This is a genomic window from Pantoea sp. sgz302252 (assembly GCF_042610525.1).
Lineage (GTDB): Bacteria > Pseudomonadota > Gammaproteobacteria > Enterobacterales > Enterobacteriaceae > Erwinia.
Genome location: NZ_JBHDVM010000002.1, coordinates 1 through 54,914, shown reverse-complemented (window position 1 = coordinate 54,914; position 54,914 = coordinate 1). Strand labels below are relative to the sequence as shown.

General features: G+C 53.8%; 59 protein-coding genes, 1 tRNA gene and 2 pseudogenes. 27 read left to right on the top strand and 35 right to left on the bottom strand.

From position 1 onward, the window contains the following. Positions 1-79: 79 nt before the first annotated feature. Both ACETPC_RS04315 and uxuA read right to left on the bottom strand, forming a co-directional pair. Positions 80-859, bottom strand: a complete 780-nt coding sequence (locus tag ACETPC_RS04315) for an FCD domain-containing protein (RefSeq protein ID WP_380178982.1) — start codon at positions 857-859, stop codon at positions 80-82. A gap of 111 nt (positions 860-970) precedes the next feature. Next, entirely contained in the window at positions 971-2,152 is a 1,182-nt protein-coding gene (uxuA, locus tag ACETPC_RS04310; protein WP_380178980.1) for a mannonate dehydratase, read from the bottom strand. A 384-nt stretch (positions 2,153-2,536) separates the two neighbouring features. On the opposite strand from uxuA, the gene ACETPC_RS04305 reads away from it, so the two are divergent. Next, positions 2,537-3,844: an MFS transporter gene (locus ACETPC_RS04305; RefSeq protein ID WP_380178978.1), complete on the top strand. Its 1,308-nt coding sequence runs from the start codon at positions 2,537-2,539 to the stop codon at positions 3,842-3,844. Next, entirely contained in the window at positions 3,844-6,201 is a 2,358-nt protein-coding gene (locus tag ACETPC_RS04300) for a TIM-barrel domain-containing protein (protein WP_380178976.1), read from the top strand. The genes ACETPC_RS04305 and ACETPC_RS04300 overlap by 1 nt, the downstream gene beginning before the upstream one ends. Before the next feature lie 35 nt (positions 6,202-6,236). On the opposite strand, the gene ACETPC_RS04295 is transcribed toward ACETPC_RS04300, so the two are convergent. Further along, the gene (locus ACETPC_RS04295) at positions 6,237-6,881 is read right to left on the bottom strand and encodes a TetR/AcrR family transcriptional regulator (RefSeq protein ID WP_380178974.1); all 645 of its coding nucleotides are present in this window, start codon (positions 6,879-6,881) and stop codon (positions 6,237-6,239) included. 163 nt (positions 6,882-7,044) lie between these two features. Between ACETPC_RS04295 and ACETPC_RS04290 the strand changes: the two genes are divergently transcribed. Next, positions 7,045-7,221 (top strand): hypothetical protein, encoded by a 177-nt coding sequence (locus tag ACETPC_RS04290; protein ID WP_380178972.1) that lies wholly within the window; start codon positions 7,045-7,047, stop codon positions 7,219-7,221. A gap of 92 nt (positions 7,222-7,313) precedes the next feature. On the opposite strand, the pseudogene ACETPC_RS04285 reads toward ACETPC_RS04290, so the two are convergent. Next, positions 7,314-7,865 (bottom strand): annotated as a pseudogene (locus ACETPC_RS04285) (UPF0149 family protein); the annotation flags it as partial. A gap of 382 nt (positions 7,866-8,247) precedes the next feature. Between ACETPC_RS04285 and ACETPC_RS04280 the strand changes: the two are divergent. From ACETPC_RS04280 to ACETPC_RS04270, 3 genes are all read left to right on the top strand, one after another. Continuing rightward, positions 8,248-9,204 carry a hypothetical protein gene (locus ACETPC_RS04280; protein ID WP_380179658.1) on the top strand — a complete coding sequence of 319 codons (957 nt, stop codon included), beginning with the start codon at positions 8,248-8,250 and terminating at the stop codon, positions 9,202-9,204. A 320-nt stretch (positions 9,205-9,524) separates the two neighbouring features. Then, on the top strand, positions 9,525-9,782 hold the full coding sequence (locus tag ACETPC_RS04275; protein WP_380178970.1) for an antitoxin: 258 nt from the start codon (positions 9,525-9,527) through the stop codon (positions 9,780-9,782). Continuing rightward, positions 9,783-10,115, top strand: a complete 333-nt coding sequence (locus ACETPC_RS04270) for a type II toxin-antitoxin system PemK/MazF family toxin (protein WP_380178968.1) — start codon at positions 9,783-9,785, stop codon at positions 10,113-10,115. A gap of 115 nt (positions 10,116-10,230) precedes the next feature. On the opposite strand, the gene ACETPC_RS04265 is transcribed toward ACETPC_RS04270, so the two are convergent. From ACETPC_RS04265 to ACETPC_RS04255, 3 genes are all read right to left on the bottom strand, one after another. Beyond that, positions 10,231-10,306 (bottom strand) — tRNA-Asn (locus ACETPC_RS04265). Positions 10,307-10,405: 99 nt separating this feature from the next. Then, positions 10,406-11,191 (bottom strand): DgsA anti-repressor MtfA, encoded by a 786-nt coding sequence (mtfA, locus tag ACETPC_RS04260; RefSeq protein WP_380178966.1) that lies wholly within the window; start codon positions 11,189-11,191, stop codon positions 10,406-10,408. A gap of 200 nt (positions 11,192-11,391) precedes the next feature. Then, positions 11,392-12,051, bottom strand: coding sequence for a hypothetical protein (locus ACETPC_RS04255; protein WP_380179656.1), 660 nt, complete (start codon positions 12,049-12,051; stop codon positions 11,392-11,394). Between the two features lie 565 nt (positions 12,052-12,616). Here ACETPC_RS04255 and ACETPC_RS04250 point away from each other — a divergent pair. Both ACETPC_RS04250 and ACETPC_RS04245 read left to right on the top strand, forming a co-directional pair. Further along, positions 12,617-13,321, top strand: a complete 705-nt coding sequence (locus ACETPC_RS04250; protein ID WP_380178964.1) for a phosphohydrolase — start codon at positions 12,617-12,619, stop codon at positions 13,319-13,321. Between the two features lie 73 nt (positions 13,322-13,394). Next, on the top strand, positions 13,395-13,643 hold the full coding sequence (locus tag ACETPC_RS04245; RefSeq protein WP_380178962.1) for a hypothetical protein: 249 nt from the start codon (positions 13,395-13,397) through the stop codon (positions 13,641-13,643). Between the two features lie 41 nt (positions 13,644-13,684). On the opposite strand, the gene ACETPC_RS04240 is transcribed toward ACETPC_RS04245, so the two are convergent. After that, entirely contained in the window at positions 13,685-14,341 is a 657-nt protein-coding gene (locus ACETPC_RS04240; protein WP_380178960.1) for an epoxyqueuosine reductase QueH, read from the bottom strand. A 138-nt stretch (positions 14,342-14,479) separates the two neighbouring features. On the opposite strand from ACETPC_RS04240, the gene ACETPC_RS04235 reads away from it, so the two are divergent. Next, complete coding sequence (locus ACETPC_RS04235) at positions 14,480-15,859, top strand: DNA cytosine methyltransferase (RefSeq protein ID WP_380178958.1); 1,380 nt, start codon at positions 14,480-14,482, stop codon at positions 15,857-15,859. 59 nt (positions 15,860-15,918) lie between these two features. Beyond that, positions 15,919-16,401, top strand: a complete 483-nt coding sequence (locus ACETPC_RS04230; protein ID WP_380178956.1) for a very short patch repair endonuclease — start codon at positions 15,919-15,921, stop codon at positions 16,399-16,401. A 5-nt stretch (positions 16,402-16,406) separates the two neighbouring features. Here the strand turns inward: ACETPC_RS04230 and yedA are convergent, their stop codons facing one another. Beyond that, positions 16,407-17,324 (bottom strand): drug/metabolite exporter YedA, encoded by a 918-nt coding sequence (gene yedA, locus ACETPC_RS04225; RefSeq protein WP_380178954.1) that lies wholly within the window; start codon positions 17,322-17,324, stop codon positions 16,407-16,409. Between the two features lie 170 nt (positions 17,325-17,494). Here yedA and ACETPC_RS04220 point away from each other — a divergent pair, with 170 nt between their 5' ends. From ACETPC_RS04220 to dgcQ, 5 genes are all read left to right on the top strand, one after another. Beyond that, positions 17,495-17,767: a hypothetical protein gene (locus ACETPC_RS04220; RefSeq protein WP_380178952.1), complete on the top strand. Its 273-nt coding sequence runs from the start codon at positions 17,495-17,497 to the stop codon at positions 17,765-17,767. 15 nt (positions 17,768-17,782) lie between these two features. Then, the gene (locus ACETPC_RS04215; RefSeq protein ID WP_380178951.1) at positions 17,783-18,682 is read left to right on the top strand and encodes a DUF808 family protein; all 900 of its coding nucleotides are present in this window, start codon (positions 17,783-17,785) and stop codon (positions 18,680-18,682) included. 39 nt (positions 18,683-18,721) lie between these two features. Then, the gene (locus ACETPC_RS04210) at positions 18,722-18,853 is read left to right on the top strand and encodes a hypothetical protein (RefSeq protein ID WP_380178949.1); all 132 of its coding nucleotides are present in this window, start codon (positions 18,722-18,724) and stop codon (positions 18,851-18,853) included. 168 nt (positions 18,854-19,021) lie between these two features. After that, positions 19,022-19,198: a YodC family protein gene (locus tag ACETPC_RS04205; protein WP_380178948.1), complete on the top strand. Its 177-nt coding sequence runs from the start codon at positions 19,022-19,024 to the stop codon at positions 19,196-19,198. 127 nt (positions 19,199-19,325) lie between these two features. Beyond that, positions 19,326-20,975, top strand: a complete 1,650-nt coding sequence (gene dgcQ, locus ACETPC_RS04200) for a cellulose biosynthesis regulator diguanylate cyclase DgcQ (protein WP_380178946.1) — start codon at positions 19,326-19,328, stop codon at positions 20,973-20,975. Here the strand turns inward: dgcQ and ACETPC_RS04195 are convergent. Together ACETPC_RS04195 and ACETPC_RS04190 are read right to left on the bottom strand one after the other, a co-directional pair. Then, complete coding sequence (locus tag ACETPC_RS04195) at positions 20,972-22,192, bottom strand: glycosyl transferase (RefSeq protein WP_380178944.1); 1,221 nt, start codon at positions 22,190-22,192, stop codon at positions 20,972-20,974. The genes dgcQ and ACETPC_RS04195 overlap by 4 nt on opposite strands. Positions 22,193-22,236: 44 nt before the next feature. Next, positions 22,237-23,031, bottom strand: coding sequence for a mannosyl-3-phosphoglycerate phosphatase-related protein (locus tag ACETPC_RS04190; protein ID WP_380178942.1), 795 nt, complete (start codon positions 23,029-23,031; stop codon positions 22,237-22,239). Positions 23,032-23,628: 597 nt separating this feature from the next. Between ACETPC_RS04190 and ACETPC_RS04185 the strand changes: the two genes are divergently transcribed. Together ACETPC_RS04185 and dsrB are read left to right on the top strand one after the other, a co-directional pair. Further along, on the top strand, positions 23,629-23,787 hold the full coding sequence (locus ACETPC_RS04185) for a YqaE/Pmp3 family membrane protein (RefSeq protein WP_017800079.1): 159 nt from the start codon (positions 23,629-23,631) through the stop codon (positions 23,785-23,787). 66 nt (positions 23,788-23,853) lie between these two features. Further along, positions 23,854-24,045 carry a protein DsrB gene (gene dsrB / locus ACETPC_RS04180; protein ID WP_380178940.1) on the top strand — a complete coding sequence of 64 codons (192 nt, stop codon included), beginning with the start codon at positions 23,854-23,856 and terminating at the stop codon, positions 24,043-24,045. A gap of 39 nt (positions 24,046-24,084) precedes the next feature. On the opposite strand, the gene ACETPC_RS04175 is transcribed toward dsrB, so the two are convergent. From ACETPC_RS04175 to fliF, 15 genes are all read right to left on the bottom strand, one after another. After that, complete coding sequence (locus ACETPC_RS04175; protein ID WP_380178938.1) at positions 24,085-25,758, bottom strand: methyl-accepting chemotaxis protein; 1,674 nt, start codon at positions 25,756-25,758, stop codon at positions 24,085-24,087. 150 nt (positions 25,759-25,908) lie between these two features. Beyond that, positions 25,909-26,544, bottom strand: a complete 636-nt coding sequence (gene rcsA, locus ACETPC_RS04170; RefSeq protein WP_380178936.1) for a transcriptional regulator RcsA — start codon at positions 26,542-26,544, stop codon at positions 25,909-25,911. 644 nt (positions 26,545-27,188) lie between these two features. Then, complete coding sequence (gene fliR, locus ACETPC_RS04165; RefSeq protein ID WP_380178934.1) at positions 27,189-27,974, bottom strand: flagellar biosynthetic protein FliR; 786 nt, start codon at positions 27,972-27,974, stop codon at positions 27,189-27,191. Further along, on the bottom strand, positions 27,975-28,244 hold the full coding sequence (fliQ, locus tag ACETPC_RS04160; protein ID WP_380178932.1) for a flagellar biosynthesis protein FliQ: 270 nt from the start codon (positions 28,242-28,244) through the stop codon (positions 27,975-27,977). It lies immediately after the preceding gene. A 70-nt stretch (positions 28,245-28,314) separates the two neighbouring features. Beyond that, complete coding sequence (gene fliP, locus ACETPC_RS04155) at positions 28,315-29,049, bottom strand: flagellar type III secretion system pore protein FliP (protein ID WP_380178930.1); 735 nt, start codon at positions 29,047-29,049, stop codon at positions 28,315-28,317. Next, positions 29,046-29,399, bottom strand: a complete 354-nt coding sequence (gene fliO, locus ACETPC_RS04150; RefSeq protein ID WP_380179654.1) for a flagellar biosynthetic protein FliO — start codon at positions 29,397-29,399, stop codon at positions 29,046-29,048. The genes fliP and fliO overlap by 4 nt, the downstream gene beginning before the upstream one ends. A gap of 164 nt (positions 29,400-29,563) precedes the next feature. Next, on the bottom strand, positions 29,564-29,971 hold the full coding sequence (gene fliN / locus ACETPC_RS04145; protein WP_380178928.1) for a flagellar motor switch protein FliN: 408 nt from the start codon (positions 29,969-29,971) through the stop codon (positions 29,564-29,566). Further along, positions 29,964-30,971, bottom strand: a complete 1,008-nt coding sequence (fliM, locus tag ACETPC_RS04140) for a flagellar motor switch protein FliM (protein ID WP_380178926.1) — start codon at positions 30,969-30,971, stop codon at positions 29,964-29,966. Before fliM ends, fliN begins: the two co-directional genes overlap by 8 nt. A 5-nt stretch (positions 30,972-30,976) precedes the next feature. Next, positions 30,977-31,456: a flagellar basal body-associated protein FliL gene (gene fliL / locus ACETPC_RS04135; protein WP_380178924.1), complete on the bottom strand. Its 480-nt coding sequence runs from the start codon at positions 31,454-31,456 to the stop codon at positions 30,977-30,979. Positions 31,457-31,601: 145 nt separating this feature from the next. Continuing rightward, positions 31,602-32,939, bottom strand: a complete 1,338-nt coding sequence (locus ACETPC_RS04130) for a flagellar hook-length control protein FliK (RefSeq protein ID WP_380178922.1) — start codon at positions 32,937-32,939, stop codon at positions 31,602-31,604. Beyond that, positions 32,936-33,382 carry a flagellar export protein FliJ gene (gene fliJ / locus ACETPC_RS04125; protein WP_336139762.1) on the bottom strand — a complete coding sequence of 149 codons (447 nt, stop codon included), beginning with the start codon at positions 33,380-33,382 and terminating at the stop codon, positions 32,936-32,938. The genes ACETPC_RS04130 and fliJ overlap by 4 nt, the downstream gene beginning before the upstream one ends. Before the next feature lie 10 nt (positions 33,383-33,392). After that, complete coding sequence (fliI, locus tag ACETPC_RS04120) at positions 33,393-34,757, bottom strand: flagellar protein export ATPase FliI (RefSeq protein ID WP_380178920.1); 1,365 nt, start codon at positions 34,755-34,757, stop codon at positions 33,393-33,395. After that, positions 34,757-35,461, bottom strand: a complete 705-nt coding sequence (fliH, locus tag ACETPC_RS04115) for a flagellar assembly protein FliH (protein WP_380178918.1) — start codon at positions 35,459-35,461, stop codon at positions 34,757-34,759. Before fliH ends, fliI begins: the two co-directional genes overlap by 1 nt. Beyond that, the gene (gene fliG, locus ACETPC_RS04110) at positions 35,454-36,446 is read right to left on the bottom strand and encodes a flagellar motor switch protein FliG (protein WP_380178916.1); all 993 of its coding nucleotides are present in this window, start codon (positions 36,444-36,446) and stop codon (positions 35,454-35,456) included. The genes fliH and fliG overlap by 8 nt, the downstream gene beginning before the upstream one ends. Continuing rightward, positions 36,443-38,155: a flagellar basal-body MS-ring/collar protein FliF gene (gene fliF, locus ACETPC_RS04105; RefSeq protein WP_380178914.1), complete on the bottom strand. Its 1,713-nt coding sequence runs from the start codon at positions 38,153-38,155 to the stop codon at positions 36,443-36,445. The genes fliG and fliF overlap by 4 nt, the downstream gene beginning before the upstream one ends. 245 nt (positions 38,156-38,400) lie before the next feature. On the opposite strand from fliF, the gene fliE reads away from it, so the two are divergent. Next, entirely contained in the window at positions 38,401-38,712 is a 312-nt protein-coding gene (fliE, locus tag ACETPC_RS04100) for a flagellar hook-basal body complex protein FliE (RefSeq protein WP_380179652.1), read from the top strand. A 239-nt stretch (positions 38,713-38,951) separates the two neighbouring features. Here fliE and ACETPC_RS04095 read toward each other — a convergent pair whose 3' ends face one another. Together ACETPC_RS04095 and ACETPC_RS04090 are read right to left on the bottom strand one after the other, a co-directional pair. Then, positions 38,952-39,227, bottom strand: a complete 276-nt coding sequence (locus ACETPC_RS04095; RefSeq protein WP_380178912.1) for a hypothetical protein — start codon at positions 39,225-39,227, stop codon at positions 38,952-38,954. Between the two features lie 248 nt (positions 39,228-39,475). After that, a complete protein-coding gene (locus ACETPC_RS04090) occupies positions 39,476-39,802 on the bottom strand; it encodes a four-helix bundle copper-binding protein (protein ID WP_380178910.1) in 327 nt (108 codons plus the stop codon). Positions 39,803-40,273: 471 nt separating this feature from the next. Here ACETPC_RS04090 and ACETPC_RS04085 point away from each other — a divergent pair, with 471 nt between their 5' ends. Further along, a complete protein-coding gene (locus ACETPC_RS04085; protein ID WP_380179650.1) occupies positions 40,274-40,423 on the top strand; it encodes a cold-shock protein in 150 nt (49 codons plus the stop codon). Positions 40,424-40,558: 135 nt separating this feature from the next. On the opposite strand, the gene ACETPC_RS04080 is transcribed toward ACETPC_RS04085, so the two are convergent. After that, positions 40,559-41,128: a helix-turn-helix domain-containing protein gene (locus ACETPC_RS04080; protein ID WP_380179648.1), complete on the bottom strand. Its 570-nt coding sequence runs from the start codon at positions 41,126-41,128 to the stop codon at positions 40,559-40,561. A 364-nt stretch (positions 41,129-41,492) separates the two neighbouring features. On the opposite strand from ACETPC_RS04080, the gene ACETPC_RS04075 reads away from it, so the two are divergent. The 5 genes from ACETPC_RS04075 to ACETPC_RS04055 all read left to right on the top strand — a co-directional run bounded on the left by ACETPC_RS04075 (position 41,493) and on the right by ACETPC_RS04055 (position 46,272). Beyond that, on the top strand, positions 41,493-41,885 hold the full coding sequence (locus ACETPC_RS04075) for an antiterminator Q family protein (RefSeq protein ID WP_380178908.1): 393 nt from the start codon (positions 41,493-41,495) through the stop codon (positions 41,883-41,885). A gap of 156 nt (positions 41,886-42,041) precedes the next feature. Next, entirely contained in the window at positions 42,042-42,509 is a 468-nt protein-coding gene (locus tag ACETPC_RS04070; protein WP_380178906.1) for a glycoside hydrolase family protein, read from the top strand. Beyond that, positions 42,506-43,990, top strand: coding sequence for a hypothetical protein (locus tag ACETPC_RS04065; RefSeq protein WP_380178904.1), 1,485 nt, complete (start codon positions 42,506-42,508; stop codon positions 43,988-43,990). The genes ACETPC_RS04070 and ACETPC_RS04065 overlap by 4 nt, the downstream gene beginning before the upstream one ends. Continuing rightward, positions 43,987-44,286, top strand: a complete 300-nt coding sequence (locus ACETPC_RS04060; RefSeq protein ID WP_380178902.1) for a hypothetical protein — start codon at positions 43,987-43,989, stop codon at positions 44,284-44,286. The genes ACETPC_RS04065 and ACETPC_RS04060 overlap by 4 nt, the downstream gene beginning before the upstream one ends. Positions 44,287-44,520: 234 nt before the next feature. Then, on the top strand, positions 44,521-46,272 hold the full coding sequence (locus ACETPC_RS04055; protein ID WP_380178900.1) for an amylovoran biosynthesis protein AmsF: 1,752 nt from the start codon (positions 44,521-44,523) through the stop codon (positions 46,270-46,272). A 268-nt stretch (positions 46,273-46,540) separates the two neighbouring features. Here the strand turns inward: ACETPC_RS04055 and ACETPC_RS04050 are convergent, their stop codons facing one another. Together ACETPC_RS04050 and ACETPC_RS04045 are read right to left on the bottom strand one after the other, a co-directional pair. Then, positions 46,541-47,920, bottom strand: coding sequence for a diguanylate cyclase (locus ACETPC_RS04050; protein ID WP_380178898.1), 1,380 nt, complete (start codon positions 47,918-47,920; stop codon positions 46,541-46,543). 382 nt (positions 47,921-48,302) lie between these two features. Further along, complete coding sequence (locus ACETPC_RS04045; protein WP_380178896.1) at positions 48,303-48,626, bottom strand: DUF6388 family protein; 324 nt, start codon at positions 48,624-48,626, stop codon at positions 48,303-48,305. 139 nt (positions 48,627-48,765) lie between these two features. Between ACETPC_RS04045 and yedD the strand changes: the two genes are divergently transcribed. Together yedD and ACETPC_RS04035 are read left to right on the top strand one after the other, a co-directional pair. Further along, positions 48,766-49,245 (top strand): lipoprotein YedD, encoded by a 480-nt coding sequence (gene yedD / locus ACETPC_RS04040; protein WP_380178894.1) that lies wholly within the window; start codon positions 48,766-48,768, stop codon positions 49,243-49,245. Positions 49,246-49,395: 150 nt separating this feature from the next. Further along, positions 49,396-50,523, top strand: coding sequence for a coiled-coil domain-containing protein (locus ACETPC_RS04035; RefSeq protein ID WP_380178892.1), 1,128 nt, complete (start codon positions 49,396-49,398; stop codon positions 50,521-50,523). 66 nt (positions 50,524-50,589) lie between these two features. On the opposite strand, the gene amyA is transcribed toward ACETPC_RS04035, so the two are convergent. The 4 genes from amyA to fliD form a co-directional block, all read right to left on the bottom strand. Then, positions 50,590-52,071, bottom strand: coding sequence for an alpha-amylase (amyA, locus tag ACETPC_RS04030; RefSeq protein ID WP_380178890.1), 1,482 nt, complete (start codon positions 52,069-52,071; stop codon positions 50,590-50,592). Positions 52,072-52,205: 134 nt separating this feature from the next. Continuing rightward, complete coding sequence (gene fliT / locus ACETPC_RS04025) at positions 52,206-52,574, bottom strand: flagella biosynthesis regulatory protein FliT (RefSeq protein ID WP_380178888.1); 369 nt, start codon at positions 52,572-52,574, stop codon at positions 52,206-52,208. After that, positions 52,574-52,981, bottom strand: a complete 408-nt coding sequence (fliS, locus tag ACETPC_RS04020; protein WP_380178886.1) for a flagellar export chaperone FliS — start codon at positions 52,979-52,981, stop codon at positions 52,574-52,576. Before fliS ends, fliT begins: the two co-directional genes overlap by 1 nt. Positions 52,982-52,997: 16 nt before the next feature. Next, positions 52,998-54,446: a flagellar filament capping protein FliD gene (gene fliD, locus ACETPC_RS04015; RefSeq protein WP_380178884.1), complete on the bottom strand. Its 1,449-nt coding sequence runs from the start codon at positions 54,444-54,446 to the stop codon at positions 52,998-53,000. Positions 54,447-54,807: 361 nt separating this feature from the next. Between fliD and ACETPC_RS04010 the strand changes: the two are divergent. Next, positions 54,808-54,914: pseudogene (locus ACETPC_RS04010) on the top strand (flagellin FliC); the annotation flags it as partial.

The window sequence follows — 54,914 nt, the reverse complement described above, 5'->3', positions numbered from 1 at the left end:
GTTAAGGAAGAATAAAATTGTACATGTCATTTAAAGCTTGTACAACTTTAACCCCGGCGAGACGGCGGATGAAAACCGGCTATGGCTGGCTGTCGCTGTGCATTTTATCCAGTGGCCAGGAAGCAAACAGATAGCCATCAAAATCCAGCGCATCCACATCGGAAAATTCCAGCAGCCGCTGTTTGACGTTTTCAAGGTGTTGCCACATTGCCCGCCTCGCGCCAGCGGCATCTCTTTTAACCAGCGCTACCAGGATTTGTTTATGATCGTCGAGCCATGCCTGGCGGTAGCGGGTGTCGCGAAGATGGCGATGCAGCTGTTGCCACATAATATTGTCTTCGCGCCATTGCCACGATTGCTTAAACAGCTCGACCAACAGGCTGTTGTGGGTAGCCTGCGCTATCGCCAGATGAAAACTTCTGTCGCCGTTTTCACTGTCGTTAACGGCGCCGGAAGCCAGTTCGTGCTCCTCCAGTTTGAGCGCCTGACGCATTTTCAGAATATCTTCAGGCGTGGCCTGCAGGGCGGCGAACTCGGCAATATTGCTCTCCAGCAGCTGGCGCGCCTGAAGCAGTTCAAAAGGGCCGGCTGCGTTAGAATGCGCGGATCCCCCGGACGGGGTTTCGTCTTCATCCCGCACGACAAAAATGCCTGCGCCTCGCCTGACCTCAATCCAGCCTTCCAGCTCCAGCATAATCAAGGCTTCGCGCACCAGGGTTCGGCTGACTTTCAGCAGTGCGGCTATTTCACGCTCGGCAGGCAGGCGCTCGCCCTTGCCGTAGTGTTTTTCACGGATAAAACGTTGCAGCATTTCGCCGACTTCCTGATAGGGCCTTGCTAATGGAGCGGTTTTACTCATGGTATCCTTTTCTGCTGGCCGGTTAGATCATCGCATTATTCCCGCATGATACCACATCGTTCCGTCGCGCCTGACAGTCAGGCGCGGGAGGAAAATCTGGCCTGCCGCCGATCAATTAAAGCCCAGTCGACGTACGGCAAGCTCCACGCCACGGATTTCTGCCAGGCCTTTCAAACGCCCAATTGCCGAATAGCCTGGATTGGTTCGCTTATGTAAGTCATCCAGTATTTGATGCCCGTGATCGGGACGCATCGGGATAGGATCTTCGCAGCCAGTGCTCTGTCGGCGCCGCTCTTCCTGCACAATGGCGCTGATTATAGCGACCATATCGACATCGCCTGCAAGGTGGGGCGCTTCGTGAAAGCTGGCGGGATCTGCTTCCCGCTGCGTCGATCGCAGATGCGTAAAGTAGATCCTGGGCGCAAACCGTTTAAACATAGCGAGCAAATCGTTGTCGGCACGCACGCCGAAAGAACCGGTACAAAACGTAAAGCCGTTGGCCGGACTACTCACCGTATCTACCATCCACTGAAGATCCTCTGCGGTGGAAACGATGCGAGGCAGGCCAAGAATTGGCCTTGGCGGATCGTCAGGATGGATAGCCATCCGCACGCCGACTTCTTCCGCTACCGGCACGACCTGCTGGAGGAACCAGGCAAAATTTTCACGCAGCCCGTCGCGATCGATATGCTGATAGCGCGCCAGCTGCTGACGAAACGCCGCCAGCGTATAGCCTTCTTCCGCGCCCGGTAATCCGGCGATAATAGTGCGTGTAAGCCGGGCTTTGCTCTCATCGTTCATCGCCACAAAGTACCGGCGGGCGGCTTCAGCTTCCGACGGCGAATAATCATCTTCCGCGCCTGGCCGCTGCAAAATATGCAGATCGAAGGCGGCGAAGGCGCTTTGATCAAAGCGCAGCGCTCTGGCGCCGTCCGGCAGCTCCCAGGCAAGATCGGTGCGCGTCCAGTCCAGCACGGGCATAAAGTTGTAGCACAAGGTGGTAATGCCGCAGCGCGCAAGATTACGCAGGGTTTGCTGGTAGTGGGCGATCCACCTGTCGCACTGGCCGCTGCGAGTCTTAATCTCCTCATGAACCGGCACGCTTTCGACCACCGCCCACGTTAGCCCGGCTGCTTCAATCATTGCTTTACGCTTGTTGATTTCCGCTACAGGCCAGATTTCGCCGTTGGCAATATGATGCAGGGCAGTCACGATGCCGGTCGCGCCAGCCTGTCGGGCATCGCTCAGCTTGACGGGATCGTCCGGGCCGTACCAGCGCCAGGTTTGTTTCATCTTTGACCTCTCTACTCTCTGTCAGGATTAGCAGTTGATCGGCATTTTGGTCAACCAATTAGCCAAAATATCGTCATTGATACTCCTACCTTTGCGCCAGTAGCGGGTAATGTCAACCAGTTGGATTTATTTGGTTAACCAGATCACAAACAAGAGACGGCGTTAACGCCAGCTCTGGCAAACTGTGGTTCACTTTTGCCCGAACGCCGGATTGCCCTTGCCAGGACAGACCATGCGGTAGCGTTCCATCAGGTCGGGCTACGGCCTTACAAGGATGAAAGCAACGAGACTCTCAGCCTGCTTTTAAATTGGTCAACCAAAAAAAGGCGGATCGGCGCCAAAGACCAGCCAGGCTGAGCAGTGTCACCGTTATGGAGAGAACAAATGAACCGTAGTATGAATCCTGACAGCAGCGTCACCATTGCAAAACGCGGCATCCGCCATCTGCGCTGGTGGGTACTTGTCCTGTTTCTGACCGGGGTAACGGTGAACTATATCACCCGTAACTCACTGGCGATCCTCGCGCCCGAGCTGAAAGTAAGCCTGGGCATTACTACTGAACAGTACGCCTGGATTGTCGGCGCCTTTCAGCTGGCCTATACCTTTTTTCAACCGCTCTGCGGCTGGCTGATTGACGTTATCGGTCTGAAAATCGGTTTTTTTGTTTGCGCCTCGGTCTGGGCGCTGGCCTGTCTGCTGCATGCGGGAGCCGGAAGCTGGCTACAGCTGGCGATACTGCGCTTTGTGATGGGCAGCGCAGAAGCGGCAGCGACGCCGGCAAACGCCAAAGTGCTGGGAGAGTGGTTTCCTAAAAAGGAGCGGCCTGTGGCCGCAGGTTGGGCTGGCGTCGGTTTCTCTGTCGGCGCGATGCTGGCGCCGCCAATTATCTATTTTGCCCATGCCTCTTTTGGCTGGCAGGGCGCCTTTCTGTTTACCGGTTTCCTGGCGCTGGCCTGGGCGCTGCTGTGGTGGTGGTTCTATCGCAGCCCGGCACAGCATCTCAACCTGAGCGCGCAGGAGCTGGCTTTTATCCAGCAGGATGGCGAACCCGCTCCGGTAAAACAGGGATTCTGGCAGGCGCTGCGTTCGGTGGCCGCCAATAAACGCTTTTATGGCATCGCCATTCCTGCCTTTATGGCGGAACCCGCCTGGGGCGTGCTCAGCTTTTGGGTGCCGCTCTATCTGGCCAACGAAATGGGCATGGATTTAAAGCAGATCGCTATGTTTGCCTGGCTGCCGTTTCTGGCCGCCGATTTGGGTAGCGTGGCAAGCGGCTATCTTACCCGCCTCTATAGTCGTCTGTTTGGCTTTACCCGCGTTAACGCGGTGGTCGCCAGCTCTGTTTCAGGAGCCTTTTTGATGGTGTCGCTGGCGCTGGTCGCCCTCACTAAAAACCCCTATATGGCGATTGCGCTCATCTCTGCGGGCGGTTTCGGCCACCAGATTATTTCCTGCATGCTGAGCGCGCTGGTGGTGGAGAAATTCGATAAAGGCGAAATGGCTACCGTTAACGGTATGCGCGGCTCTTGCGCCTGGATAGCCAGCTTTTTGTTTTCGCTGGTGATTGGTTATACCGCAGACCGTATCGGTTTTAATCCGCTCTTTATTGCGATGGGCTTTTTCGATCTTATCGGGGCGCTGTTTCTGGTGGCCTTTATTGCAGAGCGCCGCGTTGAAAAAAGGAGTCTCTGATGAAAACATTAAAACAGTGGACGTTGCTGGCCTCGGACAGCCACTCCGTGACTTTGCTGGTCGATGGCCAGCACCATTTTTGCCTTTATGTGCTGGAACTGGCGCTGTTTCGCGTTGCCGTCCGCCGTCATGGCAAATTCTCGCTCGACCGCACCTGGTGCATAGCGCCGCAGGAAGATGTGCCCTGGGAAGGGCGGCCCCGCGAAAGCCTGGCGGGATTTTCTCTGCCGCCATTTACGCTAAACGAAGAGAATGGCGAGCTGATTATCGCAACCGAGCTTCTGCGGGTGAGGATTCATCAGCCGCTTTGGCTGGAGTGGCATGTCCGGCAGCCCGGCGGCGAATGGCGTTTTCTCGCCAGCGATCGGCCCGGCAGCGCTTTTCAGCTCAACGCGCACGGCGATGGCGTGACGCATTATCAGCGGCGCCTGCCAGACGATCGTTATTATGGCCTGGGCGAAAAGGCCGGGGATCTGCTGCGTAACGGCAAACGCTATGAAATGCGTAATCTGGATGCGATGGGCTATAACGCCGCCACTACCGATCCGCTTTATAAACATATCCCCTTTACAATTACCTGTCGCGGCGAGCTTAGCTTTGGGCTGTTTTACGATAATCTCAGCAACAGCTGGCTGGATCTGGGCAACGAACTGGATAACTACCACCTGCCTTACCGCCGCTGGCAGGCCGCAAGCGGCGATATCGACTACTATCTCTTCGCCGCCGAAAGTATTCTGGAGGTGACTAAAACCTTTGTGCGCCTGACCGGCAAAACCTTTTTCGGCCCCAGGTGGAGCCTGGGCTACAGCGGTTCTACTATGCATTACACCGATGCGCCGGATGCCCAGCAGCAGCTGCTGCAGTTTATCAGCCTGTGCCGCCAGCATGATATTCCCTGTAGTTCTTTCCAGCTCTCTTCCGGCTATAGCTCTATAAACGGCAAACGCTACGTCTTTCACTGGAATAAAGACAAAGTACCGCAGCCTGAGACGATGAGCGAAGCCTTCCACCAGGCAGGCATGCGTCTTGCCGCCAACATCAAACCTTGTCTGCTACAGGATCATCCGCGCTATCAGGAACTGAAAAGTCGTGGACTTTTTATTCAGGATTCCGAAAGCGACGCGCCGGAACGCTCGGCATTCTGGGACGATGAAGGCTCGCATCTTGATTTCACTCATCCGCAAGCAATCGCCTGGTGGCAGGAAAATGTCACCCACCAGCTGCTGGAAAAGGGCATTGACGCGACCTGGAACGACAACAACGAATATGAAATCTGGGATGATGAAGCGCGCTGCCATGGTTTTGGCCGCCCGACAGCGATTAAACATCTTCGTCCGGTTATGCCGCTGCTAATGATGCGCGCTTCTCTGGAAGCGCAAATGCGCTTTGCGCCGCAGAAAAGACCGTACCTGATTTCCCGTTCCGGCTGTCCCGGGATGCAGCGCTACGTTCAGACCTGGAGCGGCGATAATCGTACCAGCTGGACGACGCTTCGTTACAACATACGGATGGGATTGGGCATGAGCCTGTCGGGGTTATATAACGTAGGCCATGATGTCGGCGGCTTTGCAGGCGACAGGCCCGATGCAGAGCTTTTCGTGCGCTGGGTGCAAAATGGCGTGATGCATCCGCGCTTTACCATTCACTCCTGGAACGACGACGGCACCGTAAACGAACCCTGGATGTATCCGTCAGTCACGCCGCTTATCCGACAGGCGATAGCGCTACGCTACCGATTAATGCCTTATCTCTATACCTTGCTCTGGCTGGCGCACAGCGAAGACGAACCTATGCTGCGCCCGACTTTTCTCGACCATCAGCACGATGCGCAAACCTTTGCCGAATGCGATGAGTTTCTGCTGGGGCGGGATCTGCTGGTGGCCAGCGTGGTCGAACCAGGCGTACGCAGCCGCCGCCTGTGGCTGCCGGATAATCAGGCAGGCTGGTATGACTTCTGGCATGGCCAGTGGTACGGCGGCGGGCAATGGATCACGCTGGATGCGCCGCTGGAAAGAGTGCCGCTGCTGGTACGCGCAGGCGCAGGCCTGCCGCAGGGCCAGAGTGATAAAAAACGCGAGCTGCATCTGTTTCCGCTGGTGGGCAGCGGCACCAGCGAAGGCCTGCTGTTTGAAGACGACGGCGAATCCTGGGGCTATCAACAGGAAGAGGCGCTCTGGCTTTGCTGGACTCTGCGCTGTGAGCCAGCAGCGATCCATTTGGATTTCAGCTGGCGCGGTCGCTTTCGTCCCGGCTGGCGACAGCTGGATATTAAACTGCCGCAGGCGGAGCAGCGCGCGCTGTTTATTCAGGGAGAAGCAATGCCCGACAGGCAAAACGCCTGCTTTCGCCTGCCGTAGCCGGACTGCCCCGATGTTTAGCTGGCCGCCTGCGGTCAGCTTTTATCGACAGGCTGCAAGTAGCGCAGCGTGGCGTCCACCACCAGCTGGCGGTTGCGGGCAATATTTTGCTGCTCGCTTTCGTCGTTGCCAAACAGCGTATTAAACGTATAGCGGTTAGAAACGTTATGCGTACAGATACTGCTAATCAGGCGATGCACGTCTATCGTATCAACATTGTGGTTGAACACGCCTGCGGCCTTACCGCGTGTCAGGATCGCTTCCAGCACGTTAAGCGCGCTCTGATTCAGCGCTTTAATCCGCGCGGACTGGCAGATAAATCGGCCGCGCATCAGGTTTTCGCTGCATACCAGCCGCATAAAGTCGGGATGGGAAATATGATAGTCGAAACTGGCTTCCGCCAGCTTCTGCATCGCCAGCCGCGGTGGTAGCTCGGCCAGGTTCAGTTGCGTCTCATGCTGGCGAATGGCCTGGTAAACCTGCTCCAGCACCGCCATATAGAGATTTTCTTTGTTGGTGAAGTGATAAACCACCATGCGTTTGGTGGTTCCGGCATGGTCAGCAATCTGCTCCATGCGCGCGCCCTGCAGGCCGAACTCAGCAAAGGTAGCCAGCGCGCCGGCAAGGATGCGCTTCTTTAACCCTTCCGGGTCATTTTTTCGTTTGGCAATAGCGGGCATAGCAAATCAGTCAATCCGTTATCCGGAGCCTTAGCGGCTGAAGCCTGCAAGAATACCACAGAAATCTTAAGCTGATTTTCGGCAAAGGTTGGAAGAAGAGGATATTTCCCAGCGCGCCGCGTCTGCGGTTAAATCTGCTTATCGCATTGGCTTACAGGAGCGCATGATGAAAACTGCTTTCCAGAACTATTTCGCCGCCTTTTCCGCGTGGTTTACGCAGCCTGGAACACAGGAAGAGATAACCGATCCATCCAGGCTGGCGGAAGCGCTGCTGCCGGTCAGCCAGCTCTATGGTTTTGAGGTGAGCTGGCTACGGGCGAGAGGCTACGGTGAAAAATAATCGTTATCGCCTGACGCTACGCTACAGCTACTGGAATGAACTGTGCACTCTGCATTGCGCCGCGTATTCAGCAACGCGGCGCGCTACGCTTAGTGCAGCGGCCAGTTGCCTGCCAGCTCCAGAGCTGCATGGCGGATAGCCTCCACGCTTTGCTCAAACTCTTCCGCCGTCATTTTTTCCAGCTGGCTAAAATACTCCTCCTTGCCGTGCAGCGCGATTGCCTGTAACGCAGGCTGAAGGTGATCCGGCAGCGCTGACCAGTCGCTTAGCGCCACGCCCTTCATATAGCCAATACACCACTCTTCCACTATGGTGACTTCCAGATCCTCATCGCTGCTGGTGCCGAACAGCGGTTCAAACTGCTCGGGATACTCCTTCAGACGCTCGGCGATATCATTTTTATGCTGCGTAACCAGCTCGGTAAAACGCTGCTGATCGGCCTCATTCCAGATCGGAAGATTATTTTCGCCGCCCCAGATAATGGCCTGTAGCCGCTCGCTGGAAATGGCATCCGGCGCGGAGAGCAGGGCGGTCAGTAAACCATCCAGCTCGGAGGCGTCCAGCACCGCGTCATCGGTACCGTACTGCGCCAGAATATTGTCAAGCCATTCCAGCTCTTCAGCCGTCAGTGGTCCTTGTTGCATATTATTACCCCTTTACTATCCGTTAGTTGCCGCTGTGGGCGCTATTCTCGACGCCAGCGGCGAAAAAAGCTATCGCCAGGCAACAGAAAGCGGCTTATTACTTCTGTGTTACGGGCGCGCCTGTTTATGAACTGATAGCAATTATGGTACTTTTGTTTAAATAGTGGCTGAATTTATTGCCCATTCGGCTGCCTTTTACGCCGGATAAAAACGAAGTACCTTGGCTGGCTCTCTTAAATCAAAGGCCAACTTTTCCATCCGCTACGCAAGTCAAGTATTATGACCAGCACGCCATCTATGCTTACCTGCTCTCATGCGCAAAGAAGGCGCAGAGGCAAGTTAAAACAGGGAGCGTCACCTGACACCAGGAGCCAGATAAATGATGGAAGGCCAATTAATTTTTTGTTCAGATGCAATACTGCGCTTTCGCTCTGACTATGACGAAACCACAGCGCTTCCGTTGCTATCAATCCAGAAAACACTTTCAGAAAGCGATCCCTTTTTTCTTCTCAGGTTCTTTCGTCATGCCGTGATAGTGGAAGAGGGAACCACGCTGGCGAATATCTTTTTTGCTATTGAACCCTGGAAGGACCTGCTAACCGCTTATCTGGATCGGGATATTGCGGCCTATATTGACGAAGTAAGAAAACCATCCAAACCCACTAGCTGGGATCTCGAATGGATTGGTATTGAGCGCCGAAGCTCTGTTTACCGCGCATATCAGCACCAGCAAAGGGGAGAAGATGAAGACTTTACCGCCTGGTTTAATCGTGAGCGGATCGCCACCGACGAGTTTGAGATAGAAAATAGCTGCGATGCTGCCGGTTTTATCAAAGGTGATAGCCAACGCTGGAGCCTTAGCGAAAATATCCACGAAATTAAAAATCTGCCGGTGATCCTTTACAACAAGCAAACGCTGATGACCCCACAGAAGGATGAGCTGCTGAGAGAAAGCACCTCTGGCGTAAGGAGTGCCGATCGTAGCCGTTTTATTTACGGAGAAACCTCTTTTTCCTTCTGTGAGGTGATGGAGGCCATTTTCATTAGCGGTTTGTTCTTCTATACCCCAGGCGACGCTACCAGCAGCTTTGAAGAGATAAAAGACCGTCTTGATGAACTGAACGTGGTAGAAGAGGCTGAAGCCGATCTTGCTGACGGCGAAGAGAAGCCGCTAAAAGTGGAAATTGCCGAGGGAGCCTTTGATTCTCTGACCAGCCACATGGAGTCTGAAACCGCAAGCTGGCAGCTTCTCAAAAAAAGCTGTCAGGCAGAGAACGTTTTGCCCGTCAGGATCGGGGTTATTACACCAGCGGCACCGCCGGAACCGTTCTGGCCTTAGGATCGCTGCTGAAGCTCTTCCGGCGCAACCCACAATGGAAGCTGCGCCGCATTTCTTATATCTGCTTGCCGATAATGCTTTGCGTCATCTTAATTCTTTTTTACTCTTAGCTTTCTTCGCCGCCGGCTAAGTTCACGTTTGCACAAAACGCTTTGCAGGCCAGAAAAAGCACAGGACGGTCGCCGCTTTTGAAAACGGCTGAAGGGGGTAAAGGGCTTTTCATGTCTTGTCAGGATAAGGAGATCGCAATGAGCCTGATGAATAATTGCGCAGCACCCACCGCAGATGTTATATTAAAATATAATATGCGGAGGTTATTTATGTATATCACTCGTCTGAAAAAAGTGGGCGGATCTGTCATGCTGGCGGTCCCGCCCGCAGTATTAAAAATGCTGGCGCTGTCAACGGACAGTGAGGTAGGCATGACTGTGGATAACGGCTGCCTGATCATTGCCCCTCAAAAACGTCCCCACTATTCGCTTAATGAGCTGCTGGCACAGTGCGATGCGCAGGCTGAAGCGAGCAAAGAAGATCGGCAATGGCTTGATGCGCCGGTAGTGGGTAAGGAGATCCTGTAAATGGACAGAGGAGATATCTGGCTCGTTTCACTGGATCCGACTGCCGGTCATGAACAAAGCGGAAAGCGCCCGGTGCTGGTGGTTTCCCCGGCATCGTTTAACCAGTTGACCCGGCTGCCTGTTGTCGTGCCTGTAACCAGCGGCGGAAACTTTGCGCGAACCGCCGGTTTCGCCGTATCACTGGACGGGACGGGAACAAAAACCACGGGCCTTATCCGTTGTGACCAGCCCAGAACTATTGATATGGGTGCCCGCCATGGTAAAAGGCTGGAAAGCGTACCTGCCACTATCCTGGGTGAAGTGCTGGCCAGGCTGGAAGCCATTCTTACCTGATGTTTTATTGACGCCTGGCGCGGGTGAAGGCAGAACCGGACAGGCGAACTCCTGGCAAAGGATCGCGGGATGTCGAAAAGCAAAAAGCCCGCTTAAAAGCGGGCTTTTCTGAATTTGGCTCCTCTGACTGGACTCGAACCAGTGACATACGGATTAACAGTCCGCCGTTCTACCGACTGAACTACAGAGGAATCGGTTGATGGGGCGCATAGTAGCGAGGGCGCCTTCGGGTGTCAACAGGAAAAAACAGTAACGCTTTCAACTGGCTATCTTTAAAACAAGCGGGCTGATTAATGTACGATATCGCCTCTGCCAGGCTCGCTTTGCTGCAGGCGGCTAAGCGGATCCTGCCGGTAAAAGCGAACAAAGTGCTGATAAAGCATGGGGAAACGCTCGTGCAGCAGTTCGGGCGCGCTAAAAAAATATTCTGACAGCACGGCGAAACACTCTGCCGGGTCACTGGCCGCATAGGCATCAATAGTGGCAGCGCCTTCGCCCACCAGCTCGATTTCATCCTGAATACTGGTCATGGCGCCGCGCAGCTCCTGTTCCCAGGCGGCAACGTTGCGCAGCGGCATCGACGGCACGCCGTTAGCATAGCCGCTTCCCCGGCTGTCCAGCTTATGGGCCACTTCATGAATAATCAGGTTAAAACCAGAAAGATCGAAGGAGTCCTGCACGTCCAGCCAGTTAAGCACTACCGGGCCCTGTTGCCAGCTTTGGCCCGCCTGCACCATGCTCTCGCGGTGCACCAGGCCAAACTCGTCCTGCCACTCATCGTCCACGATAAAAGGCTCTGGATAGATCAACACCTCATGAAAACCATCCAGCCATTCGCTGCCAAGATTAAGCACCGGCAGAGCAAACAGCAGGGCCAGCCGGGCGGACTTAAGTTCGTCCAGCGCAAAATCCTGCAGCGCCACCAGCCGTTTTTGCTGCAAAAATAGTTTTGCCAGCCGGATAAGCTGTTGCCGTTCGCTGTCGTTCAGCGCGCCCAGCAGCGGGATTGCCATTGCCTGCTGCCAGGGGAGCTCGCTAACCACGCTTTCGTTGGATTTCCAGAACCATTTGATCATGTCGCACCCAAACCGGAAAGGGATCTTTACCATGCCGCAGCAGAGGGATTTACGCAACGGCTCAAAGAAAAAGCCAGCAAAGAATGGCGCAGCCCGGCCTGTCCGGGCAAGTTTTTCAACGGCTTTCTGTGACGGTAGGGGAAAAAAGGCGGTAAATTAAAGGCCCGGCGGCGTCAGCCAGCCGAAGCCTGAGGGCAAAGTTACAGGCGCTCGAATTCGATCACCCAAACCCAGGGATTGACCTCCCAACTGGTGCCGCCGTACTGTAGCGCCCACTGCTTGCGGTAAGCATCTTTAGGCGAGTCTACCTCGCTGTTCATGGTAAAGAAATTATTCAAAAAGTGGGAATCGGTCTGTACGCCTTCCGCCAGCACGTCATCATCGCTGATATCCTGGATTTTCTCAACGCGAATGCCGGTAACCAGCAAATCGATCCGGCTTGCCCAGCGCGGCATATGGATACCGGCCTGCCAGCCAAAGTGCTCATCTTCTTCGCCTGCGCTGGAAAATTCGCTGGTGTCGGCACGATAGCGGCAATAAGCGGCGGATTTAAAGCGGGCGGGATTACGTTCATAATCTTCTACCTCTTCCGGCGGCACTACCGGGCCACGCCAGGTTTCTCTGACCCATAGCTGGTCGCCTGGCTGTCCATAGGGGCAATGGTAGCTCAGATTTTCCATGCCCATAACGCGATTGCCCTGCAGGTGGTTGTTCAGGACGTCAATCCCGTAACAGCCTTCATGGTTATCCTGTCCCGGGCCAAAAAGTTGTGACTTCATAATGCGTCGGGTCTGGCTCTGTTGGCCGGAGAGCAATGCTCGCACCCGTTGGTCGCTAAATAAAATCGGGCGTTCTTTCATCATTTGACCCCTGTTACTCATAGGTTGAGAGACCGAGCGCGGCCGCGGTCAAAAAGGCGATCGGCGCGGGCGGTTATTCTGTGTGTAAAAGTCATGCAAACATTAGCCGGGCTTGTTTATTTTTGAATCTCTTTCGCGCCTTGTTGATCGGTCCGAATGCGCAGCCGACTATCTGGTCAGACCGGTAGTTTTTTACCTGTCCATTAAGCACGTCACAAATTTGACATATGCCATCTTTACAATCTCTTACAGTAAACAAAGCACAGCGTTATATGGCGCCTTTAAGAGCGGCACGCTTAAAAATTCACGCCCGACTGGCGTTGATTCTAACTTACTGACAGGCAAAATGCCGATAACTTATTGCAAAAACTACATTATAACCGTTTAAGCATTTGACTAAAAACAAGCCAGATGTCAAGCGTGACGGGCGTCAAAAAGCGGAAAGCCGTTGTGCTATGGTAAAAACAGAGGCTATAAACATGAAGTAGATCTCATTTTTGTAAGTGTACGCGGTGGCCCGACAGGCCCCGAGATTTTCACCGTTCCAGGTTCCAGGGAGAAGGCTATGACATTGACACAGTGGCAGACCCGATTTGAAAGCTGGCTGCATAAAAGCTGGCCTCAGGATGATAAAGCGCACGATGTAGCCCATCTGCGCCGCGTCTGGCTCACGGCACAGCGTATTATGAAAGGCATGGACGTGGATGAACTGGTTGTGCTGGCCGGCTGCTATTTTCACGATATCGTTAATTTGCCGAAAAACCATCCGGAGCGGCATCTGGCTTCGGCAAAGGCCGCGACAGAAACGCGTCGAATATTGCTGGAAGTTTTCCCGGATTTCCCGGCGGAAAAAAGCGAGGCGGTGGCGCATGCCGTGCATGCCCATAGCTTTAGCGCTGGCGTGGCGGCAGAAACGCTTGAGGCAAAAATCGTGCAGGATGCCGACCGCCTGGAATCGCTGGGCGCGATTGGACTGGCGCGAGTTTTTTATGTTTCCGGTGCGCTGGGCCGATCGCTGTTCGATAGCGCCGATCCGCTGGGGCGAAAGCGACCATTAAACGATACCGAATGGGCACTGGATCATTTCCAGAAGAAACTGCTCACGCTGCCGCAAACTATGCAAACGACAGAAGGGCGACGCCTTGCCGAACATAACGCCGACTTCCTGATTACCTATATGGCCAAGCTGTGCGCCGAGCTGAAAGGCGAGTTTTGCGAGCTGGATCCTGATGTGTTACGGGAATTTATCACCGCGCGGCAGAAATATTAAATTTTTGTGACAGTATGGTTAAGCTTATCTTTTCAGGCTACCGTGTTGCTGACATTTATCAGGAGATTTCGTCATGACCGATACCGTTAGTCTAACGTTGAAAATCGATCCCGCTTTGAAAGAGACGCTGAAAAATTTGGCGCAGGAAAATCAGACTTCGCTTAGCCAGGAAGTGAGCCAGCGTTTACAGCTCAGCCTTTCCATGCAGGAGCAGCCAGCGGTAGATAATCAGAGCCTGCCTGAAGAAAGCGACCCACAACTGACCGCCAGCGAGCTGAAACAGGTGCGGGCTTTACTGAAAAAATCTAAAAAGAAAAAATAACCTTTCTCTGGTCCCCTGGCCTGCCAGGGGAACGCCTGACGCTATTCTTCCTCGTCGCCGTAATAGAGCACGCCCAGCTTAATCAGCGGTCTTCCCTGGCTTTTACGGTGCAAATTACTGTCGCGCAGCGAATAGACGCAGCCGCAATATTCCTGCTGATAAAAATGTTCGCGCTTGCTAATTTCAATCATGCGTGCCGAGCCGCCTTTTTTGCGCCAGTTGTAGTCCCAGTAAACCAGCCCTGGATAAGGGGCTGTCGCCCGATCGCCGCACTCATTTATTTGCTGCATGTTTTTCCAGCGTGAAATGCCCAGGCAGCTGGTCATCACCGGAAAACCGTGTTCGTGGGCATAAAGCGCGGTGCGTTCGAAGCGCATATCGAAACACATGGTGCAGCGCGCGCCGCGTTCCGGTTCCCACTCCATGCCTTTTGCCCGCTCAAACCAGTTATCCGTATCGTAGTCGGCGTCGATAAAAGGGACGCCGTTTTTTTCGGCAAAGCGGATATTTTCCTCTTTGCGCAGCAGGTACTCTTTTTGCGGATGAATATTAGGGTTATAGAAGAAAATAGTGTAATCGATGCCGGCCGCTGCGATAGCTTCCATGACCTCGCCAGAGCAGGGCGCGCAACAGGAATGCAGCAGCAGCTTGCTGGCACCGTTTGGCAGGCTTAGCGGCGGACGGGTAAAATCGCTCATAGTTTCAGCTCCATTTTTTTAAACAGGCCAAGTTTAGGCGGATGGCCCGCCGATGTCACGGACGCAAAAGGCTCGTCTCGCGCCTGGCTTTAAAGTAATGAGGTGGTAGACTGGCGAACGTTTATTTGCGGAGAGACTATGAGCGAGTTCGACACTATTGCCCAGGCGCAGCCAGAGCTGGACGATCGCCAGCTGGCGGCGCGGCTGCTGGCCGTTTACGATATTAAAACCCTTCTGGCTACGCTGCAGCAGGTTGGCAAGGCTAACTGGACGCGGGAAAGCCTGAGCCGCTGGCTGAAAGGTACCGGCGGCGTATTAAGCCAGGCGGAAGCAGAGGCGCTGGAGGCGCTGTTGCCCAAACCGCCCGCACACCATCCCGACTACGCTTTCCGCTTTATCGATCTCTTTGCCGGTATCGGCGGCATCCGCAGCGGCTTTGAAGCGATCGGCGGCCAGTGCGTGTTTACCAGCGAGTGGAATAAATATTCGGTAAGAACCTACAAGGCTAACTGGTACTGCGATCCGCAGACGCACGTTTTTAACCAGGATATCCGCGACGTAACGCTGAGCGCGCAGCCGGTCAGCGAGCAGGAAGCCTATCGCCATATTGACCAGCAGGTGCCGGATCACGATGTGCTTCTGGCCGGATTTCCCTGCCAGCCGTTCTCGCTGGCGGGCGTATCGAAGAAAAACGCGCTGGGCCGCGCGCACGGTTTTGAATGCGAGGCGCAGGGCACGCTGTTTTTCGACGTGGCGCGTATTATCACCGCAAAAAAGCCAGCTATTTTCGTACTGGAAAACGTTAAAAACCTTAAAAGTCACGATAAGGGCAAAACCTTCCGTATCATAATGCAGACGCTGAACGAGCTGGGCTACGACGTGGCGGATGCAGACAGCAACGGTGCCGCCGATCCCAAAATTATTGACGGCAAATATTTCCTGCCGCAGCACCGCGAACGCATTGTGCTGGTAGGCTTTCGCCGTGACTTAAAGCTGCCGAAATTTACGCTTGCCTCGCTCGCTTCGCTTTATCCGCAGCAAAGGATCCCGCTGCGTGAGCTGCTGGATAGCCAGGTTGAGGCAAAATACATCCTGACGCCGACGCTGTGGCAATACCTCTATAACTACGCTAAAAAGCATCAAGCCAAAGGCAACGGCTTCGGTTACGGGCTGGTCGACCCTAATAAAGAGCACGGCGTAGTACGCACGCTCTCCGCCCGCTACTACAAGGACGGATCGGAAATACTGATCGATCGCGGTTGGGATCGCCAGCTTGGCGAACAGGATTTCGGCCATCCGCAAAACCAGCAGCGCCGTCCGCGCCGCCTGACGCCAAGAGAGTGCGCGCGCCTGATGGGCTTTGAGGCACCGGGTGAAACCCGCTTCCGTATTCCGGTTTCCGATACCCAGGCCTACCGCCAGTTTGGTAACTCGGTGGTGGTGCCAGCCTTCGCCGCCGTCGCCAGGCTGCTGCAACCCTGGATAGCAAGGGCGGTAAAACAGCGCTCAGGAGATTAAACGGCGGCTGTAGCCGAAACCGCGGGCGTCTATACTTAAGCCACCACAAGGAGGATGCTATGGCCGATGTTCACTCTTCAGAGATCCGCAGTAAAAATATGCGGGCTATCCGCACGCAGGATACCGCTATTGAAACCCGTCTGGCGGAACGGCTGGCGGAGCTGGGCTTCAGCTACCGCGTGCAGGATAAAACGCTGCCCGGAAAGCCTGACTTTGTGCTGGAAAGCCACCGGGCGATCGTTTTTGTTCACGGCTGTTTCTGGCATCACCATGACTGCTATCTCTTTAAGGTTCCTGCGACCCGTACCGACTTCTGGATGAATAAAATCGGCGGCAACGTAGCGCGCGACAAAAAATTTATTGCTGAGCTAAACGCCAGCGGCTGGCGGGTGCTGGTGATTTGGGAATGCGCGCTGCGCGGCAAAATGAAGCTGGCAGATGAAGCGGTGAGCTCAAGGCTGGAAGAGTGGGTTTTTGCCGCGCAGGGCAATGCTGAAATAGACTGGCAGGGCATTCACCAGATGCGGGAACGCCCTGCATAACAGGGTTAATCAGTTCGCTTTACGCGTTCAATAACCGGCTTGCCTGGCAAAAGATATTTGCCCAGCGTCACTAATACTACCGCCAACACTATAACGCCAAGCGCCAGCCACTCGCGCGGCGAAAGGCTCTCACCAGCAAAGCCTATTCCCAATAACACTGCCACAATGGGATTGACATAAGCGTAGCTGGTTGCAACAGCGGGGCTAACGTTGCGGATCAGGTACATATAGGCATTAATAGCGATAACCGAGCCAAACAAAATAAGGTAACCCAACGCCAGCAGCCCCGAGAGGTCGGGCGCGGCAATCAGTTTTTCACCGCTCAACTGGCTGCCCAGGAGTAGTACGACGCCCGCCGCCAACAGCTCTACCGCGCCCGCCATCATGCCCGCCGGCAGCGTAATGCGCGATCCCCAAACCGAGCCAAAGGCCCAGCTAATGGAACCGACCAGAATAATCAGCGCGCCCCACGGATTGCCGCCAAGATGGCCGCCGCTGTTCAGCAGAATAATGCCGACCAGCCCGGCAGCGATGCCCAGCCACTCTATCCAGCGGGTCGGCATGCCGAACAGGCGGCTAAAGCACATGGCGAACAGCGGCACTGTAGCGACCATGACTGCGGCGATGCCGGAAGGCACCTGCTGGTGCTCCGCTATGGTCACCGCGCCGTTGCCTACCGTCAGCAGCAAAATACCGACCAGCGCGGCATTGCCCGCTGCTCGCCAGCCTGGCAGCTTCTCGCCGCGCAGCAGCAGAAAGGCCAGTAAAATCACGCCCGCCAGCAGAAAGCGCAGGCCGGCCATCATCATTGGTGGCCAGCTTTCCACGCCGACGCGGATAGCAAAATAGGTCGAGCCCCAGATAAAATAAAGGGTGAACAGGGCGGCCAGAAGTGGGAGCAGAGCGGGCGCACGGCGTAACATAAAGTTTCTCAAAACATTTAAGGGACGATAAGGTAACGCTAAAGCACACGCTCAACCAGCTAAAAACAATCCTTTTTTTAGTTTGAAAAGCGATTCAGCGCACACAATTTGCATCTCTCGTGCATACTTGCTTAGATCACACTCTTTAACATCCTGTAGCAGGACAGACTATGCCCAGTATCAAACTCACAGTCAGACGGCTCTACAAACTCAGCGGCGAGCGCATGGTAAATACTCAGGCCACGGCGCGCGTGTTTGTTGGCGAACAGCTGGTGGCGACGGAGGAGATCGCCGGCATGACCGAAAGCCCGGTCAGCAAATTCTTGCATCACGATCTGGGCGCGGGCCAGCCGGTGCGGGTGGAGTGGGATTGCGAAGGCGTAGCCGATATGGCGGTAGCGGAAGTCGAAGTCTGTCCCTGCTGCCAGCATGAAGAACATTAAATAAGGAAGGGTATTTTGGCAGGAAGTAGCTTACTGACTTTACTGGATGATATCGCCACGCTGATGGACGATATTTCGGTGATGGGCAAGGTAGCAGCAAAGAAAACCGCAGGTGTATTAGGCGACGACCTGTCGCTGAACGCGCAGCAGGTTAGCGGCGTTAAGGCCAATCGCGAGCTACCGGTCGTCTGGGGCGTGGCGAAAGGATCATTTTTAAATAAGCTGATCCTGGTACCGCTGGCACTGGCGATTAGCGCCTGGATCCCATGGGCAATTACACCCTTGCTGATGCTTGGCGGCGCTTACCTCAGCTATGAGGGCGTGGAAAAAGTCATGCACAGCCTGCACGGCAAAGAAAAAGGCAGCGACGAAGCGCGTGAACAGCGGCTGCGCAACCTGTCGCAAAAGGAGGCGGCGGCTTTTGAAAAGAAAAAGGTCAAAGGCGCAGTGCGAACGGATTTTATTCTGTCGGCGGAAATAGTCGCGATTACCCTGGGCATTGTTTCCGAAGCGCCATTACTGAACCAGGTGCTGATCCTGGCCGGTATCGCCATTCTGGTCACCATTGGCGTATACGGCATCGTGGCCTGTATCGTGAAAATCGACGATCTGGGCCTGTGGCTGAAACAAAAATCTTCCTCGCTGGCGCAGGGGATCGGCGGCGTGTTGCTGACGCTGGCGCCTAAAATGATGAAGGTATTAACCGTAGTCGGCACGTTGGCGATGTTTCTGGTCGGCGGCGGTATTATTGCTCACGGCGTGCCCGCGCTTCACCATTTTATTGAGCATCTTGCCGCAGACCATAGCGGTATTATCGGCTCGCTAATCAGCAACGGCGCTAATCTGGTGGTGGGCTTTATTGTCGGATCGATCGTGCTGTGCGTGGTAAATCTGGCTGGAAAATTGCGGTCATAATCAGTATAAAGGCAGCCCTTCACTAAACCGGGAGCGAAGATGAAAGACGATATTTTTGAATTTGATATTGATGCCGAGCTGGAACAGGCCGAAGCCAACGCCGAGAAAAAGGCCAGCGAAGTGCCGACCGACCTGGGCGATGAAGCCGACTGTGAAGGCTGCAAAATTTAAGCCTCTTCTGCAAAGCGAGTAAACCTTACTCGCTTTTTTTAATTTTCGCATTTCTTACTGCGAATATTTTAATTAACAAAACTTTTACCTGTCGTTAACGGCGCTTCCGCTGATTGCCTGCTATACCTGAATTTCCCCCCTGATGAAGTCTCAGCTTAGGAGAAGAGAATGATCCTGGTTAGTGATGCAGTTCAGCTTAAAGAAGGCGGCCCGGCGATGGTGGTTACCGGCCATGCCAGCGGTATGGTGGAGTGTCGCTGGTATGACGGTTACAGCGTGCGCCGTGAAGCTTTTCGGGAAGAGGAGCTTTGCGCGCTGGCGAAGCAGACCCAGCTTGCCAGCTAGCCTTAACTGAACAGGACGAAAAATAGCGTCCTGTTTTCATTTACTTCCTTTGCCAGGCTCCGCTGGCGCACCCTTCACGGCATGCCTAAACTGAAATATTCATTCAGCTTTCAGGGAGCCGCGCCGCGTGAAGTTAACCCGAGGTTTTTTTCACTCACGACCTGAGACGGTTATTCATGTCTGTTTCCTGCTGGTGCTTCTCTTCTCCTCTTTTCTGACCTGGCGGGAAGGCAAAGTTCTGAAAGAAACCTACGAGCTTAATCAGCGCGCCAGCCTGAATGACATCGCAGGCGATCTCGATCGCCAGTTCCAGTACAGCCTCGATCAGCTGCTCTTCTACCGTAATATGCTGCAGCAGGTTATGCGTGCGCCAGCGGAAAATAGCCAGATGCGGCTACAGCTGCAAAACTTTTCGCTGATACGCAATCAGCCGGTCTGGCATCTTTATGCCAGCGCCACTCACAGCCTGCCGCTAACCGGTATCGCCGACGGCTTCGTGGCTGCATTCCCACTGTTAAAACGTGATGACAGCAGATTCAGGCAGGAACTGGTAGCAACGTTAATCATGAGCCTGATTTTGCAGCTCAATGACGCTGGCAGAGATTTTCACTCTCGCCTCTGGTACGTCTCGCGAGCGGGATTCTGGCTAAGCTCCACGCCGTTACAGCCCGACGCCGATACGCTGCGCTATTTCTCCGGTGTGGTAAAAGCGCCCTGGTTTACCGCTATGCGGCCTGAAAGCAACCCGCAAAGGTACTCACGCTGGAGCGGCGCGGATGAAACCGCACCAGACAGTAATACGCTGACGCTAAGCCTGCCGGTAGATCTGGGCGACTATTGGTACGGCGTGCTGGCGATGGATTTTACCGCTGCGCAAATTAGCAGGCAGCTACAGCTCTCATTACCGATACGCCCGGCGGGCAGCGTGCTTTTTTACGACATCAACCTGACGCCACTTGCCAGCCTCACAGGCAGCGCGGCACTCAGTGCGCAGCTAAATAACCAGCAGATCCTCAGGCTGAAAAACGCTATTACTCACCACCGTCAGGGGGCGCTACGGCTTAATATGCGCTATATCAGCTGGGTAAAAACTCGCTATGCGAACGGCGTAGTGATTAAAATCGATACGCTAAAGCAGGGGCTGGCTGGCGATACCGGGCAGGTAGCGCTGGCGCTGTTGGGAATGTGGCTGCTGTTTACGCTGCTGCTGCTGCTATCGCATCAGACAGCGATCGGGCTGGTCAGGCGTCTGCTGGCGATGCAGGAAAAATATCGCTGGCGGGCCAACCATGACGGCCTGACTAAGATGCTGAATCGCAACGCGTTTTTTGAGCGTGCTGATGAACTTGCGCGTAGAAATCAGCAGGCGCAAACGCCTTTTTCGGTGATTCAGTTGGATCTCGATCATTTCAAACAGGTTAATGACAATTACGGCCATGAAGCAGGAGATCGCGTGCTGGCGTATGCCGCCGCGGTGATCCAGGGGGTTATTGGGCCGATAGCTAAAGCGGGACGCGTAGGCGGCGAAGAATTTTGCATCGTGCTTTCTGCCAGCGCCAGCGAAGCGGCGGCAACAGCGGAAAAAGTTCGCGCCGCGCTGGCGCAAAAGCCGGTTTTCGCAGGCAACTCAGCCTGGCTGACCATTACCGCCTCGCTTGGCGTAGCCTCCAGTGAGGAGGCCGGTAACTACTTTTTTGAAAACCTACAGTCGATCGCCGATCGCCGACTCTATTTTGCCAAAGTGTCGGGAAGAAACCGCGTCTGCGCTGGGGATTAAACGTTGCCCTGGTTATCCTCTTCTACCGCCTGATAAATACGCTGCATAATGTTTGGGAAAGCTGACTGCACGCGGCTCCAGCTCGGAATAAACGGCTTTTCATTCGGGCGTTCAATAAACGCCTGTCCCGCTTCCAGAATTGACTGGGTAAACATTTCTACCGCTGCTTCTTCGGCATGCTGATCGAATTTAAGGCCGTTCATCGCCGCTTCATGGCTGTAAATCTCCATCATATCCAGCGCGTTACGATAGTAGGTCGCTTTCAGAACGCGAAAAGAGTCGCTGGTCAAATCTACCCCCATCGTCGCCATTTTGCGCAGCAGCGACTGGACGATATCGTTACTCATACGGCGCAGGCCGCCGGTGCCGTCCTCTTCCGACAGCGGCTGATGTTTATGGTCATAATTATGCGCAATTTCTACCTGGCAGCTCTGCCTCGTAGTGTAGTTACGATAAATTTCGGAGAGTACGCCGATTTCCAGACCCCAATCGCCAGGTATCTTAATATTGTTCAATACATGGGTACGCATCGCAAATTCGCCGGAAAGGGGATAGCGGAAGCTGGCAAGATAGTCGAGATAGTCCGAATGGCCGTACACTTTTTGTAGCGAGCGAAGTAGCGGCCCCACCAGCAGGCGGCCGACGCGGCCATTCAGCTTCTTATCGGCCACACGGGCATAAAAACCTTTACAGAATTCATACTGAAAAGCGGGATTTGCCAGCGGATAAAGCAGGCGTGCCAGCATGCCTCGATCATAGGTAACGATATCGCAATCATGCAGCGCCACGCAGTCCGTACGTTCTGAAGCCAGCGTGTAACCAGTGCAAAACCAGACGTTGCGGCCTTTACCCGGCTGGGAAGGAGAAAGGCCTTCTTTATCCAGCTCGGCATCTATTGCCTTCAGGCGTGGCCCGTCATTCCACAAAATACGGTGACGCTGCGGTAGACGAGAAAAAAACTCGCGGGCAAAAAGGAACTGCTCGCGATCGGCACGATCCAGGCCGATAACAATCTCTTCCAGATAGGGAACTTTAGCCAGCTCGTCGACAATTTTACCGAGCGCGGGGCCTTCCAGCTCCGAAAAGAGCGAGGGCAGGATCAGCCCCATTTTTCGCCGGTTAGCGAAATGTACCAGTTCTTGTTCCAGTTCCTCAACAGGTCGTGCGGTGAGATTATGAAAGTTAGTAATAACGCCGTTCTGAAAGAAATCACTCATCGCATATTCCTTAAGCCGTGCCCACTGGCTGGCTGCATGGGAAATCAGGTAATAAAGTGCGTCAGGCCCTCGCTCCAGCCTTCGGGGCCGAAACCTGCGCTATAAAAGACATTTTCCTGCCGCTCCAGCACCACGGGATTTTTGCTGTAGCCTTTGACTACTACGGCATAGTCCACTTTTTCCAGCATCGGGGCGTCGTTCGGCCCGTCGCCCAACCCTATTGTTATCCAGCGGCCGCTGGCGGAACGTGGATAGTGGGTCAGCAGCCACGCCAGCGCCGCGCCCTTGCTGCATCCCTGATTCATGACATGCCAGAAACGCCCGCCCTGCACCAGGTCAAGCTGCTGAGCGGCCAGCGCCTGCTGAAAAGCGCTAAATCGTTCTGGAGTATCGCGCCAAATCACGCTTTCCGATCCTTCACGCATTTTGGCCTGCGCGGCGTCGCGTAGTGTCAGGCCGGTCCACTCTGCCACCTCTTTCGCGGTGACATCGGCAAAGCCAGTGAATTTAAAGCCTTCTTGCTCACGAAGCTGCCGTAGCGTTTCACAGAGGACGTCATAACTTTTACCAGGTTGCTGCACTGCTGGCGATCCAGGCTGCTGCTGCCATTTTACGACGGCGCCGTTTTCGGCAATAAAGGGCATGCCAAAAATGTCCAGCTCGCGTTGCAGCGGTTCAATTTCCGCAGCGGTTTTGCTGGAGCAGATTGTCACAGGGATCCCGGCTGACTTCAGCCGCGCCAGCCAGGGGCCTGCGGGCTGCCAGCTATAGGTATGGTGATCCAGCAGCGAGCCGTCTAAATCCGTAACTATCATCAGTGGGTCATGCAGCGCTGGCATTGTCCTTCCTCCATACATAGCCTGGTGCAGGAAATTCAAGTATAGCGGTATCCTTCAAAGGCGGGGCGGAGGCAACAGGCAAACGCCGTGAGGTGGTCAGGAATCATCTTAAATACAGCGCTGGCAGACATAAGCGGTTACTTACAGCCCAGACGGCAGCAGGACGGATTTACAGTAATAAAGAGGGATAAATTTACGGAGGTAAAGACCAGAGGTTACTACCTTAAGACGACTCTAGTATACAAATACGTTAAGGTGCCCCAGTCAAAGATTTTCTCTGTGACGAATTTCCATGCTTTCCCCGGCTGCTGGCTGGGGTTTTTTTATGCGCTTTCAGGAAAAAACCCAAAAAAAAGCCCGCGCTGCGCGGGCAAAAATCCTTGTTACTTTTTAGGTTGACTGCGCCTTTGGGGTTGGTGCAGTGGAAACAGTGTAAGTTGTCTGGTTGTCAAAAGTCTCACCGCAAAACGTTAAAAAAGTGAAAATAATCCTTAGCCATTACGTTGTTTTACATCCGGGAGCGGGCAGGGCGGCAAACAGCGGCTATACTGAACAAACGATTACAAAACAAGCTGTTATCCACGCTATGGAGGCGACATGGACTTTTTACGTATTGTTATTGCTATTCTTCTGCCCCCGCTGGGCGTTTTCATGCAGGTCGGGTTTGGCGGCGCGTTCTGGCTGAATATCCTGTTGACGCTTTGCGGCTACATCCCGGGTATCGTGCATGCCGTTTGGGTGATTGCCCGTCGTTAAAGGCGTCGATTCCCTGGTAAGATACGCTATCTTATTTACGTAGCGCAGCAGACCAGGAGAAAACAGATGAAGATAAACGATCGGGTCACGGTAAAGACCGACGGCGGGCCGCGCCGCACCGGAACGGTGCTGGCCGTAGAGGATTTCAGCGAGGGCACCATGTATCTGGTGTCGCTGGAAGATTATCCGCAGGGGATCTGGTTTTTTAACGAACTGGGGCATCGGGACGGCATCTTTGTTGAGCCGCATCCCGAATAACCATGGTGATAAAGGGCGAAGACTTCGCCCTTTATCTGTTCAGAATGTTTCCCAATTATCGCCATTCGCCAGCGCAGGCTTTAACCGGTGTACATCGGCAGGCCTGGCGCGCAGCGTTTCTGGCTTGCCGCTAAGATGAAAGGCCGCCACGGCCTGGCTCAGGCGCGAAGCCTGCTCTTCGAGCGATGCGGCAGCGGAAGAGGCTTGTTCCACCAGCGCGGCATTTTGCTGCGTGACGTTATCCATTTCCGATACCGCCTGGCTAACCTGTTGAATGCCGCGGCTTTGCTCATCCGAAGCGGAGGCAATTTCCGCCATGATTTCCGTTACGCTGCGTACTGAAGCCACGATATCGCTCATTTTTTCGCCCGCATCGCCCACCTGTGCCGATCCCTGTTCGATCAGGCTGACCGAATCAGCAATCAGGCCTTCAATTTCTTTTGCCGCCCCGGCGCTTCGCTGCGCCAGATTACGTACTTCGCTCGCGACGACGGCAAAGCCGCGTCCCTGTTCGCCCGCGCGCGCGGCCTCAACTGCGGCGTTCAAAGCCAGGATATTGGTCTGGAAGGCGATGCTGTTAATGACGGTAGTAATCTCAGCGATTTTCTTCGAGCTGGCGGAAATATTGCCCATAGTGTTGATGACGCCGGAAACGATTTCGCCGCCCTGACGCGCCTTACCGGAGGCATCGTCGGCCAGCTGGCTGGCATGGTGGGCGTTTTCCGCATTTTGTTTCACGGTAGCGGTAAGCTGCTCCATGCTGGCGGCGGTTTCCTCCAGCGCGGCCGCTTGCTGTTCGGTGCGGGAAGAGAGATCGGTATTACCAGCGGAAATTTCTGTCGAGCCCTGTAAGATAGCGGTGGCGCCTTCACGTACCGTGCCGACCGTTGTCACCAGCGCCTGCTGCATCTTCTGCAAATGACTGCCCAACGAGCCGATTTCGCTACGTCCCCAGTTTTGCAGCGGCGCGCTTAAATCGCCCCGGGAAATACGTTCTATTCGCTCAACCGCCTGGCGAAGCGGGGCGATCACCACGCGACGCAAAAAGATAAAGGTCGCCACCGTCAGCAGCAGCGCGGCGGCAAAGGCGCTGGCCATCATAATGAAGCCCATGCGGGTTTGCGCTTCGGCGCTGGCGTTAATCGCGGCGGCGCGCTCGGTGCGAATAGCGATAGCCTTCAGCAATACGGCGTTGTAGCTGTTATCCAGATTTCGGGTAAGCTCTGTTTCCTGGGTGATCACATTTTCAAAACTGCCGTCCTTAGCGCTTTTAACCATGGGCAGCAGGCCCTGGTTAACATAGGCCGTGAAACGGGTTGTGAGTTCGTCGTCGAGCGCTTCATCCGCAGAGGTTTTGACGCGACGTTGCTTATAGGCTTTAAAGTTATCGCCAGCCTGCTGGATACGCTTTTCCGCCTGCCGAAGATTTTCGTTAAACAGATCCATATCGCCGTTACGCACCGCGGCCCCAGCGTGAATGATATTGAGACGAGCACTGCGTAGATGGTTAGAACTGTTGGAGATCGCCATGCGTACCTGAATTTCTTCAGTAACGTCCTTCAGCGACTGATTGCTCTGGATAAGAAAGTAGTTGGCAAGGCCAATGCATAAGGCGAACAGGATCAGAATGGCGCCGAGGATAGCGCTAAAAAGGGGAACCAAACGCAGATGCTGCCAGAAACTCAGGCGGTCGCCATGGGAAGGTGATGTCATATCCTTTTGCTCTCTGTCTGGGGAAACGAAGCGACAGGCTTCGATCTGTTAATCAGACATCGGCAGAGCCAGAGGAAAAATTAATCGGAAAGTGTGATCTTGCTAGCAGGGGCAAATAAAAAAGCCGGCAAGCGCCGGCTTTTACTGTGATTAGCGAACGTTAACGTAAATACCGCTGGTCACGTTATCGGTCAGGCGCACCACATGGTAGATAACCTGTTTGTTGTGTGTTTTGATCTTGCGCTTGATATTTCCCTTATGGGAAGAAACCGTCTTGGCCTTAATTTGCATCTTATCCGAAATTTGGATGGTATCGTGGCCAGACATCCACATTTTCAGCATGTTCGACTCGGTCTGGCTGAGCGTCAATGGATGAACATCGAAGCCCGCAGAATAGCGAGGTGAAACGTTAAGTTTCTTCTGGAAATAGGAAAGCAACAAATTATCGAGCGTCGCAGGCTTAATCGATTTTGATGTAATAATCAGGTTCTTACGAACGTAGAGGTATTCCTCAAAATGGATGTTAGAGATAGCCATAAAGATAAAAAACAGCGTGTCAGGATGCTGCATAATGATAGTTCTTATGCGCTGACTGGCGTCGGCTTCATGAATGAAGCAATCTTCATTAATAAAGACAACCCCAGGCTGAAGCTGTTGACATTTAATTTGTAATTGATCGATGTCGGTGACGGAAGTTATATTTTTCTTTTTAACTCCCTTTACAGACATATAATCAGTAAGGCCTAAGCGTGTGTAGCTGCATGAATCCATTATAATTGTTGGCATAATTGCGACCCTCACCAAATTGTTATTCGTTTAAACTAACGATGAATTACGCGTTGTGTAAGTTACGAGAGTAATATGTTCTGTTTTCAGTTTTATTATTTGTACTCAGCATTAAGCCTTGTCAGCAAGCGCTGAACAGGCTTGTCCATGCTCGATGTAACCGTTTAGTTTGGGCAACAAACGCACAACCAATGTGGTGACAACATCCCGGGCCAATAAGCTATCCGCCGGATGTCTGGCGCACTTTATCGTGAGCCTTGTCACTATCGCGCAGAACGCAGAAAAGTCTGATAGGACGAATCCTAAAAAACATTCGTTCTGCGAATGTGTGCCTCTGTCCGACATGCTGACGCGGTCGGAAAACGCGGTTTGCTACAAGAATAACGGCAAAAAATAAAATTTCCAGTAAAAACAGGCGTTTTTCTTACACAGAGTGTTTAACATTTAGACAACATTACATCCGTTTCGTTAAACAAAATACGCTAACTGGCATTTAATAAGAATAATTTTCATTGCCCGAAACGATTTATCAGATTTTCCTTAAGATTATTCTGGCTGGATTGGTTTGAAAATTGCGCAAAAGCATTCTATGTGCTTAACAATGTGCCTGGATAGCCCCTCAAAAGAGGGGGCGATACTTAAGTTTATCTTGCAGGGAGTTCGCTGAGGATCTGCGAGAGCAAATCAAATACTTCGCTAAAGAGATGCTCGCAAAACGGGGCCAGCAGGGGCATCATCAGGCTCATAAAAACAAGACCGATTGATAAGGTGATAGGAAAACCTATGGCGAAAACCGACAGCTGAGGTGAAACACGGTTTAACAAACCCAGTGCCAGGTTAATGATGAGCAGCAGCGTTATCAACGGCAGCGCTAATCGCATTCCATTAAGGAAAATCAAACTGGCTGCTTTAGTCAGCGCCAGAAAAGCATTGCCGCTGAGTAAATCGCCGCCAATCGGCAAGGTATGAAAGCTGTCTGCCACCATGGAGATTAACCAGAGATGGCCGTTAAAGGATAAAAACAGCAGCATGGCCAGCATATCCAGAAAGCGGGCCAGCACCGGCATATTTAATCGGCTGGAAGGATCGAAGAAGGTGGCGAAAGAGATACCCATCTGCAAACCAATCACTTCACCGGCGGTTCTTACCGCGGCGAAGGCGAATTGCATCGTAAAACCTATGGCGACGCCAATCAGAATCTGCTGAATCAGCAGCCAGAAGCCGCTAAATGAGAATAAGGTCACATTAACAGGCGGCAAAGTGGGGATCAGCACGTAAGTGATCATCAGCCCCAGGCCCAGTTTCACCTTTTTACTGATGGACTTTTCACTAAGGATCGGCGCGGTCATGATTAACGCCAGCACGCGGGCGAGGGGCCAAAAGAGCTGCCCCATCCATAACACCAGCTGACTGCTGTCGAAATTAATCATTTAGCCGATCATATTAGGCAGGTTAGTAAACAGGGTGCGCATATAGTCCAGCACCAGGCTCAGCATCCACGGGCCGGCCACGACGATAGTCGCCACCACGGCAAGGATTTTTGGAATAAATGACAGCGTCTGTTCGTTGATCTGGGTTGCAGCCTGTAACAGGCTGATCAGCAGACCGCTAAAAAGCGCTGCCAGCAGCAGTGGAGCGGCCAGGATCAGCGCAACATGCAGCGCATCGTGACCAATTGTCATAACCGATTCAGGTGTCATCACGACTCCGGGAATAAAATAGGTTGCTAACGTCGACACGCCGCAAATTACTCAGGCGGCAAGCGTCCTGTTAAGAGTAGAAACTTTGCGCCAGCGAACTGATCAGTAGCTGCCAGCCATCCACCAGTACGAACAGCATCAGCTTGAAAGGCAGCGCGATCGTGGCGGGCGGCACCATCATCATCCCCAGCGCCATCAGCACGCTGGCGACCACCAGATCGATAATCAAAAACGGAATAAACACGGTAAAGCCAATCTGAAACGCCGTTTTCAGTTCACTGGTCACATAGGCCGGCAGCAGAATACGCATAGGAACGGCTTCCGGGCCCTGTAACGGCGGCGTATTAGCCAGCCGCGCAAACAGAGCCAGATCCGCTTCGCGAGTCTGGCGCAGCATAAACTCGCGCAGCGGCTGGGCGCCTTTATCCATGGCGTCCTGCATACTGATCTTGTCTTCGCTGAACGGCAGATAGGCGTTCTGATACATCTTGTCGAAAACCGGGCTCATAATAAAAAAGGTCAGAAACAGCGCCAGACCGAGTAAAACCTGGTTTGGCGGCGCGGACGGCGTACCCAGCGCGTTGCGCAGCAGGCCGAACACGATGATGATGCGGGTAAAGCTGGTCATCATCAGCAAAATAGCGGGCAGGAAAGTCAGCGAGGTGATAAACACCAGCGTCTGCACCGGCAGCGACCAGCTCTGGCCGCCGTTGGCCGTTGGACGGCTAATCAGGCCCGGCAGCTGGGCGTGAACTTCAGGCGCGAGCAGCAACAGCAGCGCCAGCAGGGGAAGAATGCGTTTCATTTTGGTTTTCCGGCGCGTTTAATAAGCTCTAAAACCTGACGGAAATCGCCAGCGGGCTGCGGCTCTTCCGGTTTTTCCTGCGCCGGTGAAGGCGGCAGGGTATGCAGATGGGTAATCTGCTGCGCGGTCACACCCAGCACCAGCCGGGCGTCCTGCACATCGACAATCACTACGCGCTCGCGCTGTCCAACCTGGCAGCTGGCGCTGATAGCTAACTCATGCTGGCCGCGCTTGCCCGTTTTGGGCGCGAAGCCAAGACGTTTCGCCAGCCAGGCGCAGGCCAGAATCAGCAGAATAATTACGGCTAATACGCTGCTGACCTGGGTCAGCACCGAGCCGGTTGAGACCACCGGCGCCGCGGGCTGCTGCGTTTGATGCGGACGAAATGCCGGCTGCTGCGTCTGTACCGCCGGCTGCTGGGTTTGCTCCGCTGGCTGCTGCGTTTGCGCTGCCGGTTGCTGAGTTTGCTCCGTCTCCGCTACCGGCTGCCCTGCCTGCATCTGGCCCTTATCCATCAGCGGCTCAGGCGACGCATACGTTCAGAAGGCGTGATGATGTCAGTGATGCGCACGCCATACTTATCGGCGACGACCACAACTTCACCCTGGGCGATCAGATAGCCGTTGATCAGAATATCCAGCGGCTCGCCCGCCAGGCCATCCAGCGCCACCACTGAACCCTGCGTCAGGCGCAGCAGCTCTTTGATAGTCATCTTGGTGCGGCCCAGCTCGACGGTCAGCTTCACCGGGATATCCATAATCAGATCGATATCCTGCAGCGATCCGGCGATATCGTTGCTTTCCAGAGATTTAAACACCCCTTCAGGCGCGGTGCTGGTGGCGTTTGACTGCTCGTTCAGCGCGTCAGCCCAAAGGTCGTCCGCAGAGAGGTCGTCAACGGACGGCTTGTTGGTGTCACTCATGGGGCTGTTCCTCATTCATCGAGTTCAAAATCGGGTTAATCAGATGTTCCACACGCAGCGCGTACTGCCCGTTCAGGGTGCCGTACTGGCTGGTTAGTACCGGCACGCCATCGACATGAGCGATAATGCGGTCCGGTTTCTCAATCGGTAAAACGTCGCCGGGCTTCAGGGCCAGCAGGCGCGAAATCCGCATCGACACATCGGCGAAGTTCGCAATCAGCTCCAGTTCCGAGTGCTGCACCTGCTTGACCAGCGTCTCGCGCCAGTTCTGATCTTCCTGCCGCGAGTTCTCCAGCGGCGGGTTGACCAGGGTTTCGCGTAGCGGTTCAATCATGCTAAACGGAATGCAGATATTGAACTCGCCGACCAGGTTGCCAATCTCCACCTGAAACGGCGTGGTAATCACGATATCGTTAGGTGAAGTAGTAATATTAGTAAACTTTACCTGCATCTCGGAGCGAACATACTCCACATCCAGCGGATAAATCGGTTTCCACGCTTCGCTGTAGCCCTCAAGCGCCAGTTTCAGCATCTTGCGGATCACGCGCTGTTCGGTGGCGGTAAACTCCCGGCCTTCTACTTTGGTCGGGAAACGGCCGTCACCGCCGAACAGGTTATCTACGGCAATAAACACCAGGCTTGGCGAGAACACTACCAGCGCCGTGCCGCGCAGCGGCTTCAGATGAATCAGATTCAGGTTTGTCGGCACCGGCAGGTTGCGGGCAAACTCGTGATACGGCTGAATCTTGATCGCCCCTACCGTAATATCCGGGCTGCGGCGCAGCAGGTTAAACAGCGCCATCCGGTAAGAACGCGCAAAGCGTTCGTTAATGATCTCCAGCGCCTGCAGACGTTCGCGAACCATGCGACGCTGGGTATTGGGATCGTAAGGACGAATATCGCTGTCGCCCGCGCTGCTGACGTTTTCTTCCGCCGCGCTGTCGCTGTCGCCGTTGAGCAGCGCGTCGATTTCCGCCTGTGAGAGAATGCTGTCGCCCATTTTGCCTACCTCAGGATAAAGGCGGTGAACAGAACGTCCGTCACCTTTTGCGCAGGTTGTCCCGGCACCAGCGGCGGCGCGAGCGTGGCTTTAATTTGTTTCACCAGTTCCTGCTTGCCCTGCTCTGTACCCAGCGCCGCGGCGTTCTGGTTAGAGAGCAGCATCAGCAAACGGCTGCGCACTTCCGGCAGATAGTCGTTAACTCGCTGCAGCGTCTCCTGGTCTGGCAGACGCAGCGTGAAGCCTACATAGAGCACGCGATCGGGATCGTTATCCGGATTAATCAGGTTAACCGTAAAGGTATCCAGCGGCAGAAATACCGGCGCTGGCGGCGGCTCTGGCTTCTCGGCTTTCGCCGTTTCGGCCGACCCGTGCATTTTATGCCAGACCAGATAACCTCCTGCGCCGCAAGCCGCCAGGACTACCAGCGCTATAAGGATAATCAAGAGTTTACGTTTGCCGCTTTTGGCTTTCTTCTCAGTCATACGGGCGATAATTCCTGTGAGTATTTTCAAGAGCCGGGAGTAAACCGCTCTCTGACGACGTTATGGGCAGATTATCCCGCATCGATTGCCAAACAATAGGGCGAAAAGACGCGGGTTTTGCCGTTAGCTTTGGCGTTTGTGATCGTCAGGCGAAAATATCAACGGCATTGCTGCCCGATGCGCGCGCCTGTAGCGCGGCAGGAACGGCTATTGGCGTGACGTCGCTGTCATTTTCCGCCGTAAGGCTAAAAGTGTTACCGCGGCTGTTATCGCGCTGCTGTTCCTGCTGACCGCTGAAGCTCTGACCCTGTTGGAAAGCGTCGCTGCTAACGTTGGTTTGCCCCAGGTTGATACCGTTCTGCGCCAGCGCTTCCCTTAACTGCGGCATCGCGGCTTCCAGCGCGGCGCGAACCTGGCTATGGTTTGAAACCATGCTCAGCTGCGCCTGATCGCTGTCCAGCTTCAGGCTGATCTGAATGCTGCCCAGATCCTGCGGATGAAGATGCAGCTCGGCGGTCTGCTGGCCGTTGCGGCTGAACATCACAATCTGCTGGCCCAGCGCCTGCTGCCATTCCGGGCTGCCTAACTGCGAGTTAAGCTGCGGCGTGGCGGGTGCCGTCACCAGCGAAGAAGTCGCTGGCGTCACGGCGGCGGAAGCGGCGCTAATCACTGAAGATGTTATCGTCGTCTGGGTGGTGGAACTTGAGTTTTCTTTGTCGTTATCTTTGCTTACCTGGCCCAGCACCTGCTGGAAAGCGCTGTTCAGCGTAGCCGCAGTTGCATCGCTTTTCTGTGTTGCCGCAGCGCTGTTAGTGGTATTCAGCGTACTGCTGCCGGAAAGCTGGCTGCTTTTATCGCTGCCTTTGGCCGTTTCTTCGCTGCCGTTAGCATTGGCATTAGCACCGGACAGCAGCGAGGCGAGCGTAGCATTGGCGCTACCGCTACCGCCTTTAATGCTGCCTTCGCTCAGCGTATCGCTGGCTTTAGCAACGGTTGCCGCAGGCTGCTGCTGCGTCGGCGGCAGCATAGCAAACAGCGCCTGAAGGGCCTGCATATCATTGTTGCTTAGCGTAGTCGCTGCGGCGGCATCGCTGTTTTCGCTGGCGTCAGCGGTCGCGCCGGTTTTATCCTGGTCGGTGGTTTTGGCAGGCTGTAACAGAGCGTTAAGCGTTTCCGGTTTATCCAGCGCAGCCAGCAGCGCGTTGAGTTTCGCTTTTGGCGAACCGGTTTCTTTATCATCAGCGGCAGCCGCCGCCGTAGCGGAAGCGGAAGCGGGAAGAGCAGTTTGCCCCTGCTGCGCCAGCGTCAGTAATTTGTTACCCAGCAGCGTCAAAAAGCCCGCGTTCTCCGACGATGCGCCGTCAGCGGTGCCGGAAGAGGCGCTGCCGATATCCGCGCCGATCTCGGTGGAGTCTGCCGCAGCGCCTTTAGCCGCTGTGGTCGCGGTTTTCGCCGCTGTGGTAGCCAGTGGCAAAGTGATCATTCGCCTTTCCTCAATGATGCCCGTTGGGCAAATTCATCCATCCGTTTCTGATCGAGACGGTTTTCCTGTAGTAATGCGGTCGCTGCCGCGCGAGCCTGCAGCGTTTCATAAGCGTGAAGCCGCTGCTGCTTGTCGCGCCACAGGCGCAGTGCGTTTTCTACCCGGCTATTCCAGTGCGCCAGCTGCTGGCGGTGCTGCTCAATCGCCTTTTCCAGCGTCTCTATAAACTGGTGGTAGTTGTACCAGCGGGTGCTGTTAATGCCTTCCGCCATGGTGTTGTTTAGCGTCTTGCGATATTCGTCCTGGTAATTCAGCAGCATATGCAGCTGTTCGTCAGCCTGCTTCTGGCCACGGCGAACGTCGCCCAGCTGTATGGCGGCTTTCTCCAGGTCTTTCTGCGCCAGTCCGCACAGGGTTTCAATCGGCGATGCGTGTTTTGCCATCGGTTAGCCCTTAGCCAAAAATCGCCTGCAGATGCAGGCAGGCGTCGTCAAAGGTGCTGCGCTCAAACATGCCCTGTTGCAGGAAAGTTTCCAGCTCGGGATAGAGTTTGATCGCCTTATCCAGCATAGGATCGCTGCCCGCAGCATAAGCGCCCACGCTGACCAGATCGCGGTTGCGCTGGTAGCTGGAAAGCAGCTGTTTAAACTGGCGAACCCGCGCGTAATGCGTCTCGTCAATCAGGTGCGACATCACGCGGCTGATTGAGGCTTCGATATCAATTGCCGGATAGTGGCCCGATTCCGCCAGGCGGCGCGACAGAACGATATGCCCGTCCAGAATGGCGCGCGCGGAGTCGGCAATAGGATCCTGCTGATCGTCGCCTTCGGTCAGAACGGTATAGAAAGCGGTGATAGATCCGCCGCCATCAATACCGTTACCGGCGCGTTCTACCAGAGCGGGCAGTTTAGCGAATACGGATGGCGGATAGCCTTTGGTCGCAGGCGGCTCGCCGATCGCCAGCGCGATTTCACGCTGGGCCATTGCGTAACGGGTCAGGGAATCCATAATCAGCAGTACGTGCTTGCCGCGATCGCGGAAATCTTCCGCGATACGCGTAGCGTAAGCCGCGCCCTGCATACGCAGTAGCGGAGAAACATCCGCAGGCGCAGCGATGACCACCGAACGCGCGCGGCCTTCGGTGCCCAGAATATTTTCGATAAAATCTTTTACTTCGCGGCCACGTTCGCCGATCAGGCCAACCACGATTACGTCAGCTTTGGTGTAGCGCGCCATCATACCCAGCAGCACACTTTTACCCACGCCGGAACCTGCGAACAGGCCCATACGCTGGCCGCGACCTACGGTCAGCAATGCGTTGATCGCCCGTACGCCCGTATCCAGCACGTCGGTAATCGGCGTACGCTGTAATGGGTTGAATGGTGGGGTAATCAGCGGCGCGCGATAGCCTGTTTCTGGTGAAGGCAGACCATCAAGCGGACGGCCGCTGCCGTCCAGTACGCGGCCCAGCAGTTCCGGGCCAAGCATCAGTTGCTTGCCGCTGTGCTGGCTGTCGCCCGCTACGCGAGCGTAAACGCGCGCGCCGGGCAAAATGCCTTCAACTTCTTCCAGCGGCATCAGAAACAGCTTCTGGCCGTTGAAGCCTACGACTTCGCTCTCGACTTCGGTGACGCCGCTGCCGTCCACTCGCTCAATAACGCAGGTTGCGCCCAGCGGCAACTGTAGTCCGGTCGCTTCCAGCACCAGACCGGTGGCGCGGGTCAGGCGGCCATAGCGGCGAACGTCCGGCAGATTGGCCATACGCTGTTCAAAAGAGTCAAGCGCGCCAAGCCAGCGCGATAAGCGAGTGGTGGTCATTAGAGTTCTCCCGGCGCGGCAAGGCGGCAGAGTTCATGCCAGCGGGTTGCGATGCTGGCGTCAAGATCGCCATCTTCAGCGCTGACTTTGCAGCCGCCGGGATGGATGGTGTTATCCGCCAGCAGACGCCAGCCGTGCAGGCTAAGCGTCGCGCCCAGCGTCTGCTCCACGCGCTGCAGATCGTCCGGATGGACGCGCAGCGTGGGTTTGCCGCTGAACATCGGCTCCTGCTGGATCATGCCCTGGATCTGGCGGAGCAGGGCGGTGCCGTCAACGTGCGGCGCCTGGCCAATCACCTGGCGGGCGGCTTCCAGCGCCAGCTGCATCAGACGGGCGGCGATCACGCTGTCCAGCGCCTCCAGCGTATGGGAAAACTCGGAGACCAACTGCTGCATGCGGGCCTGCAGCGGCGCCTGCTGCTGCTGCGCCTCCGCCAGCCCCTGCTGATAGCCCGCGTCAAAGCCCGCTTTTTGCCCTTCGCTGAAGCCCTGCTGATGGCCTTCAGCATAGCCGCGGCCCTGCGCTTCGCTGCGCGCCTGATTCTGCATCTGCTCCAGCTCGAACTGCTGCTGGCTGAACGGGTCGTCCGGCGTTTCAACCAGCGGGGCTTCCGGCTCGTCGAACGAGGCCATCAGCGGCTTATTGGGCTGCCCAAGATCGTTGGGCTGCCAGCGCTGCCAGGGCAGAGAAGATTTATCAGACATACTGTTCCTCGCCGCCGCCGATCACCATCTCGCCGCTTTCTGCCAGACGACGAACAATCAGCAGGATTGCTTTCTGTTCGCTCTCTACGGCCGACATACGCATCGGGCCGCGGTTCGCCAGGTCGTCGCGCAGGATATCTGCCGCACGCTGCGACATGTTGCGCAGGAACTTCTCGCGCAGCGGCTGTTCGGAGCCTTTCAGCGCCACCAGCAGCGATTCCGATTCCACTTCCTGCAACAGACGCTGGATGCTGCGGTCGTCGACCTCCACCAGATTCTCGAACAGGAACATCTCGTCGATGATCTTCTGCGCCAGTTCGCCGTCGAAGTCGCGTACGGCTTCGATAACCGCTTCTTCCTGCTGCGTTTTCATCAGGTTGATGATTTCCGCTGCGGTTCTTACGCCGCCCATCTTCGCGCGCTTGAGGTTCTGACCATCCAGCAGGCCATTCAGCACTTCGGTCAGTTCCGCCAGCGCCGCTGGCTGTACGCCGCCGAAAGTGGCGATACGCAGCATCACATCGTGACGTAGACGCTCGTCGAACTGCGCCAGAATATCGGCCGCCTGCGAGCGTTTCAGGTGAACCATAATGGTGGCGATGATCTGCGGATGTTCGTCGCGGATCAGGTCGGCAGCCGCCTGTGGTTCCATAAAGTTGAGCGTTTCCATACCCGTGGTGGTTTCGCGGGTTTCCAGAATATCCTCCAGCAGGCTGGCGGCACGCTCTTCGCCCAGTGCCTTGGTCAGCACGGAGCGCAGGTAATCGTTAGAGTTGACGCTCAGCGCCGCAAACTGTTCGGCATCGCCTTCAAACTCGCGCAGCACTTCAGTGAGCTGCTTGTGCGAGACCTGGCGCATATTGGAAATCGCGGCGCTCAGGTGCTGCACTTCGCGGGCGCCAAGGTGTTTAAACACCTCGGCCGCGCGGTCTTCGCCAATCGTCATCATCAGAATGGCGCTTTTTTCGGTACCGGTGAGACTCATAGTTCGTCCTTCATCCACTGGCGAATGACCAGAGCCACCACGCGTGGGTCGTTTTCCGACATCTCACGAATACGCTGGCTCATTACCTCAGCACTCATGCGGTGCTGAGACTTACGTTCTTGATCGAGCTCGTCTTTCGACAGCTTCACGGAGACGGCTTCATCATCGCTGCCGCCTGCTCTTGCCTGGGCCGCTTCCACCATCGCCTGCTCCTGCGCCGCTTTACGCTGCAGCTGTGGACGAACCAGCTTGCGGTAAAGGATCCAGGCCACAATCAGCACCAGCAACCAGCGTCCGGCTTCCATCATCTGGTCGATAAAGGACTGCTGCTGCCAGAATGGCAGATCGCCACCGATTTCCTGCGTATCGTTGAACTGGGAGTTCACCACGTTCAGCGTATCGCCGCGCTGCTCTGAATAGCCCATCGCTTCACGCGTCAGGTTATCGATCTGCTTGAGCTGTGCATCGGTCAGCGCTACCGGCTTACCGGCCGCGTCGGTTTTGTAATTCACTACTACTGCTACAGAGAGACGCTGTACTTCGCCCACATTCATCTTGGTATGCAGGATGGTGCGGTCTACTTCATAGTTCGTTGTATCGTCGTTACGGGTACTCGTCGGTCCGGTTTTCGCCGTGCTGCTGTTCTGGTTAGCAGTAGCGTTATTTGCCGCCGTACCGTTTGCGCCGTTTGCGCCATTTGCACCGTTAGCCGCCGGGGTAGTAACAGGCGCGCTGTTAGCCGGAGCAGGCTGGTTAGAAAGCGCGCCGGGCACGCCGCCAGACTGGCCGCCATTTTGTTCGCTGTTGCTGCTCTGCCGTGAACGAATCGCCTGCTTAGAAGGATCGGTGTTGGGCTGATACTTCTCGTCGGTCTGTTCACGAGCGTTAAAATCAATCTGCGCCGTTACCTGAGCGTGTACGTTACCGGTACCCACGATTGGGTTCAGGATCGCTTCGATACGCTGCTGGTAGCGAGTTTCCACATCAGTCGCATACTTCAGCTGCGCGTCGTTAAGATCGCGGTCGGCGTTATCGGACTGCGTCAGCAGATGACCAGCCTGATCGACCACGGTCACGTTGCCCGGCGGCAGGCCAGCAACGCTGCTGGAAACCATATGCACGATGGCGCTAATCTGCCCCTGGTCCAGCGCGCGGCCAGGCTGCAGGGTTAAAGTCACCGACGCGGTCGGCGCTTTCTGCTCACGCACGAACAGTGAAGGCTTCGGCATGGCAAGATGCACGCGAACGTTCTTAACCGGGCCTAAAGTTTCGATAGTGCGGGAAAGCTCGCCTTCCAGCGCGCGCTGGTAGTTAACCTGCTCGCTGAACTGGCTGATACCGAACTTTTCCTGGTCCAGCAGTTCGAAGCCGACCGCGCCACCTTTAGGCAAACCCTGCTGGGCCAGACGCAGGCGCAGCTCGTGCACCTTATCGGCAGGCACCATCAGCGCGCCGCCTTTATCATCGAACTGATAAGGGATGTTCATCTGGGTCAGCTGAGTAACGATGGCGCCGCCATCTTCATCGCTGAGGTTGTTATAAAGCACGCGATATTCAGGCTGTTTGGCCCACAGCACCATGGCGATAACAATGGCGACGGCAGCCGCCGCAGCGATGATAATCGGGATGCGAGGATTCGCCTTTAAGCGAGCGAAAAGGTCGTTCAAACCTTTCTTCTCTGGTTGATCCTGCGTGACAGTTGCATTCATGACTCTTTCCCGCCTGACAGTTGACCGGACTGTTTCGTGTAGTGTCGTAACAAATCTGACTCCCTGATGTGCTGGCTAAACAAAATTAATCCACCTCTTATGGGGTGCCATTATTTTCTGAAATGGAAAATTCGATGGGCGGATAAGCTATGACTTTTGCTCTTATTTACGGGCTTTGTCTTATTGACATTGTGGTAAGTTTTCAGACAGCAAAAATCAGCACTATTTACTTACCGAGGCAAACCATGGCAATTCAGGGCATTGAGAGCGTAATGCAGCAGCTGCAGACCGCAGCGATTCAGGCATCAGGGCAGCGTACCGACGCCGCCAGCCACGCGGATTTCGCGGACGCAATGAAAGAAGCGTTGAACAAGATCAGCGATACGCAGACCGAAGCGCGCACCCAGGCGCAGGATTTTGAGCTGGGCAAACCCGGTGTAAACCTTAACGACGTGATGATCGATATGCAGAAAGCCTCTGTTTCTATGCAGATGGGCATTCAGGTACGTAACAAACTGGTCAACGCCTATTCCGAAATCATGAATATGGGCGTTTAACAGGGTAACAGGCTAATCACTAAAGGATGCGCTACGGGGCCGCTAAGCAGGAAGGAAGTATAACCTCCTGTTGGTAAGGTCTGAATGCGGGTGCTGTTCGGAAGTAAAAGCGTTACTTTTCTGCCTGCAGGCAGCCTGAAAGCATTTTTACACGGCAGACGAGAGGCTTTGTGCTGGCGTCAGCGCCTCAGGCACGGCGACATTGCGCCGTGCAGCCTCTTTTACGCCAGCAGGCACAGCTACATAAGATGGTTGATAAAGGTTGGCAGCAGCTGCACCAGAAAAATAGCGCTGACTACCCAAAAAATAATGCTTTGCTTTGCTTCGCTGACGTCGGTTTTCGTGGCGTAGTTAGCCTTGATGACCGCCACGTCCATGCGCACGACCTGCATATCTTCTTCCTGTTTTTTGATTCGACTCAGCATCCTTTCTTCTCCGCTGTCGTTGACCCGATGGGTGCTTACTAAAACCGGTAATGGTACGTTGTTCGCTTCCTGTATCATTTCTCCTTGCACAAGCTACTCTCCTTTAAACGCCTTGTCATCCAGCTCGCCGTCAATCTGTTAACGGGATTGTTCTGGCTGTCGTCTGATAGTGAGCTCAATCTTAAGGACAACCCCCGCAGCTTGTCTGTAAGCAGTTTCCCCGAAGCGGAACCCGGTTCCAAAAAAGTTTACTTGTTACAGTGAGATTGCAAAACAGTAAGCGGTGGCTCGCAGAAATACGCTGGGCCCCGAACTGCGCGGGGCATTCTTAACAGCTTTCAGGCAGCCATTGACCGGCAGGTTTCAGCGCAGCGGCGACAGGCTTCGGCACATTTCTGGCAGTGGTCGTGCTGATGCTTACCGCATTCTGCGCTGCATTTTTCACAGACCTCCGCGCACAGTTGGCAAAGTTTTTTCGCCTCTTCGCTGTCCATAGCCATAAATTGCGCGGCCAGTCGACAAAGGTTGGCGCACTGCATATCAAAGCGAATGCAGTCGCGCATCATGCTAACGTTTTCTTCTTTAAGACAGGATGCGGCGCAGTTATCACAGGCGGCCGCACACAAATAGCAGGCTTCAATACAGTGCTGATAGCTTTCGGTCATTTTACCCTCCGTTTACTCAGATGACAGCAGTAAGCCTGGAAGAGGAAACAGGATTATGCAAAAAAGTGTGGTGCTTATAACTTGTGGCGATAAAACCTGCACGCCCACAGAATAAATCAGGAAATTTGCCTTATGTTGGCGTGCCGTTTAGCACGATTTGGCAAAATAGGGTGGTTATTTAACCAACAAGGTAAACGCAAAATGGAAACCTTAATCGGCTCAGCGCTGGTTTTTTTTATCTTGCTTGTAGCGACATTTAACATCAAAAAAAGGCGAGCAAAGCAGTGTTGCCGAGCCGTACAGGCAAAAAATTCCGCTTTGATCGCCTCGCCCAATCGCACAGTGAAAAATTGAAGCCTGACATAGGGTCGAAAACCCGCCGTTCAGGGCAGGAAAAATTGGCTTAAAATTCGACAGTCGGGTCAGGGCGTGATACCCTGGTCACTCAATTTCACAAAATTAAGGCTATTTATTACTGATATCAAATTCAGATGTCCGACATGCCACGGATGTCAGTACCGCTTCTCGCTATACAATATCACTCCGCAAAATCCCCACGGCGCCAGATGTATCTTTTGTAAAACCAAAATGACAGTTAGCTATAAGGCTTTCGTCCGCTAACTGTCCGTCTTTGCAATGGACTGAGCAACAGCGCGAAACGCGGGCAATAATAGCCAAAGTTATTGCCAACGCCATCGCTGGCTAATTATACCTTTTGCTATTGCAGAGGCAGCGTCAACGCTGACGCGGCCAGGCTTATCTTCTTAAATCACGGATAAGAAAAATGCCTACGCCAATCAGCTCCGCCTGCTCTGACAGCTCGACGGCGGGCAGGCGAGGATCATCAACGGTTAAATAGCCGTTGGAAGGGCCTTCCAGATAGTGATAGACCGAAATGCGGGCGTTGACTCTCGCCAGTACCAAATCGCCAGATTGCGCCGCTACGCCAGTGTCTACTATCACAATAGTGCCGGCAGTGGCTTCCGCGCAGCCGCTGTTACGGTCAAGGATATAGGCTCGCCAGCTTTTCTTTGGTTTTACGCCGTTAGGCGCGGAAACCACTTCCCGCGTTTTGCCTTCCGCTCCCCATACCGCTATCGTCAAATTATTTTGTGCCTGCTCAGCGGCGCCCAGCACGGGTTCGCCGCGCATTTCTCCTTCTCCGCTGGCCAGCCACTGAACGTTAACGTCCAGCGCCCGGGCGATATCGACCAGTTTGCGCGAACCCTCCGCTTTTCCTTTAGTTAAACGCCAGATCGTCGGCTGTGAAACGCCTGATGCTTCCGCTAAAGCACCCTGAGTGATCCCTATCATGGCCATCGCCATGTTGAGTCGGTGAGCAAGTGTGTTCTGTGTCATAGAGCAGAATTTATAGCGAAAGGTATTATTCGTCAAACACGCTTTGCTATTGTATCTTTGATAACCTATGCTATTAATTAAGCTGTACTGATACTTAAAGGAATAGGAAAGAGCAGGCAGGCAAGGCTTTACCGTCCGCCGCTCTTTGACAGCCTGGCTGTCAATTCACCTTGCCGGCAACGGTTTTTATCCAGGGAAAACAAACGAGGCGGCCCGTCTGAGGCGACACAGACAGAGAAAATCCGGGCCGTTCTGAAACAGGCTGAAAATAAGCAAAGATGTTGAAGACATTAATCTTATTTCTTATTTGGTGAAGGTATAAGGGGGCAAAATGCGCGATATGAAAAGCTTACTGGAGAAGTGGGGCGGCTGGGCGGCTACGGAACGCAGCGGCGTAAGTTATTCACAGATTGCCGCAGGGTTTCGCGGTCTGGTGACCGCAGCGCCAACGGGCCGTCCGGTTTGCAGCGACAATGACGGCATAATTCTCGACGGCTGCCTGAGCAGATTAAAAGCCGTTCATCCGGATGAGCATGCCTTGCTGGTCGCTCATTATCACTATCGCATCTCGCTGCGTTCCATTGCCCGACGCCGCCGTTGTGCTGACGGCACCGTGCGCAAACAGATTCAGGCTGCGGAAGGTTTTATTGAAGGTGTATTAAGCGCGCTGGACATTGAACTGGAAGAAGAAAAAACCGCGGCCCTGTGCGAAAGCCCTGGATAATTTTTATGGTAATTTTATAAATAGTTAATAAGAAAATAATTACGCCAACGTTTTTATTCAGCTTTAGCCTGAAGGGACAACGCATTGCGTAAAAAATATCACCGGGGAAATTGTAGTAATTCCGCAACAGCGGTTTGACAAATAAAGGGGTGGAAAATGAGTAATATAGTGAAAATTCTGGCTTTTGAAGAAGGCTACAAAGAAAAACCTTATATCGATACGGAAGGTTATCCTACGGTGGGCTGCGGTATTTTAATCGGCCCGAAAAATGCCGCGCTGGCGAATTATACCTTTACCCTTCCCCGGGACGTCGGTGATATGTGGATGACAAAGATCGTCAATGAAAAAATAAATGCCATGAGCAGTCGGCCAGCATTAGTTGCTGCCTTAAAGCAGTGTAACGATGCGCGTGCCGATGTGCTTTACAGCATGGCTTATCAATTAGGCATCGATGGGCTGATGGCGTTTAAAAATACGCTGGTGATGATTTCTAACCAAAACTTTTCAGGTGCGGCGGAAGGCATGCTGAGCAGTCTTTGGGCGAAGCAAACGCCGGCCAGAGCGAAGCGTCATGCCGATGCCATGCGCAGCGGGACCTATGACGCGTGGAAGGGGGTTTTATGAGATTTTTACTTTTTATTTTAGCCGTGTTGCTGGTGACATTGATCGTCTGGCTCGTGGTTAAAAAAGGCAAAATTGAGCTGGTGGCCCATGCGAAACTGCTGGGAAAAACCTGGTCCGTCTGGCTGGCGTCAGCAGGCTCGCTGATGGGCGCATGGGTACAGACCTTCCCGGATAGCGCTACCGGCGCGCTAAGCAACATACCGGACGACGTTAAAAGCGATATTCCGCAACATTTGTTGGGCTTCCTGGCCTCGTTCCTGGTGGCGCTGGCGGTTATTGCCCAGTTTATCCGCCAGAAAAAACTGGCGGCGGCAAAGCAGGTAATCCAGGCGGCGGCACCGACAGCGCGAGTTGCCACGCCACAAGTGACGGCAACGCCAGCACCAACCTCCGCTCCGATGGCATCGACAACGGCAGAGCCGTCAAAAGCTTCGGTCACATCCATAAATTCTGCCGCGACAAAAGCCGCTGTGGGTAAAACGGTTACGTCGCAGGGAACGGAGGCTGCGGACAAAACTGCGACTATAGCAAGCACGGCTGCCCCGGAAGGTACGGCGAAAACAGGTAAAACAGCGGCAGTTGAAGGCTCGGATGCCTCAAAGAAAACCGTGGCCCCGCCAGATGCGAAGGCCAATGACAAAGCAACAACCTCAAAAGGTGACACCATGAACAACACAACAACATCAGCAACGACGACTACTTCAGCCAACGTGGCCACTTCAGAAGGGGCAGAAAACGTGGATAAAACGACGACTTCCGAAGGGACAGAGGCGGCAGGCAGAACGGCGACCTTAGCCGCCGCAGCTGCAAAAGCAACGACAGCTACAGAGGGTGCGGATACCTCGACCAAAGCAGTGATTTCAGCGGGAACGGAAGGGGCGGATAAGACGGCGACGCCTGAAGCCACAGAGGCTGCAAAAGCAGCTGTAGTCACAGAGGACACGAATACCTCAACGAAAACAGCGACTTCAGAGGGAACGGAAGAGGCGGGTAACACGGCTTCGCCAGAGGCTACGGAAGCGGTAAAAGAAAACGCAGCCATAGAGGATACAAATCCTTCGACGAAAACAGCGACTTCAGAGGGAACGGAAGAAGCAGATAAATCGGCCACGCCAGAAGCCACGGAGGCGGTAAAAGAAAACGTAGCCATAGAGGATACAAACCCCTCGACGAAAACAGCAACTTCAGAAGGAACCGAAGAAGCGGCCACGCCAGAAGCCACAGAGGCGGCAAAAGAAACCGTAGCTTCAGCGGACGCGGATACCCCAATCCAAACCACCGCCACAGAGGGAGCGGCAGCCGCAGACAAACCGGCAACGCCTGAAGCGTCAGAAGCGGCGAAGGAAACTGCAACGTCGGAAAATACTGACACCTCAGCCAAAACCACTGCCACAGCAAGTGCGGACACGGCAAACAAAACGGCGACCACCAAAGAGAGTGACGCTACCGCGAAACCAGCGGCACCAGGAGATAAAACATGAATACTTTTCTCTCGTTATTTAGCGGTAGCTGGCATCTCCTCGCCGGGGTCGGCATAGTCGTCGCGGCAGTTGTTGCCAGCTGGTTCGGCGGTAAAAAAACCGGCAAGGTGCAGCAAAAAGCCAAAGCGGACGTACAGGCCGCCAAAGTAGAAAGCGCGCAGGTTGCTGCGGTTGCAAAAAAACAGGCTAAAGACAGCGAGGAAGCGAAAAATGTTCAGACAGCTAATAATGCTCTTAATGACGATGACGCTCGTAGCAAGCTGCGCGAGTCGCAATACAACGACAAGCAGTCCTGATCAAATAGTTGATTCTTCCTGCACGCTTTTTTCGCCTATTCGTACCTGGGGAGAGGACTGGAAATTAATGGATATCAGAACGGTCAAGGAAATTAATGTTCATAATGATATGTGGAATAAATTGTGCGCGGCAGAGAAAAGAAAATAAGTTCTTTTCAGGAGAATAAAAACTAAAACAGGGAGCGCAATTCCAGTTATCCATAAAAGTACCTGAGCAATATTGCGGAGGTCGCTATGATTGAAGTTGATTCTTTTGCCGAACTAAGAACTACGGCGCCGGGGAAAACAGGCGAGCTGGCCTGGCTACGCCGTTATCATAATAACGACAGCTATTACCGTGGCGGCGGTGACTTTATCGGTTTTATAACGCCTTCGCCACCCGGCGACAATAGCGGTACGCTGGCGGCGGGCGAAGGTTTTTACTGGCGTCGCATTGTTAACGATCCGGATGAAGTAAATCTCTCTCATTTTGGCGCCAGGGGCGACGGCATAACTGACGATACGCTGCCGGTGAAAAATATGCTGGCCTGGGCGCTGGCCTATAATACGGCCATGCGGGATATAGCCGTTCGCTTTCCGGCCGGACGGTTTCTGGTTAGCCCTATTGATATCTCCGCTGCCGAAACGCCGTTTTTCTCTCTTTATGGGGATCACAACCCGCACGGCGCTATTCCACGCACTACAATCATCTCGGATCAAACGGCCTCGCCGGTATTCAGGGTCAAAGCGCAGCGAATCACCATTCAGGGTATCGCCTGGGATGGTCAGGCGTCAGCGGACACGACTGCTCACCAAAAGGCCATTACGTCGGCGGAGTGCTCCAACGCGCAGCCTTTTTTCGAAAACATCCTGGTAGCGGGCGAGTCGATACTGATCGACACTTTCCGTGCCGCCAACTGCGGCGGTACGGTTATCAGGCTATTGGATATGCAGGCGGCAAAATTCAACCAAATTTATACCACTAACACTTATGGCCGGGTTTTTGACGTAGGCTATGCCGGTACGGCAGCTAAATTTTGGGATTGCCCGATGGCGATTGAGCTGAGCAATGCCAGCTTCCTGCAAGGATATGCCGACGCGATACTGCACATGCCGCGCGTTTCCCGGGGGATAATCAACAATCTCTGGATTGAGAACTGCCGTTTTCCCGGTAATCTACGGGACGGGCAGTGGATCCTGGATGCGCTGAGCGTGACGGCCTGTGCCAACCCGCTGGATATGACCAACAGTTGCCTCCAGCTGCGGCAGCTTAACCTGCAAAGCGGCAGTGAACTGAATCTGAACTATGATGAGGGCAGTCGTTGGCTGTCCGGTTACGAGTACAACTGGCGGAAAGATGAGAATTACGGTATTGCGCTAAATGGGTCGATTAATGCTGGCTGGTATTCCGGCCATCGCGTTACCAACAATGACAGCATCGATAAGTGGTTCAAGCTGGGCAAGATCAATTTCCCGAAAGATAATCTGCAGTGGGTATTTGAAATTGTCGGCAGAAGCAGTACGGAAGCATTGACTAAAACGGCGAACAACCCTCTTTTTTCGGCCGCCTCCTGTTTTACCTGGCTAAATGTTTCCCGCTGCTGGAACGGCATTTATGGCGATATTCAGCATAAGGGATCGCCTTCGGTTCTGGATGTCAAAATTAACCGTATAGGTATGATCTATGCGGAAGTTTTTATCAAAGTAAAAGCCCACAGCGGCGATACCGCATTCACTTTACGGGCTACGGGACCAAGCCGCTTTGAATCCGGCGAATGCTGTTTCTTTCAGCCAGCGCTGGCGGAAGTTGCGGATACAAACATGCTGGGCACCACTACGGTTAATGCCCGCATGAGCCTGCATAATGGACTGGCAGGGATTGGCGCGAATGAAAAGGGCGTGCTGACGATAGCGACCGCTAACGCGACAGCACCTTCGGTCACCACGGCTAAAGGTTACGTTACGGTCAATATCAACGGCACGGATCGTAGAATCGCCTATTACTAGTCAGGGCCGCCAGTAATGGCGGCCTGAGGTTGATGACAAACCCCAGGTCGCGTTTAAATCAGCGACAGAGCAGCAGAGGCAGATCGGAACACGGACACGCCGTGAATACTTCCATGTAGGCTCGGTTGGCGCGTCCATGCGCCAAACGGTCCGCTTATCCGCTCAGCCTCTGCCGCTATCAGGCTGCCGTGTTGCGGTAAAAAAAGCTAAGGTCCAGAAACGCTTTAGGTTTGTCGGCAGTCTGGGGCCGCCAGAAACGGCGGCCTTTTTACAGCACAAATTCCGGGCAGACGCGGTTTCTGCCGCTGCTTTTAGCCAGGTAAAGCTGCTTGTCGGCGCTTTTGATCGACTCATCCAGGCTTTTGGCATCGACCAGCTCCAGCGAGCTGATACCTATGCTGACGGTGACGCTTAAATCTTCATCGTTAAGGATTATCGTATGCTGTTCAATACTCTGCCGCAGGCGATTAGCCAGCAGAAAAGCGCGGGGCGCAGAAATTCCCTCGATCAGGATCAGAAACTCTTCGCCGCCCATGCGGCTGATGATCGCCGTCTGCTGTAGCGTCTGGCGAATACGCTCGACGGTTTGTGCCAGCACGTAGTCTCCCGCCGCGTGGCCAAAGGTATCGTTGATATTTTTAAAACGATCGATATCCACGACGAAAGCCGCGCCGTTAAAGCTATGATCCCTTCGCGCGCTCATGGCATCAAGCCGCGCTGCCAGCCCGCTGCGGGTCAGCGCGCCGGTCAGCAGATCGTAATCCGCCCGGCGGGTAATGCGCGCCACCAGCTTTTTATTAGCAGTGGCACTGAGTGCGACGATCAGCGGGCTGATGGTCATCGCCGCTACGCCCAGGCGAGCGGAGGCAAGGCTGTCGATCAGGAAAAAATCATCTCTGCCCTGAATATTCAATACGTTGCTGGCAACCAGAATAATTTCGCTGATACCGGTAACCATCGTCAGCAGGCAGGTAATAAACAGCGGATAGCTCACCGCGCACCACATCAGCGCCGGCAGCGGAAAAATCAAACTGCCGCCGCCGCCAACGTAAATGCCCGCGACGGCGGAAACGAGCAGCGAAATCAGCGGCAGCGGCGTGGCCGTCCGGCAATCTCTTAGCAGCTCTTTCAGCTCGTCGCCGCGCGGCAGGGTAATCACCACGGGTAGCAGCAGAATAGAGGTGGATACCTGTTCGCAGAACCAGGAAATCCAGCCTTTAACCAGGTCGTCATGGAAATAGTGCTGGCTGGCGACCGAGCCGATCACCGCGCAAACGGCGGCACCTACCACCGAGGCGGGGAAAACGCGATGCAGCGCCTGCTGACGACGCGAGGCCGCGCTGCCGGCCAGCAGCACGCCGAGCCCGGTGACAATAAAGGAGAGGTTGGCTGCATCCATACCCATAGAAGGCGCCACCGGCGTGCCGAAGGCAATATCTGCGGTTACCAGCCCCACGTAAATCGCGGGAAAAGTCAGGGCCGAGCTGAGCTGGGGGAAACGCACCAGCAGACCCAACAGCATAGCGTTACAGGGCCAAAAAAGAGAAAGTGCGGCGTTAGTACGGCAGTAGAGACCCAGCATCGCCATGCAGAGAGTGATAAAAAAAAGCAGGATAACCAGATTAATTTTATATTTGCTTAGTGGCATTTCTTTGGCTCAAATTTTATTCAGGACAATGCCGCGTGCATCGTTTCACGCTGTACTGCTAAAACCGGAACGGTTAGCTTTTTCAGGTAGGTAATAGTGAGCCATGACCGATGCGTGGCCGCGTAATAAGCCCTGGAAAAAGAGTGAGTTCATGTCAAGCGCGTAAAGAATATCCTTGCGTTTATTTAATTTCAATCTCCCGGCAAAATAATAAAAGTGACGCTATTTTCATCGATGCAAAAACTATCCCGCTATATATAACGCATAAAATTGCTTTTTACGCGCTATTATTCGCTGCGCCATTTTGTTTGAGAGCATTCTCATCTTCACCGGTACTAAAACCGGCGCCGTAAAGCGCCGGAGCCGCCCAGCGGACAGGCGATTAAAGCTCGTTTTTAATACAAAATTCTTCCCAGCTCATGCCGAGCGCGGCGGCGTGCTGGCGTAAATAAGCTTCAATAGCCTGCGCGGCGATCTCTTTGTCGGGTTCGGCGAGTTGAATAGCAAACAGCATGCCATCCAACTTTTTCTCGCGGGTAAAAGCCGCATAGGCGCGATCGGTCTGCATACGCTTTAGCGCGGGCAGGGTCATGCCAAGCGTATCCGCATCCTGTTGCCTCAGCGCGGCAATGCCGTTTTTGATCTCCGGATGCGCCTCAAGAAAAAGCGCGGTGGCGGCGGCGTAATACTCTTCAATGGTTTTCATAACGGGGTCCGGCAAAAAAAGAGTGCGACAGTTTACACCGCTGCGACCTTTTCGGCATCTGCTGATAACAAGAGGCGACTTGAACTTGAGCGGTAAAAGATTATAACGTAGCGGCTGGTTGATGAATCTGGAACTGAAAATGAAAAAGTGGATGTTAACGGCTGTCGCCATAGCGCTATCGGGCTGTGCGCAAATACCCAATTACCAGAGCGCAGTGAAAACGCCGCCGCCCGCCAGTCTGGTCGGCAACTGGCAGACTTTTGGGCCGCAGAAAGGTCTGGTCAGCAAAGAGGCGACAGCCAGCCTGATCATCACTGCGCAAGGCGATACGCTGGACTGCCGCCAATGGCAGCGCGTAATCGCCAAGCCGGGCAAGATTACGCAGTTTTCCGGCGACTGGGTCAATGTCAATAACGAAGTGCGCGTGATGCCGCTGGAGCTGGAAGGCGACAAGCTGCATTACGATAAGCTGGTGCTGCAGAAGGTACAGCAGCCAACAGCGGAGTGCCAGCAGGCATTAAAGCATGAGAACGACAGCGTGCAGGAGAAAAAGAGCGGAAAAGCGCCGGGCAGCGGCAAGACGCACCATAAATCTACGATGAAAGCCGGAAAGTTATAAATGCCCTGCTGCGGGAGCGGATCGCATTCCCGCAGCTGATTCCATAAATTTTATCGGTTTTCTCTGTCTGCCACGGTGCGGAAGCTATGGTTGTTTTCTGTAAGTTTACCTTCCTGAAAGCCGCTAGTATGTCTAATTTTGGAGAAATCTATGTCTTTTAAAATTAGCGACCATATTTCCATAAAATTTCACCAGCTTACAGGTGGCAATATTTCGAGCAAAAGAGCTACCCGTCTTGCCGAAAGCCTAAAAAACGTCAATAACGTGCCGGATAAATTCACCAAGGCACTTGAAAAAAAATCGGATAAGCATCCTGAACTCCGTCTTAATATTGACCTGGCACTTAACCATGTCAACAAGGCCAGTCAATGTCTGGATAAAGGATTGGTGCAGCAGGAAACAATGCTTGCCCAAAACAAAAAGATAATAGAAGATTTCAATAGCAATCTCTCTAAATTAGTCATGGGTTTCCATAAAGCTAATCAGCACTATTGGATGAAGCTTATAACCGGATTTGAGTTGAAGGAACAATATGGTATTGATTTTTGTACAAATGATGGCTTGATGAGTGAAAAAAGAGGTCAACTCTCTTTGCTGAAAGACTGCACAAAAGAAATAGATAAAATCGAAAAAGAAAGGCAACGCCACGTTGGCAATCCTGAAAATGAAATGGTAATTGATGTAATAAATACACATTACGAAAAACAAAAAGAACCATTTTTGCGGAAAATACGAAAAGCTGAAAGAAAAATTGCAAAGCTTGATGCTGAAATTAAAACAAACAAAGAGTCTATAATAAAAGCAATTATCAGCACGGCTTTACTGTATAAAAATAATAAACATATTAAAGAAACCGGTTTTTTCGAAGATTGCAGAAAGCTTGTTAGTGACTTTAAATCTGCGCCAAATATTATCTCTAAAATAGAGAGTAACATCAAATTATTAGAAAGTGAAAAAGAAAAGGTAGAGGATTATGCTGCTAAGCTGGACCACCTGAAGGATATGCTTTCTGTTGCTAATATAATAAAGGAAGCCAATGAAACTCTGGCTAAGCAGCAGGAAGAAAACAATAAAACTGAAGCCGAAGTTAACGCAACCATGCAGGAGCAGTTAGCGATAAAATCGGAAACGGATAATGCTCTTTTAAATAACTTAAAACAAACCAGTAAGCCAGCCAGAAAAAAAACCGTAACCTTCAGTTTTCCTGAGGTGCCGCAGCATAAACCTGTTATCTCCGCTCAGAACAAACCAAAAAAAGCGTTGATAACAGGCAAATAATTTTCACAAAAAGGGAACCTCAACCTAACCTTGAGGTTCCCTTCAGCGCACTACATAACGCGCGGATTAACTATCCAGCACCCAGACGCTGACGCTGCCTGCATTGCAAAAGAAAGTCGCGTTGCCTTCCTCGTCCGAAGTCACTTTTTCTTCACGATGACCAAGATAGTCCCGCCAGGTTTTATTAGCGAAATCTTCGCCCAGCGGCAGCGTTTTTTCGCCCTGTTCGCCATTAGACATAATCACCACGCAGCCCGCGTGTTCGTCAGTGCCGCTGCGCGCAAAGGCCACGCAGTTGGGATGATCGAACCACTCGGTCTGAATGCCGTGCGCAAATTCCTGGCGAGCGCGCAGCAGCGGCTCCAGCTCGGGTATCACCGGCATATCAATTTGGTACTCTTCGCCGTCGCCGCCCGTGTCCTTATAGCTGGCGCCAAATAGATCGGGATAAAACACGGCTGGAACGCCCTGTTCGCGAAGCAGGATCAAGGCATAGGCCAGGGGTTTAAACCAGGGCTCCACCGGCGCTTCCAGCGACTGTAGCGGCTGGGTATCGTGGTTGGCGACAATAGTTACAGCATGCCAGTGATCGTGTTCAACCAGCGTACCGCTGAAAATCTGACTGAGATCGAAGTTGGCGCCTTCGCGCGAGGCGTTGTGGAATTTCATCTGCAGCGGCGCGTCAAACAGCATGGTTTTGCCTTCTACCTGATGAATATAGTTTTGCAGCTTCTCTACCTCGTGCGACCAGTACTCCGCAACGATAAACAGCGGCTGCTCCGCCACTTCCTGGATATGGTCAATCCACTGTTTGTAGAACCAGGCAGGGATATGCTTGACCGCATCGAGACGAAAACCGGTACAGGCGATCTGCTCCATCATCCAGCGCGCCCAGAACTTGAGTTCTTCGGTCACGGCATGATTGCGAAAGTCGATGTTGGCGCCCATCAGATAATCGAAATTGCCCAGTTCGTCATCAACCTGTTCATTCCAGCCGTCGCCGGTATAGGCGTTGACGATTTTAAACACGCCATACTCTTCCGGGTTATCGATGCAGTCCACGCCGTTAAAGCATTTATAGTCCCAGATAAATTTTGAGTGCTGGCCGGCGCGGCCCGGAAAGGTAAAGCGGGTCCAGGCTTCGGCTTCGATCACCTCGTCGTCTATTTCCTCCCGATTATCCGGGTTGACGCGATTGACCTGCACTTTCTCTTTCTCGTCGGCACCCATTTTATGGTTAAACACCACGTCCATAATCACGCCGACATTTTGTGCCCGCAGCGCGTTAACGGCGGCAATCAGCTGCTCTTTATCACCATATTTCGTGGCGCGGCTGCCTTTCTGATCGAATTCCCCAAGGTCAAATAAATCGTAAGTGGCGTAGCCAGCGCCAGTACCGCCTTCGGAACTTTTATAAGCGGGCGGCAGCCAGACATCTGTTATCCCCGCCTGCGCCAGCCATTCGGCGCGTTCAGCCGCTTCCGGCCACAGCTTGCTGCCGTCGGGATAATACCAGTGAAAGAACTGCAATAAAGTAGGATTACGCATGCCATCATTCCAATAATTATCAGCGGGAATCTGAAGTATGGAAGAGGCGGCAGGAAAAGCTCGGGGTAAGCGCAGAAATATTTTACGCTTCGCTTACCCACCTGAAAGCGCGGGCCACAGGGCCTGACGACCGATTAGGCGCCCTGGGAATTTTGCGGGAAAAGGATCACGCCCGCCATGCCGCCATAGGCTTTATTCACACTCTTTTGACGACCGGTCTGGCTGATCAGCCGCGAAAGCTCTGCCTTACGCGCCTGAAGTAAATTTTTAACTTCCGCTTCGTTATCGAGAATATGACGCAGCACCGGACGAAGCTGATCCTGGGTTTGTGCCGGAACCGGCGTCTGCTGCGTGCATGCCGCCAGTTTTTCCACCGCACTGACGTAATCGACCTCCATTTCGATCAACTTATCCCAGTCACCCTCCGTTGCCAGACGCAACATAGACTGGCTGAGCACTAATAACTGTTGGTAAATCGACATCAGATGCGGTGCAATATTCATTAAACGGCGTCCTGAAAAACAGTATTGGTCGTGACTTCTTTCCAGGCATCGGCAATGTTACGCAGCAGATCTTCCACTTCCTGAACGGCGGCGACATCATTCTGCAAATTGCCCTGAAGAAGGCGTCTGATCATATAGTCATAAAGGGCAAGCAGGTTATCGGCCAGTTCATCGCCGCTTTCATTTACCAGCCCAACCTTCAGACCATTTTCAATAATATTGATGGCCTTGGAGATAGCGTTACCTTTGCCCTCAATCTGGCCATCCTGCATAAACAGCCGTGCGCGAACCAGGGCGCTGAGCGCCCCGTCGAACAACAGCGTGGTCAGCTGCTGCTGGCTTGCGCCTAACACGCTGCTTTCCAGGCCTACCTTGCGGTAGAGCTGTGCTCCTGAATCTTTGTACATATCGTCCCCGGCTTAGTTAGCTGGATGAAGAAGAAGAAGAAGAGAACTGCGACGTCAAATAAGACGCTGTGTTGGTCAGGGAGTTTATGAGCGTACTTAAGTTCGTAAACTGTGTTTTATACCTGGCCATGGTCGCGTCGATCGAGTCGCTCATCTTGTCATAGCTGTCGCTCAGCGTTTTCAGCGTCGTATTGATGCCGTCCTCGGCGTTCTTGATAATCCCTTCTTTACCCACGGTAGTGCTTAACATCGCGGTTAAGGTGCTGTCCAGCTGGGTAGCGAAACCGGTAGAGGTTCCATCACCGATAAAGAACTGGCTTACGGCCTGCGGGTTATTAGTCAGCGCGGCGGTCAGCTTGGTATCGTCTACGGTCAGCGCGCCGGTCGAACCGTCGCTCTGGGTCGTGGGATCGATAGTTACGCCCAGCTGCGCGAGAATGGAATAGGAACCGCTCTGTACCGAAGTCAGAATCGAGTTCATGCTGTTTTCCACCGAGCGTACTACGCTGTCGCCCAGCAGCGCGCCGTTACTGCTCGACTGCGTGGCACCAGCCGCTACGGCGGTATATTTGGTTACCGAAGCGATAGTCGACTTCAGCGAGTTATAGGCCGTCACAAAAGCATTGATGGTCTTTTTAGTGTCATCAATAGAGCGTGAAACGCTCAGCGTCTCGCCGGAAGCGTCGGTGCTGGCCGACTTCAGATTCAGCGTCACGCCGGTCAGGGCATCGCTGATGGTATTGCTGCTACGCTCAATCGCCACACCGTTAATGCTGAGTTTGGCGTTCTGCGAAGCGGTCTGCACCGTCATATTCTGCGTGCTGGTCGAACTGGCGTCATAGCCGATTGCGCTTTGCAGCGTATCGTCGCCACTCACGCTGATGGTCATATCGCTGTCGGTGCCGGTAGTTTTCGAGCTGAGCATCAGGCGATAGTCACCGCTGCTGGCTTTAATAATACTGGCGCTGACGTTGCCCGCGCTTTTATTAATGGCGTCGGCAATACCCGAGAGCGTGGTCTGGCTGTCGGTCAGCGTCAGAGTCAGCGGCGTGGAAGTGCCTGGCTGCGTAATAGTCAGGGTACGGCTGCCGCCCGTGGTCGCGCCCAGCTGCGTGCTGTTGCTGCTGAAAGAGCCGGAGATCAGCGTCTGCGCTTTAGCGATCTGATCGACATCAACGCTGTAGTCGCCGGTTGATGCGGTCGCATCAGTGGTTGCCGTAAAAGAAGTATTAGTGCTGGTCACCGCCGTCGCACTGAAAGCCGTGGACTTGGTCAACGCGGCCGCTGCCGTTTCCAGCGCCGCCATAGAGCTCTGCAGCTTGCTGTAAGAGCTAAGCTTGGAGTTATAGGTGGTCTGCTGATCGGTAATAGTGGTCAGCTTGGTCTTCTCAGCGGTTTCTAAGTTGGTGTAAAGCGTGTCCAAATCGAGGCTGGTACCAGCGCCAAGCGAGCTTACACTTGCCATAGGAGATCCTTAAAGAATGAGATATGTACAAAACACATATCGGCCGCAGAGAACAAAAGTTTACGCCGCGCAAAAATTTTTAATGGGCAGAATAAGAGGGCTATCCGCAGGTAATTAGACAGATCGTTTTTTCAACTTTTCATTATTATGGTCAGCGTTGCAGGGTGCGATTCAGGAACCAACGCGACAGGCCGATAAAGCAAAGAACGCGCGCTAAGCGGGTGATAGCGACGGAATAAAGGGTTTTGCACTTTTTTTCTAAAGTTCAGATTAACCCTACCGATAACTTCAGTAACGGTGGCAGACGCCGTGAGCGTGAAAGCTCAGCCTAACAAACTAACTGATTTTGAAGGAAACATTTATGTCCGTTATTAACACTAACATCATGTCGCTGACTACTCAGAACAACCTGAACAAATCACAGGCTTCTCTGAGCACCGCTATCGAGCGTCTTTCTTCTGGTCTGCG

Bases quoted from the DNA above. Each gene is read 5' to 3' on its own strand.
- ACETPC_RS04065 (WP_380178904.1), top strand. From the start codon at position 42,506: ATGAGATTTTTACTTTTTATTTTAGCCGTGTTGCTGGTGACATTGATC.
- ACETPC_RS04185 (WP_017800079.1), top strand. From the start codon at position 23,629: ATGGACTTTTTACGTATTGTTATTGCTATTCTTCTGCCCCCGCTGGGC.
- ACETPC_RS04280 (WP_380179658.1), top strand. From the start codon at position 8,248: ATGGAAGGCCAATTAATTTTTTGTTCAGATGCAATACTGCGCTTTCGC.
- uxuA (WP_380178980.1), bottom strand. From the start codon at position 2,152: ATGAAACAAACCTGGCGCTGGTACGGCCCGGACGATCCCGTCAAGCTG.
- yedD (WP_380178894.1), top strand. From the start codon at position 48,766: ATGAAAAAGTGGATGTTAACGGCTGTCGCCATAGCGCTATCGGGCTGT.
- ACETPC_RS04245 (WP_380178962.1), top strand. From the start codon at position 13,395: ATGACCGATACCGTTAGTCTAACGTTGAAAATCGATCCCGCTTTGAAA.
- fliQ (WP_380178932.1), bottom strand. From the start codon at position 28,244: ATGACACCTGAATCGGTTATGACAATTGGTCACGATGCGCTGCATGTT.
- ACETPC_RS04240 (WP_380178960.1), bottom strand. From the start codon at position 14,341: ATGAGCGATTTTACCCGTCCGCCGCTAAGCCTGCCAAACGGTGCCAGC.
- ACETPC_RS04175 (WP_380178938.1), bottom strand. From the start codon at position 25,758: ATGACATCACCTTCCCATGGCGACCGCCTGAGTTTCTGGCAGCATCTG.
- dsrB (WP_380178940.1), top strand. From the start codon at position 23,854: ATGAAGATAAACGATCGGGTCACGGTAAAGACCGACGGCGGGCCGCGC.
- ACETPC_RS04075 (WP_380178908.1), top strand. From the start codon at position 41,493: ATGCGCGATATGAAAAGCTTACTGGAGAAGTGGGGCGGCTGGGCGGCT.
- fliD (WP_380178884.1), bottom strand. From the start codon at position 54,446: ATGGCAAGTGTAAGCTCGCTTGGCGCTGGTACCAGCCTCGATTTGGAC.
- ACETPC_RS04070 (WP_380178906.1), top strand. From the start codon at position 42,042: ATGAGTAATATAGTGAAAATTCTGGCTTTTGAAGAAGGCTACAAAGAA.
- fliP (WP_380178930.1), bottom strand. From the start codon at position 29,049: ATGAAACGCATTCTTCCCCTGCTGGCGCTGCTGTTGCTGCTCGCGCCT.
- fliE (WP_380179652.1), top strand. From the start codon at position 38,401: ATGGCAATTCAGGGCATTGAGAGCGTAATGCAGCAGCTGCAGACCGCA.
- ACETPC_RS04315 (WP_380178982.1), bottom strand. From the start codon at position 859: ATGAGTAAAACCGCTCCATTAGCAAGGCCCTATCAGGAAGTCGGCGAA.
- yedA (WP_380178954.1), bottom strand. From the start codon at position 17,324: ATGTTACGCCGTGCGCCCGCTCTGCTCCCACTTCTGGCCGCCCTGTTC.
- ACETPC_RS04090 (WP_380178910.1), bottom strand. From the start codon at position 39,802: ATGACCGAAAGCTATCAGCACTGTATTGAAGCCTGCTATTTGTGTGCG.
- ACETPC_RS04230 (WP_380178956.1), top strand. From the start codon at position 15,919: ATGGCCGATGTTCACTCTTCAGAGATCCGCAGTAAAAATATGCGGGCT.
- ACETPC_RS04255 (WP_380179656.1), bottom strand. From the start codon at position 12,051: ATGAAAGAACGCCCGATTTTATTTAGCGACCAACGGGTGCGAGCATTG.
- fliN (WP_380178928.1), bottom strand. From the start codon at position 29,971: ATGAGTGACACCAACAAGCCGTCCGTTGACGACCTCTCTGCGGACGAC.
- ACETPC_RS04270 (WP_380178968.1), top strand. From the start codon at position 9,783: ATGGACAGAGGAGATATCTGGCTCGTTTCACTGGATCCGACTGCCGGT.
- fliJ (WP_336139762.1), bottom strand. From the start codon at position 33,382: ATGGCAAAACACGCATCGCCGATTGAAACCCTGTGCGGACTGGCGCAG.
- fliI (WP_380178920.1), bottom strand. From the start codon at position 34,757: ATGACCACCACTCGCTTATCGCGCTGGCTTGGCGCGCTTGACTCTTTT.
- ACETPC_RS04190 (WP_380178942.1), bottom strand. From the start codon at position 23,031: ATGCCAGCGCTGCATGACCCACTGATGATAGTTACGGATTTAGACGGC.
- fliM (WP_380178926.1), bottom strand. From the start codon at position 30,971: ATGGGCGACAGCATTCTCTCACAGGCGGAAATCGACGCGCTGCTCAAC.
- ACETPC_RS04210 (WP_380178949.1), top strand. From the start codon at position 18,722: ATGAAAGACGATATTTTTGAATTTGATATTGATGCCGAGCTGGAACAG.
- ACETPC_RS04290 (WP_380178972.1), top strand. From the start codon at position 7,045: ATGATGAAAACTGCTTTCCAGAACTATTTCGCCGCCTTTTCCGCGTGG.
- ACETPC_RS04205 (WP_380178948.1), top strand. From the start codon at position 19,022: ATGATCCTGGTTAGTGATGCAGTTCAGCTTAAAGAAGGCGGCCCGGCG.
- mtfA (WP_380178966.1), bottom strand. From the start codon at position 11,191: ATGATCAAATGGTTCTGGAAATCCAACGAAAGCGTGGTTAGCGAGCTC.
- ACETPC_RS04080 (WP_380179648.1), bottom strand. From the start codon at position 41,128: ATGGCGATGGCCATGATAGGGATCACTCAGGGTGCTTTAGCGGAAGCA.
- fliR (WP_380178934.1), bottom strand. From the start codon at position 27,974: ATGATTAATTTCGACAGCAGTCAGCTGGTGTTATGGATGGGGCAGCTC.
- ACETPC_RS04300 (WP_380178976.1), top strand. From the start codon at position 3,844: ATGAAAACATTAAAACAGTGGACGTTGCTGGCCTCGGACAGCCACTCC.
- fliF (WP_380178914.1), bottom strand. From the start codon at position 38,155: ATGAATGCAACTGTCACGCAGGATCAACCAGAGAAGAAAGGTTTGAAC.
- ACETPC_RS04235 (WP_380178958.1), top strand. From the start codon at position 14,480: ATGAGCGAGTTCGACACTATTGCCCAGGCGCAGCCAGAGCTGGACGAT.
- fliG (WP_380178916.1), bottom strand. From the start codon at position 36,446: ATGAGTCTCACCGGTACCGAAAAAAGCGCCATTCTGATGATGACGATT.
- ACETPC_RS04045 (WP_380178896.1), bottom strand. From the start codon at position 48,626: ATGAAAACCATTGAAGAGTATTACGCCGCCGCCACCGCGCTTTTTCTT.
- rcsA (WP_380178936.1), bottom strand. From the start codon at position 26,544: ATGCCAACAATTATAATGGATTCATGCAGCTACACACGCTTAGGCCTT.
- fliT (WP_380178888.1), bottom strand. From the start codon at position 52,574: ATGAATATTGCACCGCATCTGATGTCGATTTACCAACAGTTATTAGTG.
- amyA (WP_380178890.1), bottom strand. From the start codon at position 52,071: ATGCGTAATCCTACTTTATTGCAGTTCTTTCACTGGTATTATCCCGAC.
- ACETPC_RS04195 (WP_380178944.1), bottom strand. From the start codon at position 22,192: ATGAGTGATTTCTTTCAGAACGGCGTTATTACTAACTTTCATAATCTC.
- ACETPC_RS04220 (WP_380178952.1), top strand. From the start codon at position 17,495: ATGCCCAGTATCAAACTCACAGTCAGACGGCTCTACAAACTCAGCGGC.
- ACETPC_RS04295 (WP_380178974.1), bottom strand. From the start codon at position 6,881: ATGCCCGCTATTGCCAAACGAAAAAATGACCCGGAAGGGTTAAAGAAG.
- ACETPC_RS04130 (WP_380178922.1), bottom strand. From the start codon at position 32,939: ATGATCACTTTGCCACTGGCTACCACAGCGGCGAAAACCGCGACCACA.
- fliH (WP_380178918.1), bottom strand. From the start codon at position 35,461: ATGTCTGATAAATCTTCTCTGCCCTGGCAGCGCTGGCAGCCCAACGAT.
- fliS (WP_380178886.1), bottom strand. From the start codon at position 52,981: ATGTACAAAGATTCAGGAGCACAGCTCTACCGCAAGGTAGGCCTGGAA.
- fliL (WP_380178924.1), bottom strand. From the start codon at position 31,456: ATGACTGAGAAGAAAGCCAAAAGCGGCAAACGTAAACTCTTGATTATC.
- ACETPC_RS04275 (WP_380178970.1), top strand. From the start codon at position 9,525: ATGTATATCACTCGTCTGAAAAAAGTGGGCGGATCTGTCATGCTGGCG.
- ACETPC_RS04055 (WP_380178900.1), top strand. From the start codon at position 44,521: ATGATTGAAGTTGATTCTTTTGCCGAACTAAGAACTACGGCGCCGGGG.
- ACETPC_RS04035 (WP_380178892.1), top strand. From the start codon at position 49,396: ATGTCTTTTAAAATTAGCGACCATATTTCCATAAAATTTCACCAGCTT.
- ACETPC_RS04305 (WP_380178978.1), top strand. From the start codon at position 2,537: ATGAACCGTAGTATGAATCCTGACAGCAGCGTCACCATTGCAAAACGC.
- ACETPC_RS04060 (WP_380178902.1), top strand. From the start codon at position 43,987: ATGAATACTTTTCTCTCGTTATTTAGCGGTAGCTGGCATCTCCTCGCC.
- ACETPC_RS04250 (WP_380178964.1), top strand. From the start codon at position 12,617: ATGACATTGACACAGTGGCAGACCCGATTTGAAAGCTGGCTGCATAAA.
- ACETPC_RS04050 (WP_380178898.1), bottom strand. From the start codon at position 47,920: ATGCCACTAAGCAAATATAAAATTAATCTGGTTATCCTGCTTTTTTTT.